A 56,879-nucleotide genomic window follows, 5' to 3' on the forward strand; every position below is an offset into this window, starting at 1 on the left:
ATGGCGAAGCGGAGCTGCAAAGCCGGCTGTTTATCGATTATTTCGCCGAGCGGGACGGGCTGTATTACGCTGTCAAGCTGGCCAAGGAACGCAAACCACTGGAAATGACCGGAAGCGCCGTGCGCGATCATCTGCTTATTTATCAGCTGCTGTATCCTCAGACTGCAGGTGTTCTTTATTTGGATCTGCAGCAAAATAAAGTACAATGTATAGTATTCCATGTGGATTTGGAACATGACGAAGATGAAGTGAGTTAAAGCCCAGCTTATGCTTACGACGCAAGTTTCCTTACAGGAAACTCAGCTTATGCTTACGATGACGGCTTTTCTTATCAGAAAAGCCCAGCTTATGCTTACGACGCAAGTTTCCTTACAGGAAACTCTTAGGAGGTAAATAATGAAAGGCCAACGCCACATCAAAATTCGTGAAATCATCACGAATAACGAAATCGAAACCCAGGACGAGCTGGTAGAGCAGCTGCGCAACGCGGGCTTTCCAGTGACTCAGGCAACCATATCCAGAGATATTAAGGAGCTTCACCTTATCAAAGTGCCGCTGGACGACGGCCGCTACAAATATTCGGTTCCGGCGGATCAAAGATACAATCCGATGCATCGGCTGAAAAGAGCGTTGAACGATCATTTCGTTCATATCGACTATACCGAAAATCAGGTTGTGATGAAAAGCCTTCCGGGTACCGCCAACACCATTGCCGCTTTGCTCGACAGCCTTGAGTGGCCGGAAATTATGGGGACGATTTGCGGCGACGACACCATTCTTATTATTTGCAGGAACAAGGAACAAAGCGCAACAGTAGTCAATCAAATTTTATCCATGTTAAGTTAACGGGAGAGATCGCGATGCTGCTTGAAATGACAATACGCAATTTAGCTGTTATTGAATCGGTGCATTTGAATTTTCGCAAAGGGTTTCATGTGCTGACAGGGGAAACCGGCGCAGGGAAATCGATTATTATTGATGCATTGACCCTTATTGCAGGAGGGCGGGGCTCTGCCGATCTGGTTCGATACGGAAGCGATAAAGCTTTTATTGAAGCGCTGTACCAAATCGAAGAAGGGCACCCGGTATGGAACTCCCTCGAGCAATTAGGAATCGAAGCTGATTCCGAAGGACATCTGATCGTCCGGCGTGAGATTACGGCCCAAGGCAAAAGCACAAGCCGCATTAACGGGCAGCTTATCAATTTGTCCGGGCTGAAGGAAGTCGGTCAATGGCTCGCCAATATTCATGGTCAGCACGAGCATCAATCGTTATTTCAAGTTGAAGAGCATATTGGCTGGCTCGATACGTTCGGTGAAGAAGAGATTGAATCGGCTAAGAACGAATACCAGGCTGCATTCCAAGAATACACGGAAATTCGCAAAAGCGTGAGAGATCTTGAGGAAACAAGCAAGAAATCACTGCAAATGCTGGATTTATACCGGTTTCAGGTCGAGGAGATCACTTCTGCGCAATTAAAAAGCGGCGAGGATGAATTATTATTTGAAGAAAAGCGCAAACTAGCCAATGCGGAAAAATTATATCAGCATGCGGCGGATGCATACGATTTGCTGTATACCGGCAATAAAGGTCTCGATGCGATTCGGAAAGCGATTCAGAAGCTCGAGGACATCGCCAATCTGGATCCGGACAAGCTGAAGGCAATGGTCGAGCAAGCTCAAGGCGCGTATTATCAGCTGGAGGATTCGGCTTACCAAATCCGCGACTATAGAGATGAAATCGAATTTAATCCTGCAAGACTGGATTACATAGAACAGCGGCTGGATACGATTGCAACCCTGCGGCGCAAATATGGTGAAAATGTCGACGATATTTTAGTGTATTTGGACAAAGTAACCCGGGAGCTCGATCTGATCGAGAATAAGGATGAGAAGCTGCAGGAGCTGCAGAAGAAGGAACAGCAGGCTCTGCAACACGCGCTTCAGCTTGCGCAGCGCTTGTCGGACCGGCGTCAATCGGTTGCGGAGCGGCTGGCACATGAAATTGTAGTGGAGCTTCGTGAGCTCCATATGGAGAAAACGCAGTTCAAGGTTCAAATTACATACCGTGAAGACCATCTTACAATGGAAGGCGCAGATGAAGTCGAGTTCCTCATTTCCGCCAATCCCGGAGAGCCGCTGCGCAGCATGAGCAAAATCGCCTCCGGCGGTGAGATCTCCAGAATCATGCTGGCTTTGAAGTCCATTTTCGCCAGAGTGGATCAAATTCCGGTCCTCGTCTTCGACGAAGTGGATACGGGGGTCAGCGGGCGCGCGGCCCAAGCGATTGCGGAGAAAATGTCCAAGCTGTCCCGCAGCTGTCAAGTATTCTCGATTACCCACCTGCCTCAGGTAGCCTGCATGGCTGACGCACATTATAGAATCCATAAGGAAACGGTCGGAGAGCGCACCTTTACGCGCGTTGACGATCTTACATTAGAAGGACGCATTCATGAATTAGCGCGGATGCTGGGCGGTGTTGAGGTAACGGACAAAACTTTGGAGCATGCTCAAGAAATGATCGATTTGGCATTTGACAAGAAATCAAGGATGTAAGCCGACTGGCGTGGCATCATTTTCAGTTATAAAAGGGTGGGCGCAGGGTTAACTTATAGTTACACAAGCGGCGGTTCACCACAGCCGCCAAGCGAAGGAAGCAAGGGAGCGTGACACCGTGAGTTCCAACCAAAGAAAAAGAATGATTGGATTAATGCTCGTCTTCTTCGTTTGTCTGGGTAGCTTATCCACGCCCTTCCAAAGCTTTGCCTCATTTCCTGAAGAGCTTCGGCTCTTTACCGGACAACAGACCAGCTTGCAGCTAGCCATGCCGGTAAGTGCGCAAGTTACGGTTAACGATCCGGAAATATTGAAAGTCAATGGCTCCACCAAGCACTCATTTCAGGTAGATCTGCATAAGCCGATATCGCTGGAATCGTATAAAGCGGGACAAGCCGAGATGAAACTGAAGCTTTTCGGTAAAATTCCTCTGAAGACGGTCAAAGTGAATGTAGTACCCGATTTGAAGGTCATTCCCGGAGGGCAAACCATCGGAGTGAAGCTGAAATCGGCAGGCGTATTGGTTGTCGGTCATCATTTAGTATCGGTAACGGAAGATAAAAAAATTTCTCCGGGCGAAGACGCAAAAATTCAGCTGGGCGATTTGATCGTCAAGATTAACGGCAAACCCCTGAAGGAAATTGCCAAGGTTTCCGAGCTTGCAGCCGAAGCGGGACAGAGCAAGAAGCCGCTAACCTTGACAGTGCAAAGAAACAACGAACTGGTTGACGTACAAATTCACCCTGCCTACGACATCGTAGACAAAGCGTACCGGCTTGGCCTCTATATTAGAGACTCCGCGGCAGGAGTTGGGACGCTGACTTTTTACGCGCCGGATCAAGGCGTTTATGGGGCATTGGGTCATGTCATAACCGATATGGATACGCAGACTCCAATCGTAGTTGGCTCAGGCGAGATCGTCCATTCCAATGTCACATCTATTTCGAAAAGCCAGAATGGCGAACCGGGCGAGAAGCGGGCTCAATTTTCCAAGGAAAGCAAAGTATTGGGGAATATCGAGAAAAATACGTCCTTCGGGATTTTCGGCAAAATGACGGAGCTGCCTGATCACGGACTAATCAAAGAAGCGCTGCCTGTAGCGTTCGCTGAGGAAGTCAAAGAAGGACCGGCGCAAATCTATACCGTCGTCAACGGGCAAAAAGTCGAGAAGTTCGATATCGAAGTGATCCACGTAGCCAAGCAGGATTTCCCGGCAACCAAAGGGATGGTTATCAAGATTACCGATCAACGGCTGCTTGATAAAACAGGCGGCATTGTGCAGGGGATGAGCGGCAGTCCGATTGTTCAAAACGGAAAAGTCATTGGAGCCGTAACTCATGTCTTCGTCAATGACCCGACCAGCGGCTATGGATGCTTTATTGAGTGGATGCTTCATGATGCGGGAATTATGCTGCGAAATACTAAGAATGCCGAACCGAGAGCGAGCTAGAGGCTCTTGGTTTTTCTTTTTCAGGCTCGTTCAAGCTTTTGTCGAATAATGTACTTATTTGAAGTAAAATAATTATTATAATTTATATTTTAAAAAAAATCTAGAAAAATAATTTTCGACAGAAGGAATTTTATTATCGCTGTCGAAAATATACTTAGGTAAAAAATGCTAATCTTATTTGTCGCCATTTGAAGGAGGATGTTACGTTGCAAATGATCGAAGTATTATTGGCTGATGACAATCGCGAATTCACGAATTTACTTTCCGAATTTATCGACGAACAAGAAGACATGCATGTATCGGGTGTTGCATATAACGGCAACGATGTTCTTCGTTTGATTGAGCAGGCTGATCAAGTACCGGATGTGTTAATTCTCGATATTATTATGCCGCACTTGGACGGACTCGGCGTATTGGAGAAGCTCCGCGAAATGGATTTGAATCCTCAGCCGAAAATTATTATGCTTACCGCTTTCGGTCAGGAGAACATTACCCAAAAGGCGGTTCAGCTCGGCGCATCGTATTACATTCTAAAACCGTTTGATATGGAAATATTGACGAACCGGATTCGTCAGCTTGTTTCCAATAACCAAACGAGCTCCGTAACGTCGTCGCATTCCTCTCCAAAGGCGAATGTAGTTCAGCTGCCGAAAACCAAAAATTTGGACGCTAACATTACGACCATCATTCATGAAATCGGCGTTCCGGCACATATTAAAGGATATCAATATCTTCGTGAAGCCATCACGATGGTATATAACAACATCGAGATTCTGGGCGCCATCACCAAAACGTTATACCCTGCTATCGCCGAAAAATACAAAACAACCCCGAGCCGCGTCGAACGCGCCATTCGCCACGCGATTGAAGTCGCCTGGACCCGCGGCAACATCGACAGCATCTCCCACTTGTTCGGTTACACGATTAATATATCGAAAGCAAAGCCGACGAATAGCGAATTTATCGCGATGGTGGCGGATAAGCTGAGAATCGAGCATAAAGTGTCGTGAAAGTCTGCCGATACTACGTATGATGACGATAAGTGAATGTTTGTTCATCTTTATCGGGCACTGTGAGATGGGATAACGATACCTTAAACGATGCCTTGCGATAAAGCTGAACAAGTTCACCTCCGTCCAATAAGTAGATTTATCGGTTACTATTAGCGAATGTTCAATACGGAGGGAAATTACGACCAAAGGTTACGTCGAATCTTACGGGATTCGGCGTTTTTTATTTTCTTTTAACGGGCAAGTTTAACACCATCCTATGACGTTCATGAAAAAAGCGCCATCTGTTTACGGGTTGCAAATAAACCTATAAACAAAGGGTGCTTTTTGTTTTGGAATACACTGCCAGGGCAATAATGGAGAGTGAACATCCTAGCCGGGAGATAACGATATGAAACTATTGAAAAAGCTGCTTAACCGAGGGGCTAAGCCAATGCCTGGCACGGTTGCCGGCAATATGAATCCAGCCTCAACCGCGAAGCCGTTAATAAAGGCAAGTCTGGATGAGAATTTGGATTATGTCAGAAAAAGTATAGGGCATAGTACGGATATTATTATTAGGGAAACACGAATAGGCCAGAATGGCGTACTCAGAATGGGAATTATTTTTACAGAAGGATTGGCTGATAAATCGGTAATCAATGATTTTATCATGGAAACTCTCATGCTGGAAGTAAAAACAGCGGAGCTGGACGCAGAGCTATCCCGATCGGCTTATGCTCTTCAGGTGATTAAGAGCAAGGCTCTCACGATTGGAGATATCTTGGAGGTTACGGATTATGATACGATGCTCCATTCCATTTTGTCCGGAGACACGATTATTTTACTGGACGGCAATAGCGTAGCGATCAATGCAGGCACCAAGGGATGGAAAGATCGGGGTGTCACGGAAACCTCCAAGGAATCTGTGGTAAGAGGCCCTCGAGAGTCGTTCTCAGAGACTTTAAGAACGAACACCGCATTAATTCGGCGTAAAATCAAAGACCCGAATCTTTGGCTGGAGACGCAGCAAATTGGCCGGCTTACGAAAACCGATGTCGCAATCATGTACATCAACGGCATTGCCAATGACAAAATCGTGGAAGAAGTGCGCACCCGTCTTGCCCGCATTGATATCGACAGCATCCTGGAGAGCGGTTATATAGAAGAATTGATTCAGGACAAGACGTATACTCCGTTCCCTACCATCTATAATACCGAACGTCCCGATGTTGTCGCGGCCGAGCTGGTTGAAGGGAAAGTAGTGATTCTCGTCGACGGAACTCCCGTCGTTCTTGTCGTCCCTGCGTTATTCGTTTCTTTCTTGCACTCGGCGGAGGACTATTATCATCGCTTTGATATCAGCTCGCTTGTACGTATATTACGATACGTCGGCGTCTTTATTGCACTGCTTGGTCCGTCCTTATACGTTGCGATAACGACATTTCATCAAGAAATGCTGCCGACAGAGCTCCTCATCGGCTTGGCTGCCCAACGGGAAGGAGTTCCTTTTCCTGCATTTATTGAAGCGATAATGATGGAAGTGGCATTTGAAATTTTAAGGGAAGCCGGGCTGCGAATGCCTAGAACCATCGGACCTGCCGTCTCGGTTGTCGGTACATTGGTTATCGGTCAGGCTGCTGTCGAAGCGGGAATCGTATCGGCCGCCATGGTAATAGTCGTATCGACGACGGCGATCGCAAGCTTCGTATTCCCGTCTTATAGCTTAGCCAGTTCCTTCCGGATGCTTCGGTTTCCTTTAATGGGACTTGCCGCATCTTTCGGTTTGGTAGGTATCATCGTAGGGCTGATTGGCATCGTGCTTCACTTAACAAGCTTACGGACGTTTGGGGTTCCCTATATGAGTCCATTCGCTCCCTTGATTATCGACGATCAAAAGGATGCGATATTTCGCTTTCCACAATGGTTCATGCTTTCCCGTCCGAGGCTGATTAATCAAAAGAACGTCATCCGCCAAAACATGAGCAAGACCGATCCGAAAGGTCGCGAATAACAAAGGAAAGGGGACTGGATACGTGATTCGGAGAGTGGCCGTTTGCCTGCTTACGATGGTGCTTCTGACAGGCTGTTGGAATCGCAGGGAATTGAACGATCTGGCCATTGTTGTCGGGATGGGGATAGACAAAATCGGCGATCGGTATGAAGTCACCATTCAGGTTGTTATGCCTGCCGAAGTCGCCCCGCTTAAAGGGGGTACCAGCGGCAGGGCGCCGGTTACCATTTATCACGCTACAGGTGATACGGTTTTTGAAGCAATCCGGAGAATGACTACGATGACTCCCCGTAAAGCCTATTTTGCTCATGTAAGGATGTTCTTGATTGGCGAAGAGGCGGCCAAAGCCGGAATTTCCAATTTGCTGGATTTTATATCGAGAGACCATGAGCTGCGTACTGACTTTTATTTTGCCGTTGCCAGAGGAGCAATGGCCAGAGATTTGCTGAGCATCTATACCATGCTGGAGAAAATACCTGCGAATAAAATGTTTAACTCCATTGAAGTTTCTCAGAAAACATGGGCGCCGTCCGTCTCCGTTACTTTGGATGAGCTGATAAGAGATCTTGTCAGTAATGGCAAAAATCCTGTACTGACCGGTATCGAGATTGTCGGAAATAAAGAAGAGGGCAAGCTCAAAAGCAATGTGGAGCGAATCGATTTGCCAACCAAGGTCCAGTATACAGGCTTGGCAGTGTTCAAGAAAGATAAGCTCGTCGGTTGGCTGGATGAATATGAAAGTAAAGGGTATAGCGACATTACCGATAAATTGCAAAGCACGGTCATTGAGGTGGCTTGTCCGCAAGGAGGTAAGCTGGGAGTTGAAATTATCCGCTCCAAAACGACGATGAATCCTGAGGTTAAGGACGGCAAACCGGCAATGCGATTAAAAACACGAAGCGAGGCAAATATCAGCGATGTCGAATGCAAAATCGATGTAACTAAAAGCGGTACCATCGATGAGCTTGAAAAAAAGATAGAGGATAAAATGAGAATGAACAGTCGTTCATCCATAAAAAAAGCTCAAAAATTGAACAGCGATATTTTCGGTTTCGGCAGCTCATTCCATCTCAACTATCCTTCTTATTGGGATAAAATTGAGCAGCATTGGGATCGTTATTTCCAACAACTCCCTGTGCATCTGGATGTAGAAGTCACCATTAAGAGACTCGGAACGATCGGAGAACCGCTGCAAAACAAAATAAAGGAGTAGCTTGCTTATGTGGTGGAAAATTTTGTCCATGGTGGCTGTTTCCGGTTTAATGGCAGTGGTGGAATTGCCTTCTCTTCTTAAAAAAAATCAAAAAAAAGAGATCGTCATATTTTGGACATTGCTTGGTACAGGCACGGCGATAAGTATTGCTATGATTCTGCACGTACAAATTCCGAATCCGGCTGATGGCATCATGATCTTGTATAGACCGGTAAGCGACTGGATCGATAAGATATTATAGGACAGAGGCCAGCAGATGAACATGAGAAGGGGAGAGTTGCTAATGGTAGGAGATACGAAACTAAGTTCACGTCAATTCTATATTATAGTAACTCTGTACTGCATAGGCACATCCATATTAATAACGCCTGCCCCGTTAGCGGCCATTGCCAAAGAGGATGCATGGCTCGCTGCCATTGCGGGTGTCGCTATAAGTTTGTTGATTACCGCGCTTATCATAGCGTTAGGCAATATGTATCCGCAGCTGACTCTTGTTCAAAAGTGTGAAAAGCTGCTCGGCAAATGGTTGGGGAAAGCTGTTTCATTGACCTTTATTTTCATGAGTTTTTTCACAGGCTCTGAGCTTCTGTATATCATTGGAGATTTTTTAACTACGCAAATCATGCCTGAGACACCGGCTGTAGCCGTGCATATTTTATTTGCTTGTTTAGTATTGGGCGCGCTCCGTCTTGGGCTGGAGACGGTGGCTCGTACTGCAGAATTTTTGTTCCCATGGTTTCTGTTTTTGTTCATTTTGCTGGTTTTGTTTATTACCCCTCTGCTTGATTTTCATAACGTGAAACCCATTCTTGAGAACGGCTGGCATCCGATTATGTCAGGTGCTGTTCGTTTTGCTAGTGTTTTTTCCATGCCGACGATTGTGCTGCTGATGATTTTCCCCGTATCCGTACACCGGCCCCATAATGCAAGCAAGGCATTCTATATCGGAATATTCATTGCCGGATTACTTATGATCATTGTTGTATCGTTGACAATCTTGGTGCTAGGGGCGGATATTACGGAAAGGCAAATGTATCCTAGCTATAATTTAGCCAAAAAAATCAATATCGGCAATTTTGTCAAGCGCATAGAAGCTGTCATGGCTTTTATGTGGTTTATAACGATATTCATAAAAATGACGTTCTATATATATGCTGCGGTAGTCGGACTAGCCCAAACGCTGCAGGTCAAGGATTACAGGTTCATGCTGCACCCTCTCGGCATATATATGGTTATATCCTCAATAGTTATCCATCCCAATGTCGTTCATTCGATTGAGTACGATAAAGAAGCGTGGATGCCTTTCATAGCTACTTTTGCTATTATGCTTCCTATCGTTTTATTGGGTGTATATGCTTTTCGCAGAAAAAAACTGCATAGTCGGTGAGGGCTATGCAGTCGCCTATAAGGGTGTTAAGGATTAATATCACACTTGTTCTTAATAAAATGAATTTGATTCTCGAGCCGATGGATCAAATCTTGCGATTCCTTGGATGAATCGGAGCTTGCTTGCAAAGATTGGAGCTGCTCTTTGAGCTCATGAAGGTCATTGCCGGCTTGAGAGCAATCATAATTGCTTTCCAGGTTGTCGATCATGAAAGACATGCCTCCTCGCGGGTTTGTTCGAATATAGTATGGATGACCCGTGCAGGATTATGCCTTCATGGGCAATGAAATAACAGGAGGAATTGTCTCAGGCTGTTTATTGGCGGAGGATGCCGTCGGCATTTCTTCTTCATAGGCACTTTGCTGCGCCCAATTCAGCCAGCCTTCGGGAAGCTGTTGGCTAACGAAATCACGAATCTGCGGGAATGCCGCCGCGAGGTCACAAATCAATTTCTCGTAGGTGTTGAGTACCGATTCGAAATCCAGGCCGATGTCTTCCATAAGCAGTTCCTTCAATGCCGTATCGTTATCTTCGAAGTCACGATACCGTAGACCATCATAAATTTCCGTAATCAGACCATTCTGAACACGAACAATTTTTTGACATATTCTTTGCATTGACCTACTCCTTACGCTAAGATTAGGGTTATTATACCATAGAAAATTTGCACAAAATGTAGAATTGTGTTACCTGAATGTGGAAAAAAGAAAAATATTTGGAGGGACTCAATGGAATTCGATTATTGCAATATGGAAATGATTGTAACGGACAATTTGCTGCAGATCGATATCGGCTGCCGGTTTATAGACGAGCCTGACGAGCTGTATGCGATCCAATTGCAATGCAAGCCCTATGGGGTAATGGAAGATATAAAATTGATGTTTAATTCGATGGATTGCAATTACCGGTTTAAGGAAGACGAGATGAGGGCAATCGAGGCTTATGTTCGAACATCGGTATGTTCCTCGGAGTATGCGGACTGGTTCCAAGGATGCAATTCGCAGTAAGAAAACAATGCCTAACGATTCAAATAAGTTTTTTTCTCTGCCGGCCACATGAAAGAGCTTATGCCGAAGGTCCGGGAAGCATACCATGATTTTACAGCGACTTGTTTTGACAGGAATAGCTTGAAAAGAACGTAAAGTGCAATTATCTATATCATATAACGGATAGTTAAACGGCCGGGCCATGTCCCGGCTTTTTCTGTTTCCGGAACATCCGACTCTGGCTGCTTATTCATGCATGAAAACGGTTGTCGCAACAAATAATAAAAAGGAATAGCTGCGTCAAGCGGTATGTAAAACAGGTTTAGGAAAGCGATGTGCTGTAGCTATGGCCGTAAGGAAACGAATGGTAACAACCCGTTTTCCCGTTATTCATGGTATCGCCCGAGTGAATCGTAATACCAAATTGCTGCTGAGAGACCTTCAACCGAACGCCATTGCAGTCATTGAGCACGATGATCTGGATGACCTGGCAGCGGAAGGATTGTTGGCCGCTGAAGTACAAGCCGTGGTCAATGCAGGCCAAACGATGACGGGGAAAATACCTGCTACCGGAGCTTTGCGACTTCTGGAGAAGGGGATTCCCATATTTGAAATAGAGCCGGCGTGGCTGCCGGTATTCGACGATCATGAAGACATCCGCATAAGCATGGAAGGCATCGTGGTGAAGCAATCTATAGTGCCTTACTCGGCGTTTGCCAAGGAAAACTGGCTTCGGCAATATCGCCAGGCGCTTCATGTGCAGCATGATACGCTGCGGGAATTTATCGACAATACGCTGCATTATGCGGACATGGAGAAAAACCTCGTCCTGGAGCCGCTTCAATGCCCTGGCATGCGGACGGAGCTTGCGAGGCGTCATGTGCTGATCGTCACCCGCGGCAAAGAATATAGACAGGACCTGGCGGCACTAAGCGGTTATATTGCGAAGCATCGTCCCGTACTAGTGGGGGTGGACGGCGGAGCCGATGCTCTGCTGGAGTACGGCCATGTCCCGGATCTTATCATCGGCGATATGGATAGCGCAACAGATCATGCGCTTCGGTGCGGAGCCGAGCTCATTGTTCATGCGTATCCCGACGGAAGAGCTCCGGGCTTGCTCCGGATAGAGCGGCTCGGCTTACAGGCGCTGAAGCTGGCGGCATGCGGGACAAGCGAAGATATAGCGCTTCTTCTAGCTTACGATCAGCATTGTGAAAGAATAGTGACGGTGGGTACCCACAGCCACATGTTCGACTTTTTGGAAAAAGGCCGCAAAGGGATGGGGAGCACTGTGCTTGTCCGCATGAAGGTAGGCAGCAAGCTGACCGATGCCAGAGGCATAGGCATGCTGTATGACCAGGAGCCGATGCGCGAGAGTGCCGTCTCCAAGCGGATTCAAGCCGTCCTGCAGAAGCTGGCCGGGATTCTGATATGAGAGGGGGCCGGGATGGATGGAACCATACATATCCGTCATAATACCTGCATATAACGAACAATATTATATTGCCGAAACATTGCGGTCTTTACGTCAAGCCTGCAAATATATCGAGCACGAGAGCGAAATCGTGGTAGTAGACGACGGCAGCCGGGATGAGACGTTCGGATTAGCTTGTACGCTGGCCGATGCCGTAATTCAGCATACGCACAGCATGGGCAAAGGAGCCGCTATGCTAACCGGATGCAAAACGGCCCGCGGCCGGATCCTCGTATTTCTCGACGCGGATCTCGGAGAAACAGCGCAAAGCTTCCCTTCGCTAGTAGAGCCGCTATACCGCGAGGAGGCGGATATGGTCATCGCCAGACTGCCTGCGGCAGCGAAGAAGAGCGGCTTCGGGTTGGTCAGAACGTTAGCCGGGCATGGGGTATACCGGCTGTCGGGCTTCACTTCGTCGGCACCCTTGTCCGGACAGCGGGCTATTCGACGCGAGGTGATTGAGCGTATCGGACGGATGGCGGATGGCTTCGGAGTCGAAGTCGGGCTGACAATTGATGCAGTGAAGCTTGGATACCGCGTTCAGGAGCAGTTCGTTCCCTTTGCACATCGTGTGTCGGGACGAGATTTGGGCGGGTGGCTTCACCGCGGCAAGCAATTTTGCGCCGTCGGCAGCACCTTGTGGAACCGGTGGAGGGAGCCGATTTGTTAATGCCAGAATGGCTCTTATGGCTGGTTTCCATTGCTATAATACTGATAGCGGGACGGGCGGTACTTCCTGTGATGATGAGAATGTTGTCGGAGCATGGAATTACGGATACCAATTACAAACAATCGGTCATCCCGACGGCTTGCGGGCTGCTTCTGTGGCTGCTGTTTTGCACGACCATGGTTATCGCTCGAATGACGAGCGGATTGGGAGGAGCAGCCGTGCTGGCCACCCTTCACTACAACGGCAGCATCGTTGCAGAATACGGAGCAGCGCTAAGTATCGTCGCTTTGGTCGGATTTTTGGACGATGCCGTTGGAGTCAAGTCGTATAAAGGCTTCGCGGGCCATTGGAGGCATTGGAGGGAGAAGGGCGTGATCGGCACCGGCATGGTGAAAGCCGTGGGAGGATCGGCAGCCGCTCTGCTCATTGCTTTCTCCGACAGCCTTCAAGACGGCAGGACGATGTGGGAACGGCTGATACCGTTTCTGATTGTCGTCTTGATGACGAATGCAATCAACCTGCTTGATACGAGACCCGGAAGAGCGTTAAAAGGCTTTTGGGGAGCTGTGTCCGTTCTTCTCCTGATCGCCGTTGAAGGAGTGGAGAAGGCAGAGATCGCGTGGCTCATGCTGCCCGTGCTGATCGGGGCGGCGCTTCTGCTCTTGCCTGACTTGAAGGGGAGACTGATGCTTGGAGACACCGGAGCGAACCTGCTCGGTTTTGCACTGGGCAGCTGGATTGTTATGCTTGCGGACATGGCATTTCAGACAGCGGTGCTTGGCCTGCTGGTCGTGCTGCACGCCGTTACCTGGCGCTTCTCACTGACGAAACTGATCGCGCGCAGCCGGGTTCTTACATGGCTCGACGCTATCGGCAGAGGACGCCCCGACAAAATATAAGGAGCCGTTCCCGTCTCAACGGGCCGGCTCCTATTGTTTTTTGCGTTTGGCTTTGAAGCGGGGCGCGACGTAATTGCGTTTGCGGTCCCGGAAAAAAATCCACCCGCCGATAAACGCGACTCCGGCAAGAAACAGGACGAAGCCTATCGCCATCTTTCCCCATTGTACATGCGGATTCAGCTCAGGAGAGCCGAACTGGGCGAAAAAAGCATCCTTCATAGCGAGAAATCCATAGGTTGCCATAACACCGGGTATCACCAGCATCAATACGGCAATAAAACGGTACAGCGTTGCTTTCATGCGGTATAACTCCTTTTATCGAGGTCAGCCTCGTAGCTTCAAAAATTGCTTCTCTAAAAGTACCATATTCCCGGCAACATTTCATGTATCTTTCGCAAATTGTACTATATTTCTCACAACAATTATGGTTAAAATAAAAGAATCATAGTTTTCAGGAGGGTTAAACACATGACGCAAGCTTTTGACATCGTCGTACTCGGAGGCGGAACCGGAGGATATATTGCAGCCATTCGTGCCGCTCAGCTGGGAAAATCGGTTGCTATCGTCGAACGCGATAAGCTGGGAGGGACATGCTTGCATCGCGGCTGTATTCCGAGCAAGGCGCTTCTTCGCAGCGCAGAGGTATATGCAACGATGCTGGAAAGCGAGCGGTATGGAATTCAGGCGGAATCGGTCCGGCTGCATTTCCCGGGTGTACAAGCCCGCAAGCAGGGTATCGTTGAGCAAATGCATAAAGGCATTCAATTTCTAATGAAAAAACATAACATACAGGTTGTATACGGGAACGGCAGACTGCTGTCCCCGAGTATTTTCTCACCTCGTACCGGTTCGGTATCAGTGGAGCAGGAGGACGGCGAGATCGTAACGCTCGTTCCGGAGAAGCTCATCATCGCTACGGGCTCCCGTCCGAAGAGCCTGCCGGGATTGGAGACGGACGGGCATGCCATTTGGAACAGCGACGACGCTCTCGGCATGGAAGAACTGCCGCAATCGATTGTAATTGTAGGCGGAGGCGTTATCGGCGTGGAATGGGCGTCGATGCTGAACGATTTCGGAGTGCAGGTAACGGTTGTGGAATATTCGGACCGGCTGCTGCCTGCTGAAGATTCCGACATTTCCCGCGAGCTCGAGCGGCTGCTTAGAAAACGCGGCGTTCAAGTGATCACCGATGCCAGGCTGTTGACCGAAACGGTACAGAAGGAAGAGGGCGCCGTCAAGCTGCAGATTGAACGGAAAGGCGAGCTTCAGCAGCTTCAAGCCGACAAAATGATGGTTTGCGTAGGTCGTGAAGCCAATGTGGAGGATATAGGTTTACATAATACGGATGTCAAGATCACAAACGGCTTTATACAGGTTAATGAGTTCATGCAGACGGCGGAGTCCCACATCTATGCGATCGGCGATGTGAGCGGCGGACTGCAGCTTGCGCATGTCGCAGGACATGAAGGCATTATGGCGGTGGAGCACAGCGCAGGCCAGACGCCGCGTCCGTTCCCTCACCATGAAGTTCCACGCTGCGTCTATACCCGTCCGGAGGTGGCGTCCATCGGCTGGACGGAGAGACAGGCGGTTGATCGCGGATACGAAGTGAAAATCGGCCGGGTTCCTTTCGCAGCGGTAGGCAAAGCCGTTGTATACGGCGAATCGGACGGCTTCGTGAAGGTCATTGCCGATAAGAAGACGAATGATATTCTCGGCGTCCATATGATTGGACCGCACGCGACGGATTTCATTTCGGAAGCTGCATTGGCGCAAGTATTGGATGCAACGCCTTGGGAGGTCGGTCAGACGATCCATCCTCATCCTACTTTATCCGAGGCGCTGGGCGAAGCAATGCTGGCGGTCGATGGAGGCTCGTTCGCCATTTGATCTCCATCTGATAAATAATCGGGCTTGTAACAGGATTGAAATCAAACGGAAATTGTATTCATACCTGAAACCGATTATAATATACTAATAGAGGCAAGTATTAGTACCTAGTAATAATTTTTGAGATGAGTAAAGGGGGTTGCACCCATGTCCATCGGCCAACTTATGAAGCACCGTAAGCTTGGATTGTCTGACGAGCAAGCTGTTGCAATGTATAAAATGATGCAGAAGGCAAGAAAATTCGACGAGAGATCGTATGTCTTGCAGCGCGCCGGCAAAATCGCTTTTCACGTATCCGGGATCGGTCAGGAAGTGACCCAGGTAGCCGTTGCCTTCGCGCTGGAGCTGGGCAAAGATTACTTCCTGCCTTATTACCGTGATTACGGCTTTGTATTAGCTGCCGGTATGACGATGAAAGAATTGATGCTGTCCGTATTTGCCAAGGCGGAAGACCCTAATAGCGGCGGCCGCCAAATGCCGGGGCATTTTAGCCATAAGAAGCTGAATATTGTTACGGGCTCCAGCCCGGTGACAACGCAGGTTCCACATGCGGTAGGATTTGCTCTTGCTGCGAAGATGAAGAAGCAGGATTTTGTTGCTTACGCTACATTCGGGGAAGGCTCGAGCAATCAGGGCGATTTCCATGAAGGGCTTAATTTCGCCGGGGTTCATAAGCTCCCTTGCATTTTTCTGTGCCAAAATAACCAGTATGCGATTTCCGTACCTTTGAATAAACAGGTTGCCGGCGGCAGCGTTGCAGAGCGCGGTGTAGGGTACGGCATTCCGGGCATCAAGGTGGACGGCAACGACGCTTTGGAAGTATACCGTGTAGTTAAGGAAGCGCGCGAGCGCGCCATTCGCGGGGAAGGGCCGACGCTGATCGAATCTGTGATGTACCGCGTATCCCCTCACTCCACGTCGGACGACGATATGCTGTACCGGACGAAGGAAGAGGTCGAAACGAACCGCTCTAAGGACGGTATTCCGGTATTCCGGCAATACTTGATCGACTGCGGCTTGTGGAGCGACGAGCAGGAAGAAGAGCTGGTAGAGCAGCTCAAGCAAGAGATTACTGAGGCGACTCAATATGCGGACCGGGCACCGTACCCTCTGCCGGAGGATACTTTGCGCCATGTTTACGCCGAGGAAGGGGAGGTGCGCTAATGGCCGTTATTACCTATTTGGAAGCTATTCGTTCCGCGATGAAGGAAGAGATGGAGCGGGACGACAATGTATTCGTTCTCGGCGAGGACGTGGGCAAGGGCGGCGTATTGAACGCCACCAAGGGACTTCGCGATCAATTCGGCGAGGAACGCGTATTGGATACGCCGCTGGCTGAATCGGCCATCGTGGGGACTGCCATCGGTGCGGCTATGTACGGCATGAAGCCGATTGCCGAGATGCAGTTCGCCGATTTCATCTTCCCGGCCACGAACCAGATTATCAGCGAGGCGGCCAAAATCCGCTACCGTTCCAACAACGACTGGAACTGTCCGATCGTTATCCGTGCGCCTTATGGTGCGACGAGCGGCGGAGCGCTGTATCATTCGCAATGTCCGGAATCGGTATTTTTCGGGACTCCGGGGTTGAAGATGGTGGCGCCTTCCAATCCGTACGATGCGAAAGGCTTAATGAAAGCCGCGATTCGGGATGCGGATCCGGTGCTTTATTTTGAACATAAAAAGTGCTATCTCGGAGTAACAGGTGAAGTGCCGGAAGCGGATTATATCGTCGAAATAGGCAAAGCCGATGTGAAACGCGAGGGCACGGATATTACCGTTATTTCCTACGGGATTACGGTGCAATATGCGCTGCAGGCGGCAGAGGAGCTGGCGAAGGAAGGCATCAGCGCGCACATCCTTGATTTGCGCACCATTCAGCCGCTCGATAAAGAAGCGATTCTCGAAGCAACCGCCAAGACGGGGAAAGTGCTCATTGTCCATGAGGACAACAAAACCGGCGGCGTAGGTGCGGAAGTGTCGGCGATTATCGCCGAGGAGCTGCTGTTCGAGCTTGATGCGCCGATCAAGCGTCTATGCGCGCCGGACGTTCCGGCTGTAGGGATGAATCCGAGCATGGAGAAGTTTTTCCTCATCAGCGCGGATAAAATAAAAGCGGCGATGAAAGAGCTGGCGGAATTTTAGGCTGCTGTGAAGCGGGTTAACGGTATTCGTTAACCCGTTCAGTTCTGCCGGGGGCAAGCGGCGAGTTGTAACGCTCGCGGCTGGGGCGAGCTTTGCGCAGGCGAGAAGCTCGTAACGCGGAAAAGCCGCGTTACAGAGGCAAATTCCGCCGCGAGCGGAACGAAAGCGTTGCTGTAAAGCGGGAAAACCGCGTTACAGCGGAGGGATCCGCGCAGGCGAAGGCGTGTAAAGCGGAAAAGCCGCGTTACAGAGGCAATCTCCGCCGCGAGCGGAGCGAAAGCGTTGCTGTAAAGCGAGAAAACCGCGTTACAGCGGATGGATTGCGCAGGCGAAGGCGTGTAAAGCGGAAAAGCCGCGTTACAGAGGCAATCTCCGCCGCGAGCGGAGCGAAAGCGTTGCTGTAAATCGGGAAATCCGCGTTACAGCGGAGGAGCCGTGCAAGCGAGGGCGTGTAAAGCGGAAAAATCGCGTAACAGAAACGCTCCCGCTAAAGAAACAAAAAAGCAAGTTTTGCCTAACGGCAAAACTTTTTGGAGGAGGGAACGATAATGACCCGAAATACTAAGGAAACCGAAGTACCCGTGCCGCATTTGGCGGAGAGCCTCGTGTCGGCCACGATAGGCAAATGGCTCAAGCAGCCCGGCGATTACATAGAGCAGTACGATGTGTTGTGCGAATTGATCACCGAAAAGGTCAATACGGAGATGCCGTCTCCCGTAGCGGGCAGGCTGACGAAGCTTTTAGCCGAGGAAGGCCAGACGGTCGCTGTAGGCGAAGCGATTTGCCTCATCGAGGAGGAGTCGGACGCAGGAGCCGCAGGCGCGCCATCCGCATCACCTCAGTCTGCGCTTCAAGCGGACAGCCAGCAGGAATCGGCGGATACCGGCATGCGAAGCCGTTATTCTCCGGCGGTGCTGAAGCTTGCGGGTGAGCATGGAATCCGCTTGGAGGATGTACCGGGCAGCGGGTTAGGCGGCCGAATTACCCGCAAAGATATTGAAGCATACGTAGCATCAGGGAAGCACAAACAAGCACCCGCTCCGACGCAAGCAGCTCCGTCGCAGACTTTTCAAGCAGCGCCGGCCGAGCGTCCGTCTGCACCGGCTGCGGCGAACCAGGATGTGTTCCTGACCAGCCCGCCGAAAGGACCTCTCCGCTCGACGGGGATTCACTTGTCCGAGAATCCTCCACTCCCGCGCATTGAGGTGGAAGGCCAGCCACTCGAAGGACGCGGCGAATATTTGGTCGACGTCACGCCGATCCGCAGCGCCATTGCCCGCAATATGCGCCAGAGCGTTACGGAAATCCCTCACGGCTGGATGATGATCGAGGTCGATGTAACGAACATGGTGCTGCTGCGCAATAAGCTCAAGGATGAGTTCAAGCGCCAGGAGGGCGTCAATCTGACCTACTTGTCATTCATGATGAAGGCGGTAGTCAGCGCGATCAAAGACTATCCGATCATGAACTCGGTTTGGGCGGTCGACAAAATCATCGTGAAGCGCGATATTAACATCTCGCTTGCGGTAGGTACCGAAGATTCCGTGCTGACGCCGGTAATCAAACGGGCCGACCAAAAAAACATTGCCGGCATCGCCCGGGAAATCGAAGAATTGTCCCGGAAAACAAGAGCCGGCAAGCTTTCGCTTGATGATATGCAAGGAGGAACGTTTACCGTAAACAATACGGGTTCCTTCGGATCGATCTTGACTCAACCAATTATTAACTATCCGCAAGCGGCCATTATCACCTTCGAATCGATAGTGAAACGGCCGGTCGTCATTCAAGATATGATTGCAGTGCGATCCATGGCCAATCTGTGCTTGTCCCTCGATCACCGGATATTGGACGGCGTCATTTGCGGCCGGTTCCTCCAGCGCGTCAAAGAAAATATGGAAGCATATAATCAGGAGACGAAGCTGTATTAATAAGAGAAACCGGAAGCATGCGAACGGCCCTTTAGGTTAGAGAAACATGTTGAAGGTAAATAATAACGAAGATAACACCATGCTGATGAGCATGACGTAGACTATGACTTTAAACAGCATTTTGTTACGCATCTTATTTCAACTCCTCTTCATGCAGTACGTATATTCATATTTTAACTTAAATTGTACACAGGAGGAAAGAGATGATTCAGGAAAAGCGTCTTGTCGACGAATTCATCGAGCTGGTCAAGGTGGACAGCGAAACCCGGTTTGAGCAAGAAATCAGCCAAGTATTGAAGCAAAAATTCACCTCGCTCGGTCTAAAGGTGGAAGAGGATGACTCTGCAGCCGAAACCGGACATGGCGCCGGCAACTTGATATGCACGCTCGCTGCGACGGCCGATGCCGACGTGCCCAAACTGTTATTCACTTCCCACATGGACACGGTCACTCCAGGCAAAGGAATCAAGCCGCAGATCGGCGAGGACGGCATCATCCGCAGCGATGGAACGACGATTCTGGGCAGTGACGACAAAGCGGGATTGGCAGCGATGCTGGAAGCTATTCGCATCCTAAAGGAACAAAACATCAAGCACGGACAAATTCAATTTGTCATCACGGCGGGAGAAGAATCCGCTCTTCGCGGCTCCCGGGCGATGGATGCCAAATGGCTGGATGCGGATTTCGGCTACGCTCTCGACTCCAACGGCGAGGTCGGAGCTATTGCCGTAGCGGCGCCGACCCAAGCCAAAGTATTTATTTCCTTCACCGGGCGTTCGGCACATGCAGGCGTTAACCCTGAAGCGGGTATCAGTGCGATTACCGTGGCCAGCAAAGCGGTATCCCGGATGCCGCTTGGCCGAATCGACAGCGAAACGACGGCTAACATCGGACGGTTTGCAGGCGGCATCAGCGGAACGACGAATATCGTCGTGGACTCAGTGGAGCTCGAAGGTGAAGCCCGAAGCATCTCACAAGATAAGCTCAACAGCCAGATTGAAGCCATGCGCAAGGCTTGTTTGGAAGTAGCGAGAGAGACAGGCGCAGATGTTGATTTTAAGAGCGAGGTCTCTTATCCGGCCTATATGTACGATGAGACCGCCCCTGTAGTCAAACAGGCAATGGCTTCATTGTCCAAAGTGGGCTGCACTCCAAGAACGTTCCATACCGGCGGCGGCAGCGATGCCAACGTCTTCAACGGGCTTGGGATTCCTACCGTTAATTTGGCCGTAGGCTACCAAAATATTCATTCGACCAAGGAATCCATCGCCATAGCAGATCTGGTGAAGGTAGCGGAAGTCGTAGTACAAATCATCACCGATGTTGCATCATTGCCAAAATAAAAGCAATAGCTGGAAGACAATTGTCTGCTATGGAGAAAACTGCCTGGCAGCACAGATTACATGGACCGTCACTTGAATGTGGCGGTCTTTATTTTTACCGTCAACTCATGGAAGTGGAGAAGGAGGGCATATAATAAGAGAGCGAGTTCGCAGGGAAAGCGGGAGAGCGGATGATCGAATGGAAAATAGCTACGGTCGTACAGATCCTTTCAAGCTGCAGAGAACAAGAGCTGGAAGAAGTTCAGGTTCGTTTCACAGACGGCTCGGAAGGGGTTGCAATTCATTATGGGAACCCCGTCCTGCTGCTGGAGCCTGGGGATCGAGTGCTGTTGAATACAACCGCCGTCAGTCTCGGGTTAGGTACAGGCGGGGTACATTTCGTGCACGATGTACTGGGTCATGACGGCTATGGCGATACGGACGATTGGGATAGACGGTATCGGGAGGATGCCGAGCTAAAGAGGATGGAGAGGACGGACAAACCGGCGGGTCATATTATGAAGCTGAGATATACCTCGCTTCAGCGTACGGTAATGGCTGTGGAGGAGCAAGCGAGTCCGTTTCACGAGCTGTTTACCGGCAAGCTATCCCTGGAAGGAATGCCGGTTCTGGTCGGGGAGCTGCACAGCATGCTTCCCGTTGCAGCAAGCCGGCTGCAGCAGCTGAAGAACCGGCATCCGGAGGGCCGACAGCCTCGGATAGCCTATATCATGTCGGACAGTGCCGCGCTTCCGCTAGCCTTTAGTAAGCACGTAAAGCAGTTGAAGAAGCTCGGCTGGCTTGCGGGAACGATAACCTATGGGCAAGCTTACGGAGGCGATCACGAAGCGGTGAATAAATTCACAGCGCTGCTTGCTGCCAGGCATGTGCTCAGCGCCGATCTGGCGATAGCGGCTCCGGGACCCGGAAGCGTCGGCACGGGAACGCTTCTTGGATTCAGCGGGACGGAGGCAGCCGAGCTGATACATGCCGTTTCTGCTCTTAAGGGCCGCCCTGTTGTCATCCCGCGGATCAGCTTCGCCGAGCAGCGGTCGCGTCATCAAGGAATCAGTCATCATACCATGACCGTGCTTCAAGATTTAACGCTGGTCAAAGCATCGGTTCCGCTGCCCGAACTGGAAGGGGAGAAGGGCGAAATTCTGAGACATCAGATGAACGGAGCCCAGCTTGGTGTCAAGCATGACATTTCGTGGCATGAGCCCGTTATGGAGCCATTATGGCGGGAAGCTTTCTCGGAATACCCTACAGCTATTTCTTCGATGGGAAGGGGATTAAACGCGGATCCTGCGTTTTTTGCGGCGATTGGGGCTGCAGTGGATTGTGCTTGGATGTATGCGACACATAAGTGGCATCTCCGTCGAGCATAAGCCCGCGGTTCGTGTGACCTACATGACCGGTTTGTTGAGACAGGAAGGTGAGCAGGCTAACATCGGTTGTCAGTCTTTGCTGCGCCATTTTCAAATAGCGGCGAATTTCCCATACACGGCCTACCAGACGAATTTGCTGCTCGGATAAATAAGTTTTCATAGTCAAGTCCCTCGCTTCCGAATATATCGAACTGTTACACCCTATGCTGCCCAAGGACAAGTTATGCTATCCGAATCTATCAACATCCATTGATATGCTATAATAGATTGCAGTTCGACAGTCCAGGCTTCGGTCCGCCGGAGCTTCATATAACCAATTGGAGGAGGAACCAGACATGAGCGAGACGACAAATCAACATAAATTCGAGGAAGTGACCCTATCGACGGAGCCTATATTTCAGGGCAAAGTCATATCGCTGCAGGTGGATACGGTCAAGCTTCCGAACGGCGAGACGGCAACGAGGGAAATTGTAAAGCATCCGGGAGCTGTGGCCGTCTTGGCACTGCATGACGACCGTATGCTCGTGGTAGAACAATTCCGCAAGCCGCTTGAGAAATGCCAGATCGAAATTCCCGCAGGCAAGCTGGATCCCGGCGAAGAACCGCTCGAAGCAGCCAAAAGGGAGCTTGAGGAAGAAACAGGCTACCGAGCAGGCTCGATCCGGCATGTTTGTTCCTTCTATACTTCGCCCGGCTTCGCGAATGAAATATTGCATCTATATGTCGCCGAAAACTTAACCAAGGGCGAGACGCGCCTCGATGACGATGAATTTCTGGAATGCGAGAGCATTACGCTGGAGCAAGCATGGCAGTATATGAAAGAGCAGCGGATCAGCGACGCCAAGACAATCACCGCCTTGTATGCATGGCAAGCGTATAAGCTGACAGGGAAGTTCTAGGATGGGCTTGCAAACGGTATACGCGGATCTGCACATTCATATCGGACGGACGGAAGAAGGAAAAGCGGTGAAAATTAGCGCCGCCAACAATCTGACATTCTATAACATTGCCAAAGAAGCGTCGCAGCGCAAGGGCATCGATATGATCGGCATCATCGACTGCCAATCCCCATCCGTACAGCGAGATATACTGCAATATTTGGATAAGGGAGAAATGGAAGAGCTGCCTGGCGGAGGAATCCGCTTCCAGCAGACGACGGTTATACTAGGCAGCGAGATTGAAGTGCGCGATCCCGGGATGGGGCCGGCGCATTTGCTCGCTTACATGCCGACGGTGGAATCCATGCGGCGCTTCACCGAATGGCTGGCCAAGCATATGAAAAATGTCGGGCTGAGCTCGCAGCGCATTTATGTGCCCGGAAGGGAATTGCAGCGGGAGGTGAAGGACCGCGGCGGGCTGTTCGTCCCGGCGCACCTTTTCACCCCGCATAAAAGCATATACGGCAGCAGCTCCACACGAATGGAGCACCTGCTCGATCTGGACCAGATCGATGCGGTAGAGCTCGGTCTCAGCGCCGATTCGGAGATGGCCGGCTATATTTCGGAGCTGGACCGCTATACGTATTTGACCAACTCCGACGCGCATTCCTTGGCTAAGATCGGCCGCGAATATAACAAGCTGCAGCTCGCGGAGCCGAGCTTTGAAGAGCTGCGGCTGGCCTTGGCCCGCCGGGAAGGGCGTGCCGTCACGGCGAACTACGGCTTGAATCCCCGGCTTGGCAAGTATCACCGCACTTACTGCTCTGGCTGCAGCGAGACCGCTGATGATAAGGAGACAGCGGCGGAACGGTGCCTTCAATGCGGCAGCAAGAAAATCGTTCGCGGCGTGATGGACCGCATCTATGACATTGCAGATCGGCCGGAGGGCGAATCTTATGTACCGGACTATCGTCCGCCTTACTACTATCAGGTTCCGCTCGAGTACATCCCGGGTCTGGGCCCCAAGAGACTCGATGCGCTCCTAGCTGAATTCGGCACGGAAATGAACCTGCTTCACCGGGTGTCATATGAACAGCTGGAACGAGCGGCGGGCCAAGATATCGCCGATTATATTGTGCAAGCACGCGAGAACAAGCTGGTGCTGGAAGTCGGCGGTGGCGGCCGCTACGGCAAAGTTGCCGCGAAGTCACACGCAGGCCTGCACGAGTAACGAGCTTTTTTGGTCATATCTGCTAGTTACCCTTCATATGCTTGTACTAATCATGCAAGGGAGGCTGGCAGCATGAACCGAAACCGCTCGCTACAGCTGTATATGAAAGAGCATTTGTCGCTCTATGTTTTCGTAGGCATCATATTTCTTATCGGGGTCGTATTCGGGGCCGTTATGGTGAATGCCTTGTCTTTAGAGCAGAAGCAGGAAATTTCGCGCCACTTGAGCAACTTCTTCCTTTCGGTGGACCAAGGCGAGTTCACGGATGTACAATCCTCGTTCCAGCAGTCGTTCAGCCTGCATATCAAATGGATACTAATGATCTGGATATTGGGTATGTCGGTGATCGGCCTGCCGCTGATTTGGATCCTTGATTTTTTAAAAGGCGTGCTGGTAGGCTTCACGGTCGGTTATTTGGTTGGACAGCTGTCCTGGAAAGGGCTGCTGTTTGCGCTCGTTTCGGTAGCTCCGCAAAACCTGATTGTGATTCCCGCGCTCATTGTATGCAGCGTAACGGCGATGGCGTTCTCCATCCATATGGTGAAGCATCGGTTTATGCCGCGCAGGGGCGCCTTTTATGAGCCGTTCATGAAATATTCGGCCACAGTACTGCTTTCCATTGCGCTCCTTGCGGGTGCGGCTCTACTGGAAGCGTACGTTTCTCCGGTGATGATGAAGTGGGTAACACCTATGCTGGTTACATTGGGGTTTGACTTTCCAGCCGCCCTCCACCTATAATAAGGAGAAGCCCAGTAAAAGCTACGGTGTTACTTCGTCGTACCTTGACCGGGAGCAGACTTACGCAGCAGGTTTTGCTATCGCAAAACCCGTAGGGGGAGTAGCATGGAATCTCGCATTGAAAAAATCAAACAGCAGCTGCAGTCACAGGGCTACAAGCTTACTCCTCAACGGGAAGCTACAGTCCGTGTGCTGCTTGAAAACGAAGAAGACCATCTCAGCGCGGAAGACGTATTTATGCTCGTCAAAGATAAAGCTCCCGAAATCGGCTTGGCTACCGTGTACAGGACGCTTGAGCTCTTAAGCGAGCTGCATGTTGTCGAGAAGATGAACTTCGGCGATGGCGTAGCACGATACGATTTGCGAAACGACAGCACTCATCATCATCATCATCATTTAATCTGCGTGCAATGCGGTGCCGTGGATGAGATTATGGAAGATTGGCTGGGACCGCTCGAAGAACGCCTAGAGAAGGAATTCGGTTTTCAAGTTCTGGATCACCGCCTTGATTTTCAAGGCATCTGTCACCGTTGTACGGGTAAAAACAAAACTAATTAAACAAACAAAACCTTCGGCTTGCTTTACGCAAACGGAGGTTTTTTGCGTTGTTGCGGCCGTTTATCCGTTTATAAGGGCATGAAAAAACCGGCGCCATCAGGCGGCCGGCGACATTTTATATTTTAATCCCCAAAACGTGGTCCATAGGAATGAACCCGATGTTTCGGCTGTCCTTGCTGTTATTCCGGTTATCCCCCATGACGAACAAATGGTCTGCTGGAACCGTAATTTTTTCGTTGGTCGTATAATTCATCGTTTCATTCAAATAAGGCTCATTGAGAGGCTCGCCGTTTCGATATACTTGATGGTTCTTGAATTCCAGCACATCCCCGGCTTTGCCGATGACCCGCTTCACATAGACGGTGCGGTTGTCGTCCCCGCCTGTAAACAAAGAAATCAACGGATGCTCCATAATATCGTCCAGCAGATTACGCTTGCGGTCTACCCGGCTGTCGATGATGACGATATCGCTGTAATCAGGTTCTAGGCGGAACGTGTGCGATAGTTTCGATATAAAAATCCGCTGCTGATCGTGCAGTGTCGGGTCCATGGAGTGCCCCATCACCTTGGTCGGCTGGATAATAAACACGCCAACCAGCAAGGCGAGAATAATAGCCGCTCCAATGGAGCCTGCCCAGCTTCGAATTTCGGCTCCTATTTTTTTCATATGAGTTCCCCTTCCCCAAAGAGAGTTTCTGAATAAAGTATACCATGAGGCTGCGCGAAGAGCCAAAGGTAGTTGCTTGTACAAGATTCGGCACACGGACTGTTGTTTCCGCCGCGGCTTCCGCGATTAATGCATACGTGAATAGGGGAACGTATGGGTATAGGAAAGCAGTAAGCCATTCGAAAGGAGAGGCTGTCATGGGCAAGCAGCAAGTAATAGGCGTTCCGAAGGAAATCAAAAACAATGAAAACCGTGTCGCTCTGACACCCGGCGGAGCAGGTATGCTGCTTCAGCATGGGCATCAAGTGCTTGTAGAGAAGGGAGCCGGGGCGGGCAGCGGTTTTGCCGACCAAGACTATGCTCAGGAAGGGGCCGTCTTGCTGGACAAGGCGGAGGACGTATGGGGTCAATCCGATATGATCATGAAGGTGAAGGAGCCGCTGCCCGAGGAATACGCGTATTTCAGAGAGCACCTGACCCTGTTTACTTACTTGCATCTTGCGGCGGAGCCTCGGTTGACCGAAGCTTTGCTCCACAGCAAAGTGACCGGCATTGCCTACGAAACGATCCAGATGCCGAACGGCAGCCTGCCTCTGCTGACGCCGATGAGCGAAGTGGCTGGACGGATGTCGGTACAGGTCGGAGCGCAATTTCTGGAAAAGTTTTATGGCGGCAGAGGCATCCTGCTTGGAGGTGTTCCAGGAGTCCCGCCGGCGGACGTAATAGTCCTCGGGGGAGGCATTGTAGGCACGAATGCGGCCAAAATGGCTCTGGGGCTGGGAGCCAACGTCGTGATTATCGACCGGAGCGCGGATCGGCTGCGGTACCTCGACGACGTGTTCCACGGGCGGATCCGTACGCTCATGTCGAATCCGTATAATATAGCAAGCGCCGTGCAAAAAGCGGATTTGCTTATAGGAGCCGTCCTCATCCCCGGAGCCAAAGCGCCGAAGCTCGTAACCGAGGATATGGTGAAGCAGATGAAGCCGGGGGCGGTTATTGTGGATGTGGCGGTAGATCAGGGCGGAACGATAGCTACAGTCGACCGGGTGACGACGCATAGCGATCCCGTTTATGAGAAGCACGGGGTGATTCATTACGCGGTCGCGAATATGCCGGGAGCGGTGCCCCGAACGTCCACGCTGGCCTTGACGAATGTGACGTTGTCCTATGCCGTCGAGCTGGCGGACAAAGGCCTGCATGCCGCCTTGAAGGTACATCCCGAGCTGAAGCCGGGAGTCAACACGTTTATGGGCCACGTGACGCATTCGGCCGTAGCCGATGCCGTCGGACGTCCATATACGGAGCTGGAACCGCTCCTCCAAGTGGCGCAGAGCGATCCATCATAATTCGATACTGCGGATCATAGTCTATCCTTAGGGAGGAGGTACAGGCTATGATCTTTTCTTTTCGCAAGCTGAAGGATCAAATGAAATTTATGGTCGTCTTCGTGGTGTTTACTTATGCTCTGTATCATTTGCTGGTTATGGTTACGCATTGGATCGAGCCGACGCACCGGTACCGGCAGCCTGCGGGCAAAGCGGTCAAAGTATTTCAGGATCACGTAATGATAACGGACCAGGGACCGATGGGGGAACGGTTAAAATTGTTTTACTGGCTTGGGGAGTAAACAAAACAGTTTTTCATCTAGAAAGCAGGATTCTTTCCTTTCATGTTGAATTTCTTATGAATGGATCGAAACAGATGTTCCCACGGTTGGCCATCGCGGGGATGACACGGAAAGGGAAATCATCATGAAAAAGGAACTGGACTCGTTTGTACTTTTTTTGACCGACGAGCGGGGGCTTGCCAAAAACACGGTGGAATCTTACGAACGGGATATTGTCCAATATCTCGACTATTTGCCGACCCAAGGCATCGAAGTGCTTTCGGATACCAAAAAAATTCATATAACCAACTACTTGCAGCATTTGCGCCGACTCGGACGGGCAGCCGCCACCCAATCGCGAACCGTCGTTTCGATAAGGGCATTTTATCAATTTCTTGTGCGCGAGCGCCTGGCTGCTCAGGATCCGACCATGCATCTGGAAATGCCCAAGCTCGAAAAGCGGCTGCCGAGCGTGCTGACGATTGCCGAGGTCGAATCGCTGCTTAACGCGCCTCCAACGGGGGTTCCGAACGGCATGCGCGATAAAGCGATGCTTGAGGTGCTCTATGCAACAGGAATCCGCGTATCGGAGCTCATCTCGCTGGATGTCGACAACGTCAATCTGGAGATGGGGTTTCTGCGCTGCGTAGGGAAAGCCTCCAAGGAGCGGATAATCCCGCTCGGCGCCATCGCCTCCGAATTTGTCGGCCATTATGTCAACACGATGAGGCCGAAGCTGCTGAAGCAGTCCAAGACGGAGACGGCCCTGTTCATCAATCATTTGGGAACAAGAATAACCCGGCAAGGGTTTTGGAAAATTATAAAAAGGTATGCGTCGGAGACGCAAATCGTAAAAGAAATAACGCCTCATACACTGCGTCATTCCTTCGCCGCCCACTTGCTCGAAAACGGCGCGGATCTGCGGTCCGTCCAGGAAATGCTCGGCCATGCGGACATCTCGACCACGCAAATTTATGTGCAGGTCGCCCGCGGCAAGATGAAGGACGTCTACGACAAGGCGCATCCGAGAGCAAAGAAGCAAATGGTTGACTTAGGCTGATACATAAGCGGGCTGCCCTCGGCAGTTGAACCACAGCAGCTGGAGGAAGGTACCCCAACTGGATGCCGTTACCGCTTTTTCCATACCGAGGGTTTCTCGACAAGCTCAGCCGGCCGCTGGCCGGCTTTTTTTCCGTATGGCAGGACGCAGCGTTTTGCAAACAGGCACAGGTTTTGCGATAATAGCAAAAGATGGATAAGAATAGGAGGGGCTCCGCTTGAAGTTCCAACGTATATGTTTGATTGTTCTTGACAGCGTGGGGATAGGAGAGCTGCCTGACGCACCGTCGTTCGGCGATTCCGGCTCCCATACGCTCGGACATATTGCCGAGAGAAACGCGGACTTCTCGCTGCCGCATATGCAGCAGTACGGTCTTGGCAATATAGCGCCGCTGAAGCGGGTTGAGCCTGCCGATAGACCGCTCGCAAGCTATGGGAAAATGGCGGAGGTGTCGGTCGGCAAAGACACGATGACAGGCCATTGGGAAATTATGGGCTTGAAGGTCGAAATCCCGTTCAACGTCTTTCCCGACGGATTTCCGGCTGAATTGATCGAACGATTCGAGAAGGAAACGGGCCGCAAGGTCATCGGAAATAAACCGGCCTCGGGCACGGAAATATTGGACGAGCTGGGCGAAGAGCAGATGAAGACAGGAGCATGGATCGTCTATACATCCGCGGACAGTGTGTTCCAGCTTGCAGCTCATGAAGAGATCATCCCGCTCGAGGAGCTGTACCGAGCTTGCGAGATCGCAAGAAAGCTGACGCTGGAGGACCCTTATGCGGTGGGGCGCGTCATCGCCCGTCCTTATGTTGGCAAGCCGGGAGAGTTCAAGCGGACGCCGAACCGGCACGATTATGCCGTGAAGCCTCCGCAGCCGACGGTGATGAACCATCTGAAGGATGCCGGGCTGGACTGCATCGCTATCGGCAAGATCAACGATATTTACTCCGGGGAAGGCGTCACGGAAGCACGCCCGACCAAGAGCAACCTCGACGGGATCCAGGCTACGATCGAGCATATGCAAAAGCCGTTTCACGGGCTTGTATTTACGAACCTCGTCGATTTCGATTCGCTGTACGGCCATCGTCGCGATCCTGCAGGCTACGCCAAAGCATTGGAGGAATTCGATGCATGGCTTCCTAAGCTGCAGCAATGTCTCGGACCTGACGATTTGCTCATATTAACCGCCGACCACGGGAACGATCCGATTCATCACGGAACGGACCATACGAGGGAATATGTACCGCTGCTCGTGTACAGTCCTGCTCTTCCATCGGTCAATCTCGGCGTACGCAGCACGTTTGCCGATGTCGGAGCGACCATCGCCGATAACTTCGGCGTGGCATCGACCGGCAACGGGACAAGCTTTTTGCACGAGCTATCCTAAGCTTAACCAACATATAGGGAGGGTTTAATCCATGGGAGACAAAACTTTGCTTAACAAAATCCAAGAGGCCGCCGATTACATCCGCAGCAAGTATGCCGAAGCACCTTCGATCGGCCTGATTCTTGGCTCCGGGCTTGGCGTTATTGCGGACTTGGTGGAGAACGCCATGGTGATCCAATACGATCAGATTCCGCATTTTCCGGCCTCTACCGTGGAAGGTCACGCAGGCGAATTGCTGCTCGGAACGATTCAAGGCAAACACGTGCTGCTGATGAAGGGCCGCTTCCATATGTACGAAGGCTACGGAGTGGAGGTCGTTTCGTTCCCGGTTCGCGTAATGAAGGAGCTGGGTGTCAAGACGCTGCTCGTTACAAACGCGGCGGGCGGTATCAATACGTCCTATGAAGTCGGCGACCTGATGCTGATTAAGGACCATATCAACTTTACTTTCCGCAATCCTTTGATCGGACCGAACTTGAGCGAGCTGGGTGTCCGCTTCCCCGATATGTCCGAAGCGTACAGCCGCGCATTGCGCCAAACGGCCAAGAAAGTGGCGGAAGAGCAGGGAGTCAAGCTGCAGGAGGGTGTGTACATCGGACTGCTCGGGCCTACCTATGAAACTCCTGCGGAAATCCGGATGATGCGAACGCTAGGGGCTGACGCCGTAGGGATGTCCACTGTAGCGGAGGTCATAGTCGCCCGCCATGCCGGCATCGAGGTGTTGGGCTTCTCCTGCATCAGCAACATGGCCGCAGGCATTTTGGATCAGCCGCTATCCCACGAAGAAGTAATGGAAACGACCGAGCGCGTGAAGCCCAAATTCCTTAAGCTGATTTTGGGCATCGTTGGACAATTGAGCTAAAAGGGTCGTCAGGACGAAAGGAGCACGGCTGTTTTGGACAAAACCTATACGCAGCAAATAGAAGAAGCGGCTAGCTGGATTCAGGAGCGGCTTCAAGGGAAACGCCCGCAGATCGGCCTCATCCTGGGCTCGGGCCTCGGAGATTTGGCGGAACAGGTTACGGAAGCATTGACCATTGCCTACGACCAAATCCCGCATTTTCCCGTATCAACGGTAGAAGGCCATGCAGGCCAATTCGTTATCGGCTCGCTGGAAGGCAAGCAGGTTATGGTTATGCAGGGCCGGTTTCATTATTATGAAGGCTACTCGATGAAAAAAGTCGTCTTCCCGGTCTATGTCATGAAGAAGCTGGGAGTTCAGTCGCTGGTCATTACCAATGCGGCCGGGGGCATGAACCGCTCCTTCCGGGCAGGAGATTTGATGCTGATTTCGGATCATCTCAACATGACCGGAGACAATCCTCTGATCGGTAAGAACGATCCGGCTCTCGGACTGAGATTCCCCGATATGTCGGAGGCGTACAATCGGGAGTACCGCGCTCTGGCGAAGTCCATCGGGCAGCGGATGCAGGGCGAGGGCAAGCAAATCCGCCTTCAGGAAGGCGTCTACAGCGGCATCAGCGGGCCGAACTATTTGCCGCCGGCCGAGCTTACGATGCTGGCTAACCTGGGCGGCGACGCCATCGGCATGTCGACGGTCGGCGAGGTGATCGCAGCCCGTCATACAGGGCTTAAGGTGCTCGGCATTTCGTGCATTACGGATATGGCGATCGGCGAGGAGCTGGAGCCGTTGTCTCACGAGCAGGTAATGGAAGTGGCGAACCGGACGAAGCCGATGTTTATCGAGCTGGTCAAATCGTTTGTTCGCGAAGTGAACGTGTAACCCCCATGGCCGGTCTTTACCGTTATGGAGCCCAAGCTCGTGATAGTGGTTATCACTACGAGATTAAGACGTGCTCCATGTAACTGTAAGCCGGCCGTTCTTTTTTGCTCAACATATTTCTACCGAATCATGGCCATACGCGAACTGCAGCTCCGTCTCCCGATCGACCAATTGCTTTAAATACCCTAGCAGCTGGGGCCGCAGCTCCTCTCTTCGCAATCCGATCTCCATAATCGCCTTCATATAGCCGAGCTTATCACCGATATCGTAACGATCCGCATCGAGCTGCAGCGCCAGCAGCTTCTCTTGCTTTCCGGCTTCACGAAGCGCATCCGTCAGCTGGTACTCATTGCCGGACCCTCGGTCAATCCGCTCAAGAATCGGAAAGATCGACGGCTTCAAGATATAACGTCCCATAATCGCAATTTGTGACGGAGCATTCCGGATATCGGGCTTTTCCACCAGATCGTCTACCTCGTACAAAGTATTCCCAAGCGGTCGGTTGGAAGGATCGATAATCCCGTACTTCTTAACGTCCTCCAGTTCAACCGGCTGAACTCCGATAACCGGGCTATCGTACGCCGAATACACGTCGATCATTTGCTGCAGCGCCGGAGCTTCCGAAACCATAATATCGTCACCCAGCATAACGGCGAACGGCTCGTCACCGATAAATTGCTGAGCGCACAAGATTGCGTGACCGAGACCTAACGGCTCCTTTTGCCGGATATAATGGATGGCCGCCATATCGGTTATGCACTGAACCTCCTTCAGCAAGTCCAGCTTTCCTTTCTCCGCCAGCGTTTGCTCCAGCTCGAACGATTTATCGAAATGGTCCTCGATCGATTTCTTGTTTCTTCCCGTCACGATAATGATACTTTCAATGCCGGACTGTACCGCTTCTTCGACAATGTATTGAATGGCCGGCTTATCTACAATCGGCAGCATTTCTTTAGGCTGCGCCTTCGTAGCGGGCAGGAAGCGGGTACCTAATCCCGCTGCGGGAATGACTGCTTTTCTGATTTTCATCCTGTTCACTCCTAATCTTGGGATAATCGGAACACCCACCATCGGCTTCCGGTAAAATTAATCAGTGCTCCCGCCATAGCGGAAGCGAGCTTGCTGACAAGCAAAGGCAGTCCTGCTTGCGTATAAAGAATGGATAACACCCAGGAGGTAAAAAGCAGCACGACGCCGTTCAACGCCAGAATAGCAAGCTGTCCACATTGTTCGTTCTGGCAACGGCGGTAAGCACCGGCGTACAAGCCATCGCGAGCGCCCCGAGGCGCGCGGCGCCGATTCCGAACGACGGCTTTAGCAGAACGTAGATCAGCAGAACGGAGCCGATGCCTGCCAAAGCTTGCGGTAAAATAACGCTCCATCCATGCATCCCGAACACCGCGGCGCTGGCCGTTTGCACCCAGAAGGTGACCGGCGGCTTATCCACCGTGACATACCCGGCCGGGTCGAAGGAGGCGTAGAAAAAATTATGAAAGCTCTGCAGCATGCTGGTTACAGCCGCCGTGTAATAGGCGTTAACGTAGGTTTCTTTCCAAATTTCAAATAGATTCAAAAAAGCGGATAATAAGGCTATGCCGACGAGCGCCATATCCACCTTTCGATTTCGCATCAGTCTCATCCGGTTACACTCCCATAACGCAATTTGGTTTGAATCGTTGTGTGCTGGTTTCATTATGGGAGATCCAACTGAATTGAACTTGAGGATGAACTGAATATTTGCTGAGTGGCAGAGCACCCCGCTGGAGCTGCATGCGCGGCGGTTCGTTTAATGGTTTTTTTCAGCTTGTGTTCAGCTTCCGTTCAGACATGATTCAGTTGACGATCAGATAATAAAGATGCACATGAGAGAAAATGGTGTACAATGTGATATGAGGTGAATGGAATGAATCAACTAAAAGGGATCAAAATTTTACTCGTAGACGACGAGCCGAATATATTGCAATTTTTGGAGCTGGGCTTGCGCAATGAAGGCTTTGAAATTGAAACGGCGCAGGATGGATTCGCAGCCATAACCTCGGCCAGACAATTTCAGCCTCATATTGTCATTCTCGATGTCATGATGCCGGGAATGGACGGCTTTGAGGTGTGCCGGATGCTCAAGAAAACCGGCAATATTGCCGTCATTATGCTCACGGCCAAGGAAGAAGTGGAGGATCGGGTGAAAGGTTTGACACTCGGGGCCGACGATTATATGGTCAAGCCGTTCAGCTTCGAGGAGCTGCTCGCCCGCATTCATGCGAGAATACGCAATCATTTTCCAAACCTTCTGGGAGAAGTCAGCATCGGACCGTTCCGCATCGATGACCGCCGTAAGGAAATCAGCTACGATAACCGCGTTCTGGAGCTGTCGCCGACGGAATATGAGCTGCTCTCGTTTCTTGTGATCAATCATGGGCTTGTGCTGAGTAAAAGTAAAATTTTGGATAAAGTATGGGGCTACGATTTCGGCGGGGAAGAGAACATCGTAGAGGTATACATCCGGTCCTTGAGGGATAAATTGCAGGACAAGGAGCATAAGCTGATCCGCACCTTACGGGGCGCAGGCTATCGGGTTGATCTGACATGAAAGGGCAGCGTCTCAATAACATGGTGAGATTCCTATGGCCAAGATCGCTGCGATACCAGCTGTTGTCCCGCTCCTTGCTAATTTTGGCCGGACTGCTGCTTCTTACCGGGATCTTGCAGTACGTCTACATGAAGCAGTTCATTTATAAGAATAAAGCGGAGTCGATCCAAAACCAGATCATGACGATTCCGCGGGAAGTCTGGCCGAATCTGGCCAATTCCAACATCATTCGCAAAGATCCTCCGATGCGCGGGCTGCTGTTTTCGCCGGATTCATCGGTCGCTTTTATCAATCCGGAGGGCGAATTCAACATTATCGTGGAGCCGCCGGACAACGCTTTGACCGTTCAGCTGCCTGCGGGCGAGTATATGGAGGCTATGCGCAAAAAGCCGGGAATGCATTACCGGATCGTTACGGTCAATGGAACCGAGCAGCTCGTTGTTCTTCATACGATTGTGAATAAAGCGAAAAACGTAGCCGGCCTGGTCCAGGTCAGCATCGGTACGGCACCTTTGAAGGAGGTGCTATGGGGACAACTGCTCACTTTCATCGCGGTCGCTTTGATCGCCTTGATTTTCGGTTTATTAACGTTTTTGCCCGTATTGAAACGGACGCTGATCCCATTATCCAAAATGGTCGGGACCATGGAGAAGATCGATGCGGGGAATTTGGACGAACGGCTGCCGGATCATCAAAATCAGCTGGAAATAGACCGTCTGTCCATTTCCTTTAACCGGATGCTGGAGAGGCTGGAAGCTTCCTTTGAAGCGGAAAAAGAAGCGAAGGAGCGAATGAGGCGCTTTATTGCCGATGCTTCCCATGAGCTTCGTACCCCGCTTACATCCATTCACGGCTTTCTGGAAATTTTGCTGCGCGGAGCGGCCAATCAGCCAGACCAGCTGCACAAAGCGTTGACGAGTATGTATTCGGAGTCGGGGCGGATCAACAAGCTCGTGCAGGATTTACTGCTGCTGGCCAAGCTGGACCGGACCCCGGTGACGGAAATGCAGGAGGGGCTGCTGGATGAAGTGGTTCACAGCATGGAGCCTCAGCTGAAGCTGATGGCGGGAGACCGAAGCGTAAGCTTCTCCCTGGCGCCGAGCACGAAGTGCATGTTTGATCAGGATAAAATGAAGCAGGTCGTCTTGAATTTGTTTCATAATGCCGTCCAGCATACAAATCCGGTGTCCGGCCATATTGAAATCATCGTGCAGAATGTATCCGAAGGGGTTGAGCTGACGGTGAAGGACAATGGGTCCGGAATCCCCAAGGAGCATCTGCCTCACTTGTTCGACCGGTTTTACCGCATCGATACATCTCGTGCGCGCAAGCACGGCGGGGCGGGATTGGGATTGTCCATTACGAAGTCAATTGCGGATATTCACAGAGGGAAGCTGACGGTGGAAAGCGCGGAAGGGCAGGGAAGCGCTTTTCGCCTCTGGATTCCGTGCCGGCAGAGCGCGTGAAAGAAAAGACTGCCGCCTAGTAAGCTTTGAAAGGGCTTATAGGCGTTCAGTCTTTTTTGCATATGCGGAAATACAATCGGGTCTCCCCACAAAGGAGGTCTGTTCTGTTTGAACATCCAACCTTTACATTATGGGGTTGGTTGTTTTGCTTATGCCGTTAGCGTTTATTGGACTTTTTGGCGCCTTTATCGCTAGTGCGGGTCGTCGTATTCTGGTTGGCGTGACCTTGCTGCTTGTCTGACATGCTATTCACCTCCGCTGCCGCGTTGTAGCCTGGAAATAGGCTTTTATAGTATGACAAGCCGTTATTGTACATATACATGAGTATAGACGTAATAAAAAAACGTTAATTTGGTGTAGATAGGTCTTTTAGACCACCGATAATCATGTTATACTGTGGGTACAAGGGACTATAAACGGTTGGGAAGTGACAGAGATGAGTATTCTGGCAGTGGCTAATTGTCCCGGTTGCGGGAGAGTGTTTCAGCGGAACCTGCGCAACATGTGCACAGATTGCATGAAGTCGCTTGATAGTGAGTTCGATATATGTTACCGGTTTATGCTGCAAAATCGCAAGGCTACGACAGAACAGCTCCGATCGGCAACAGGAGTATCCTCGCAACGGCTTACAGCATGGATTAAAGAAAAGCGGCTGTCGGTGAAGGATTTTCCCCATTTGTCTTATCCGTGCAACAGCTGCGGAGTCCCGATCCACCAGAATCAGCTATGCGTTTCATGCAGCAGCAGAATATCAAGAGATATTCGTGATTTGCTGCATAAGGAAGAGAAAGTCGCCAGCGCAGGTATCGGCTTCAGAAGCCTTCGCAGGACGAATTAGCACGAGAGATCATCCCTGGTCAATGGACCGGGGATTTTTGCTTTTGCGACATTTTATGATAGAATGACTTCTGAGCAGCGCAGATTGTTAAATTGTCACAAATTTTTCACCTGATTCCCTCGAAAGGGAATAGGTAAAGAGCGTTTCATTTTGTACAATAAACCTATACGAGGTAGTTCAAAAAGTCGTCTTTTGATCCCGAAGCAGGTCACGAAGCAAATTCGGCATCGAATCTTGCACTTACCTTCGAAGGAGCTATGCTTACGAAGTAAGCTTTCCTCACGGAAAACTCTATGGTGCTCATGTAGGCTTTCCCTACACTCGGCTCCTCCTTCAGGTTCTCACAACCTTCTCGGTGCTGAAAACCCGACTTTTTGAATATGCACTATACGTCTATTGGTAAAACTGTTAGGGGGATATTTCCAAGATGCAAAAGTGGATTATGTTCAGTTTGTTTATCGTAGCCTGTTTACTGGGTGCGGGAGTGTTGTTCCAAAATATTTCCGAGCGTCAAGCAGAGATGGCTTCGGAATCCAAGGCTGGACCACAGTTGAAATTCATCGCTTCGAATTATCAATTCGACAAGGCTGAGTATACCGTGAAAGCTGGCGAGAAAGTAACGGTTTCTTTGCAAAATAAAGAAGGTCTCCATGCTATGGAAATTGTCGGTTTGAACGTAAAGCTCGATAACAACACCAAATCGGCTGAAGTTACTTTTGACAAACCAGGCACTTACGAGGTCCATTGTGTGCTCCCTTGCGGTCCGGGACATGCTCAAATGATCTCCAAGCTTGTTGTTCAATAATCAACTCATTACTATGTGTTCCTTGGGAGCTGTCTGCTCGACGAATCGTCGGGTTGGGCAGCTTCCTTTTCTTTTTATGCTGTGACCGATATAATAACAGGAAATAGTTGTTATCCTGATCAATCGAGGTGACCGGTAATGAGAACTGTAGATTTGATTCAACGCAAACGGGATGGAGAAACGCTATCGACAGAGGAAATCGAATATTTGATTCACGGGTACAGCACAGGAGACATCCCGGATTATCAAATGTCGGCGTTCGCTATGGCCGTCTTTTTTCGAGGCATGTCCGCCAAAGAAACGGCCGATCTGACTTTGGCCATGGCCCGGTCGGGAGATCAGGTTGATTTGAGCTCGATCCCCGGTGTGAAGGTCGATAAGCACAGCACCGGCGGTGTAGGAGATACGACGACATTGATATTAGCCCCGCTGGTAGCGGCCGCAGGTATTCCGGTTGCCAAAATGTCCGGCAGAGGTCTCGGGCACACGGGAGGGACCATAGATAAGCTCGAGGCGATCGAAGGCTATCGGGTGGAATTGACGAAAGAGCAATTTTTGCAGCAGGTTACTGACATCGGGGTTTCGGTTATTAGTCAGTCGGGCAATATTACGCCTGCAGATAAGAAGCTATACGGACTTCGCGACGTTACCGCCACGGTCGAGTCGATTCCTCTTATTGCCAGCTCGATTATGAGCAAGAAAATCGCCTCTGGCGCAGACGCCATCGTACTCGATGTGAAAACCGGCAGCGGAGCGTTCATGAAATCGCTCGAAGGCTCCATTGAGCTTGCGAAGGCGATGGTGGAAATCGGGGAACAGGTAGGCAGGGAGACCGTAGCCGTCATTACGAATATGGACGAGCCGCTTGGACTAGCGATAGGCAATGCGCTGGAAGTCCGGGAAGCGATTGAGACGCTGCAAGGCTCCGGACCGGATGACTTGACGGAGCTGTGTCTTCTGCTTGGAGCCCACATGATCCAGCTGGGCGGGAAAGCGGCCACCTACGATGAAGCGAGAGAAAAGATGGAACAGCTTCTGCACAATGGAGAAGCATTGGATAAGCTTAAGCGGCTTATTGCCGCTCAAGGCGGCGATAAAGAGCTGGCCGATCATCCGGACCGGCTGCCGTCGGCTGCGTATCAAGCCGAGGTCTTGGCTGCTGAGGACGGATTCGTGTCGCACATCGATGCGGAGGAGCTTGGCGTGACGGCGATGATGCTGGGAGCGGGAAGAGCTACGAAGGAAGATCGGATTGATCTTGCCGTCGGCATGGTGCTGCGCAAAAAAGTCGGAGACGCGGTAAAAGCGGGAGAGCCGCTCGCCGTGCTCCACATGAATCGGAACGAAACGATGTTCACAGAGGAGATGACTCAACGTACGCGCCGTGCGTTTACTTTAACGGGGAATGCCGTTAAGAAGCCTCCGCTAGTCTATGCGGTAGTTTCCAAGCACGGCGTGCAGATGCTGCACAACGAATAATCAGTGTAATTGCCGGGGCGGCTGCGCCCCGGTTTTTTTGTTTGGAGGAGCATGAAGTTTAAATAGATGGTTTTCAGTGTTACAAAATCAAAGGCTAGTGGAAGTCAGCTCAGGTAGAACAAAAGAGGGAATGGATGTGGGGTGAAGAAGCGGCAGCGTCCGCCTTTGAAGCTCGTGTTCCAACCGCTGTAAACCTATGATCAGGAACATGAGCTTCAACAGCGGTCGGAATCCTACAGCCAATTCCCTCCCCGCGCCAACGTGTGGGTCAAGTCAGGGCTTGTTTGATTTTCCAAACTCTTTGCTCCAACAATTACTAAAGAAAGTTCATAAAGCGGTGCTGCTGCAGAGGTGGCATTGATTTTCCTGCGTTTGGAATATTTTACAGCAAACTCGTCAACACTGATTAGCAGTAGTATAACTTATTTTGGAGGGGTAGAAAGGTATGTTCAACAAGGCAATCAAGCTGTTCGTTTCTATCTCGCTGCTAATGTCTTTGGCATTGCCGGCGGTGTTTGCGGAGGAGAAACAAGCTCCGAATCAAGCAGTGGATATGGCACCTAATGCAGCTTCGGCCGCAGTAATTGATGCGGATACCGGCACGGTGATCTTTGAGAAAAATAAAGACGCCAAGCTGCCCCCAGCCAGTATTACGAAAATTATGACCATGCTGCTCATTATGGAAGCATTGGATCAAGGCAAGATCAAGATGGACGACAAGGTGCGTACAAGCGAATACGCTGCGTCCATGGGAGGCTCGCAAATTTTCCTGGAGCCAGGTGAGGAAATGACGGTCCAGGATATGCTGAAAGGAATTGCGATGGCATCGGGTAACGACGCATCGGTTGCCATGGCGGAGAAGCTGGCCGGATCAGAGCAAGCCTTCGTCCAAATGATGAACGACCGCGCAAAGCAGCTAGGGATGAACAATACCCGATTTGCCAACTGTAACGGGCTCCCTGCGGACAATCATTATTCCTCCGCGTACGATATTGCCATCATGTCCCGCGAGCTGCTAAAGCACGAGGAAATCACCCAATTTACCGGCGCTTACCAGGACTACTTGCGCAAGGATACGCCGAAGCCGTTCTGGCTTGTGAATACAAACAAGCTGGTCCGTTTCTACAGCGGAGCCGACGGGCTGAAGACAGGGTATACGAGTGAAGCAAAGTTTTGCTTGTCCGCGACAGCCAGACGCGACAACATGCGCGTAATCAGCGTCGTTATGGGTGAGCCGGATACGAAAACACGCAATTCGGAAGTGTCCAGTCTATTCGACTATGCATTCTCGCAATATACGAATATGCCGATTTTCAATAAAGGAGATTCGCTCGGCCAAATGAAGGTGGGCAAAGGCGAACAACCGTCGGTTGAGCTGACCGCTCCGCAAAAATACAGCGTGCTTCTGAAAAAAGGCGAGGCGGCGGAAGGAATCCGCCATGAGGTTCAACTGCAGGATAACCTGAAGGCTCCCGTCGCTCAAGGGCAGCCGATAGGCAAAATCGTTGTTTATAAAAATGACCAGGTGCTGTCGGAGTTTCAACTGCAATCTCCGGTCGACGTGAAAAAAGCAGGCTGGTGGACGTTGACGAAACGGACAACCAAGCGTTTGTTCTTCATAGATTAGCACCAAGCTTAAAGCTCTGTTCTTAAGCAGGCGCAAGCACAAAATGTCGCATTTCTTCTTTTTGTAGCGCATTTCTTCTAGTTTTGTCGGGTGGCAGGAAAAGGGAAAACCCGTGTAGAAATGAGTGTGCATGAAAGGGAAGGAGTGAGCAGCTTGAGTCTGCATATTGAACTGGAGCATCACCGGAAGGCCCTTATTGTGAGGCTGAAAGGCGAACTGGACCATCATACCGCCGACATCGTGAAGTCGCGTATGGAGGAAGCCTTGGAGAAAGGCGAAACAAGCCACATTATCTTAAGCTTGAAGGAGTTATCCTTCATGGATAGCTCCGGGCTCGGGGTCATTCTCGGACGCTACAAGCAAATCACGGCCAGAGGCGGGAAAATGGTCGTCTGCGACGTTAACCCATCGGTCTACCGTTTGTTTGAAATGTCTGGTTTGTTTAAAATTTTGTCCATCCAGGATAACGAAAGACAAGCTCTCACCAGTTTGGAGGTCGTATCATGAGTGAACGAAATTTTATGACGCTTCAGTTGGCCAGCCGTTCCGAGAATGAATCGTTTGCCCGTGTTACCGTCGCCGCGTTCGTATCCCAGCTGGATCCGACTCTGGATGAGCTGACCGATTTGAAAACCGTCGTCTCGGAAGCTGTCACCAATGCCGTCATTCATGGCTACGACAACCGTCCGGACGGCGTTATCACTATTCATGCCGAGATGGACGGAGACACAGTCTACTTGACTATCGAGGATCAAGGGGCCGGTATCGAGGATCTGGAGCAGGCAAAACAGCCGTTATATACTTCTAAGCCGGAGCTGGAACGATCGGGTATGGGATTTACGATTATGGAAAATTTCATGGATGAGATCGAAATTACGACCGCCGTCGGCGTGGGAACAAAAATAAAAATGAAAAAGCGAATTGAATCTAAAAAAGCTTTATTCAATTAGGGGTCTGATCTATGGATGTCGATTTGAAACATGCCTCCCACAGCTATTTGGATGATGCCGAAGTCAAAAGGTTAATTGCTTTGAGTCAATCCGGAGATGCGTTAGCCAGAGAAACGCTGGTGAACTGCAATATCCGTTTGGTTTGGTCCGTCGTGCAGCGCTTTTTGAACCGGGGTTACGAAGCAGAGGATTTGTTCCAAATTGGCTGCATTGGATTGTTAAAGTCGGTAGATAAATTCGATCTGTCGTATGACGTGAAATTTTCTACTTATGCTGTCCCTATGATCATAGGTGAAATCCAGCGGTTTTTGCGGGATGACGGCACGCTGAAGGTGAGCCGGTCTTTGAAGGAGCTTGCGAACAAAATCCGCAAGACGAAGGACGAGCTGTCGAAGCGTAACGGGCGTCTCCCGACCATCAACGAAGTAGCGAACGAGCTGCAAATCTCTCCGGAGGACGTCGTCTTCGCCCAGGAAGCGAACAAGCCGCTCTCCTCGATCCACGAGACCGTATTTGAGAACGACGGAGATCCGATTACGCTTATGGATCAAATCGCCGATGACGGTCAGGATAAATGGTTCGAGAAGCTGGCCTTGAACGAAGCCATCGGGAGCTTGACGGAACGGGAGCGGCTCATCGTATATTTGCGCTATTTCCGCGATCAGACGCAATCCGAGGTGGCGACCCGGCTCGGGATATCCCAGGTTCAGGTCTCGCGCTTGGAGAAAAAAATATTGCAATCGATCAAGGATCAGATTGCTCAATAAACACAAAAAGACCGATTAGACCGCATTAAGGATGCGGGCTGCCGGTCTTTTTTACTTATAAAGAGTCATACACCCCGCAAAGTATCGGATTGCCTTCGCAGCGAAAGCTCCACTTTACGGGGTTTTCTCACGTGAGTCGCCTATATGGCGTTAGTCTGATAGAAGCTGCCAACCAACGGTTTGCCAAATGGCGCCGCCTGCGTTTGGTTATCTTGCTCTGGATCTGGACTCGTCCGTGAATAAATATTTCAAGCAGTACAATCCGGACAAGCCTACAAGCGTGTATACGATTCGACTGATTCCCGAAGATTCACGATGGACGTCGCCGCCGAAAATAGCCGTCACCAGGTCCCATTCGAACAACCCGATAAGAAGCCAGTTCAAAGCGCCGATAATAACAAGCGTTAATGCCACTTTACCCATTTGGAGCACCCTTTCCTGGGAATAGAGTTAATGTCGTACTTTTACTTTTTCAAAATCATGCGTTTTTTATACGCGCTTGCAAGTGAATTTTTGCCATGCTCTCCGATGACTATCCATCAACCGAAGGATTCATACTATGGGATAAATGCACAAGGGAGTGATTGGGATGAATCCGGCCTCCAAACCAACTTTGTATATCCGGTTGCGAAAGCACATTTGCGTTCAGCCGGGAGAATCCATCTTTCTCGGCAGAATCGCGCAGCTGCTTGTTGACCCCGAATATGAAGAAGCGCTGAGCAAGCTGCTGCTCCATAAGCCGAGAGAACGCGAAGGCAACAAAATCTTGATCGATATGATGCTGATCGTTCAAAAGATCAAGGAGAAGTATCCTTTTTTTCAAATCGAGCATTTCGGTGAGCCGCACTGTCTGGTGGAAATCCACGAATTGCGCAAGCCGCCGAATATTTTGATGATTGTAGGAGTGTGGCTTCTTTTATTTGTCGGGTCCGGACTGGCCATTATGAATTTTCATGCCGATGTTAGCATGGCGCTGGTACATCAGCGAATTTACCAGCTGCTTACAGGGAAATGGGTAGAGCACCCGCTGCTGCTACAAATTCCATACTCTTTCGGGATCGGAATCGGGATGATCGTTTTTTTCAATCATTTGTTCAAAAAGAAATTTAACGAAGAACCGAGTCCGCTGGAGGTGGAAATGTTTCTTTATCAGGAAAATATCAATATGTATGTCGTCACGGAAGAATACGCAAAAATTCATGAAGCGGGGGAAAAGCGATGAGCGGTTGGCTGGCGGTACCTCTGCAAATGTTTATCGGTTTGGCGGGAGGCGTCGCTGTCGGCAGCGGAATGGTCGCATTTCTGGTTGTTTTGGACGTTATCCCCAGGCTGGCGCAAATTACGAGGACGTATCATCTCATCCGCTGGTATGAAGTGTCGGTCGTTGCGGGCTCGTTGTTTTTTACCGCAACGGATTTTTTCAACTGGTCGTACTCCTTCTTTCCGTTGGCTGCCGGGCTGTTCGGAGTGTTTGCCGGAGCATTCGTAGGGATGCTCGCGGGAGCGCTGACGGAAATCGTCAACGTCCTGCCGATATTGACCAAGCGGATCGGGATGGGGTCCTACATGATCTGGCTGCTTATGGCCATGATCTTCGGCAAAGTGCTCGGTTCTTTACTGGATTGGCTCAATTTCCTCGGATAAGAAGAACGGTATGTAATCAGTGTAGCTCATGAAAGGGGATGGATTTATTGAAGAAAACTACTACAAATACAATCAAACCAAAACAAATATCGAATCACCATACCGATGAAGTGAAGGAAGAGCCTAAGCTTGAGATCGACCGGGAAGGAAATATATTGTCCTCGCCCATGGATTGGCACGTCCCGGAATCCGAGATCGAGGCGGTTCCCGGGCAAGAGCGGGATGAGCTTGAGGGGGAGCGTGAGGAGGAGCGTGAGCTTAAGGAATCAAAGCGTGACGATGCCGATGAGGATAGGGAGGAATCGATAGCGGCACGCTTCAAAAAGCACCCCGAGGAAGATCAGGGGAGTGTCGAAGCCAAGCGCGATGATGCTGCTGATGAGCGGAGCCGGGAGCCTAGACCGGCACGCGTTGTGAAGCATAAGGATGAGGGGCGCCGCAGCGCTCGTGCTGCATCTGAAGACCAAAACCAGAACAATACAAGGAACAAAGAGGACCATATTCCGGACGATTTTGAGGCGCTGAAGAAGCTGCTGGAAAAACAAGTCGGTCTGAATCAAAGCTTCGATGTCGTGTTCCGCGAAATGGTGTTCGGCGGTCACAAAACCGGTATCTTTTATTATAACGGCTTCGCCAAGGACACGGTGCTTACCATGATCCTGGACAGGCTGTCCGATGCGGAGATCGGAGAACGGCAGATCAAGGGAGATACTACCGAATCTCCTATCGACCATCAAGAGCAGGGCGGCAAAGGGCATGCTACGGTGCAGCTGTTTATGGATGCGATCATTCCGCACATTCAGGTCAAGCAGACGGACAAGCTGAGCGAAGTGATCGATAATGTATCGATGGGCGCTTCCTGCTTCTTCTTCGAGGGAGCTACGTCGGCAATTGTGGTTGATGCCAAAAGCTTCCCGGTCCGGTCCACCGAGGAGCCGGATTTGGAGCGCGTCGTCCGGGGGGCGAGGGACGGCTTCGTCGAGACGCTGCTCACGAACGTTACTTTGCTGAGACGCCGCATCCGAGATCCGAAGCTGAAGCTCGAGATGCTGCGCGCGGGAAGAAGAACGCATACCGACATCTGCATGGCGTACATCGACGATATTTGCGATCCGCATTTGGTGGAGTCCATTCGCGATAAAATTCAGCAGGTCGAGGTGGACGGCCTGCCGTTGGCCGAGAAGCAATTGGAGGAAGCGATAGTCGGAAGAGGGTGGAATCCATATCCTATGGTCCGCTATTCGGAGCGGCCGGATATCGTCTCGGTCCATTTGCTGGAAGGACATGTAGCGGTATTCGTCGACACGTCTCCGAGTGTCATCATCCTGCCTACGACGTTCTTCCATCATGTGCAGCATGCGGAGGAGTACAGACAAACTCCTGCAGTGGGCACGTATCTAAGATGGGTACGGTTCATCGGCATTGCCGCGTCGCTCTTTTTGCTGCCCTTATGGTTTCTGCTCGTAACCTCGCCCGAGCTGAAGCCAGCCGGCTTCGAATTTCTGGGTCCGCAGAAAAGCGGCAAGCTTCCACTACTCGTACAGTTTCTGGTAGCGGAGCTGGGTATCGATCTAATGCGGATGGCGGCGGTTCATACGCCTTCACCGCTGGCGACGGCGATGGGCTTGGTCGCCGCCATCCTGGTAGGAGACGTAGCGGTCAAGACCGGCTTATTCGTCAACGAGGTCATCCTATACTTGGCCATTGCCGCTGTCGGCACCTTCGCCACTCCGAGCTACGAGCTGAGCTTGGCCAACCGTTTAGCCCGGCTCGCGCTGCTCATATTGACAGCCGTCTTCAAAATTCCGGGGCTGGTCATCGGCTGCACCGCGCTCGCGCTGTATTTGTCCACAAGACGCTCGTACAATGCGCCTTACATGTGGCCGTTCATCCCGTTTAATGTCAAGGCGTTAACCGAGATCCTGCTCCGGCGCCCGTTTCTGGCCAGGAAAAACCGTATGAGCCTGACACAGCCGACCGACAACTCACGTCAGCCGAAATAATGAGGCCGCTCCTCAAGGCTGATTGTTGTTGTCAGCCTGCCTCGGATTATGGTAATTTAGTAGTAATGTTCAGGGGGAAGAGGGAAGCGGACAATGTACTTACATGGAACAAGTAAAATTAACGATAAAGGGCATCTTGAAATCGGCGGCTGCGACACGACGGAGCTGGTAGAACGTTTTGGAACTCCGCTCTATGTCATGGACGAAGCGTTGATTCGCCGGCGCTCCTCCGAATACGTAAGCGCGTTTCGCGCTTCCGGCTTGAAATTCCAGGTCGCCTATGCTAGCAAAGCATTTTGCGTTATGGCCATGTGCCGTTTGGCCGAAGAAGAAGGGCTTTCGCTGGACGTCGTGTCCGACGGCGAGCTGTATACGGCGCTTCAGGCAGGATTCCCTGCCGACCGCATTCATTTCCATGGCAACAACAAATCGCCGCAGGAGATTGAGATGGCGATCGATGCGAAGATCGGCTGTTTTGTCGTCGATAATATGGTAGAGCTTCATTTGCTCAATGCTATCGCCGGAGAAAAGCGTCAAAAGGTCAATATTTTATTCCGATTGACTCCAGGCGTTGAAGCTCATACACACGAATACATTTCCACAGGCCAGATCGATTCCAAATTCGGCCTGGATCTTGATAACGGTTCGGCTTACCGCGCCGTGCAGGAAGCCGTTCAGCTTCCGAACATCGAACTGCTGGGCGTTCATTCGCACATCGGCTCGCAAATTTTTGAAGTGGAAGGCTTCCAGTTGGCCGTTGACAAAGTCGTAGCCTTCGCGGCAAAAGTGAGAGACGAATTGAACGTCGTCTTCTCGGTCGTCAACCTGGGCGGAGGCTTCGGAATCCGCTATGTGGACGGAGATACGCCATTGCCGGTGGCGAAGTATGTAGAGGCCATTACCAATTCGGTCAAAACGAATTTCGGCAAATACAGCTATCCGACTCCGGAAATTTGGGTGGAGCCGGGCCGCAGCATTGTAGGCGAATCCGGTACGACGCTGTATACGGTCGGAACGTACAAAGATATTCCGGGCGTCCGCAAGTACGTGGCGGTAGACGGCGGAATGTCGGATAATCCGCGTCCGGCGTTGTACGAATCCCGCTATGAAGCGCTGCTCGCCAACCGGGCTTCTGAAGCGGAGGAAGAGCTCGTGTCCATAGCCGGCAAATGCTGCGAGAGCGGCGACATGCTGATCTGGGACGTGAATTTGCCTAAGGTGAACAGCGGCGACGTGCTGGCGGTTTCCTGCACAGGAGCGTACAACTATGCCATGGCAAGCAATTACAACCGAATCCGCAGACCGGCGGTTGTGTTCGTCAAGGACGGCGAGGCCGACGTGGTCGTGCAGCGGGAGTCGTTCGACAATATCGTAGGCAATGATGTCATTCCGACCCGATTGAAGCAGGTTTCCAAAACCGTCTGATCGTTACGGTATACCGATCGTCCATGAATCCGGCCACGGCTTAGCGTGAGCCGGATTTTTTCCAGGAGGCACAGTTCCTTGTGAACCAAGGTGCGATATAGTACAATAAGAAGCATTGACCGATAAAAGGAGTGTACATATCATGGCAAAACAAGCTCAAATTAAACTTGCAAACGGCGGCGAAGTAGTCATCGACTTGTTCGACAAAGACGCGCCTAACACCGTAGCTAACTTCGAAAAATTGGCTAACGAAGGCTTCTACGACGGTCTCGTATTCCATCGCGTCATTCCAGGCTTCGTAGCGCAAGGCGGATGTCCGCAAGGAACAGGCACAGGCGGCCCGGGCTACCAAATCAACTGCGAAATCAATCCGAACAAGCATGAGCGCGGCACATTGGCTATGGCGCATGCAGGACGCAACACTGGCGGCAGCCAATTCTACATCTGCTATCAGCCGCAGCCGCATCTGGACGGCCAGCATACCGTATTCGGGAAAGTGGCTTCCGGAATGGAGCTCGTTGACGAATTCAAAGGCAGAGACCGTATGGAAACGGTTCGAGTGGTTGAGGTTTAATTTCCATTTCAGAGGTAAACAATGAGGAAGCCGAGTGCTCTTTCGATAAAGGGTACTCGGCTTTTTTGTGCGCTCCTAAGGCATTTCATTACATTACCAGTTCATTTTCACGTTTTTTTCATGGTATTGTTGTTATTAGGATTGTTTGCAGCTAGATTACTAGATTGAAAGTAGGGAATATCGTTGGAAAGCAATCATGAATTATCCGTTCCTCAGCCGCGGAACATCAGGAAACGGGTGCGCAAGCGCCGCGGACGGGGACTTCTGTACAGCTTTATTGTATTGCTCGGCTTGTCCTCCGGATTTGCCGTCTGGTTTTTTGGGATGGAGTCCGGCTCGACCTTACGCTACATGATGGCGGACACGCTGATAACGACCCAGCACCGCAGCTGGGCCCGATACTTGATTGGCGACGAGGAGCTGAACCGCAGGGTCGCGGATTACGATAAACGGTTTAACGAAATGGCGGAGATTAAAGATCAGAACAATATCGATCTTACGCACAGCAGGGACAAGGAAGTAGAAGTTGAGCAAATTGAAGGCAAAAATTTCAAAGGGCATATTTTATACGTTCATGACCCCAAGATGATCCGGGTGGTTACTACCGGGATTGTCGGGCAAGGGGAGCAAATATTAAGCATGGTGCAGCGGACGGGAGCCATTGCCGGCGTGAATGGCGGAGCCTTCGATGATCCGAACTGGGACGGGAACGGATTCAAGCCTGCCGGCGTGGTCATGTCCGGAGGCAAGCTGCTCTACAGCGACGGCGGGATGGAGGATCCGGTCAATGTCGTAGGGATCGACAGGAACGGATTGATGGTGGCGGGCCGGTACAAGCCGTCCGAGCTGATCAAGATGGGAGTCAACGAAGCGGTGACGTTCCAGCCGAAGTTTATCGTCAACGGCAAAGGCTTGATCCGCAATGCGGCCGACGGCTGGGGCATCGCTCCGCGGACGAGCATGGCGCAGAAGCAGGACGGGACAATTATGTTCGTCGTAATTGACGGACGGCAGCCGGGATACTCTATCGGAGCGACGCTGTATGATGTGCAAAACCTGCTGCTGGAAAGAGGCGCGGTAACCGCAGCGAATCTGGACGGGGGCTCCTCCTCCGTCCTGGTCAAGGACAATCAAGTCGTCAATAAGCCTTCCAGCAGCTATGGAATGCGCTACTTGCCGACGGCGTTTCTCGTGTTCAGCCAACCGGAGAAAGTCGCAGTGAAGAATATCTGGGAAAACATCGACATGGAGCATTTCAACAGCTCTTACAAACCGTTCGCGTCCCAGTAGACAGCCCGCTGTAAGCATGGTCTGCAGGCGAAGAGCAAGAAAAGCCTTGCATTTTGCATTTGATGGTGATATCATTCACACAAACGTCAGTTGTATAACTGGCGCCATATTTCCTTCGGGGCGGGGTGCAATTCCCCACCGGCGGTGATGGGGAGCGAAGGCTCCGCTCAGTCCGTGACCCGCGCTGCAGCTTGATGCAGGCGGCTGACTCGGTGTAACTCCGAGACCGACAGTATAGTCTGGATGGGAGAAGGAAAAATGCGAACGTGCTTGTCGTCATGGCTGTTATTGCCTATACGGACGTTTTTTCAGCGTGCTTAAGTAACGATTTCTAACTGGCATGCAGGAAGAGAGTCCGGATGGAGTTGAGCTGGGACATTCCGTACAATGCGATGCAGTGACTCGGGAAGCGCTCGGCGGGGAGACGTTTATTTGACGTATCCGCTAAGGGGATTACTCTTTGGTTTTGTTGAGTCTGTTCAGTATTGCGGATTTCGGTCACTTCGGACGAACATGCTTTGTATTTGCGTTTTTTTCGTATACCTATCAAACACGCCCCTTTTTCTGCGAGGAAAAAGCGGGCTTTTTTTGTTGCCTTGGAGAGGTTAAGCAAAAGGAGAGGTAACGCGTGGAGCTGTTGAACGATGAATTTTACATGAAGCTTGCCTTGCAGCTGGCCGAAGGAGCCGCAGGACAAACCGGCATCAATCCCGCCGTAGGCTGCGTGCTCGTCAAGGACGGCCGAATCGTTGGCATGGGCGCGCATTTGAAGCGGGGGACTCCGCACGCGGAAATTCATGCGCTGCAGATGGCCGGCGAGGAAGCCGTCGGCTGTACGGCTTACGTTACACTCGAGCCGTGCAGCCACTTCGGCAAGACGCCTCCTTGCAGCGACCGGCTCATCAAGGAGAAGGTGAAGCGGGTGGTTGTCGCTACAACGGACCCGAACCCGCTGGTTGCCGGAGCTGGCGTAGAACGGCTGCGAGCGCACGGCATTGAAGTGAGCGTCGGGCTGCTCGCAGAGGAATCCCGCCGGTTGAACGAAGCGTTCAACAAATTCATTATGACGCGGCGGCCATTTGTTACGCTGAAGACGGCCAGCACGCTGGACGGCAAAATCGCCTCCAAAACCGGGGACAGCAAATGGATCACGAATGCCGACTCGCGGGCTTTCGTTCATACGCTGCGCCACCGGAACCAGGCGATCATGGTTGGAGTCGGAACCGTATTGGCCGACGATCCGCTGCTGACGACGCGCCTGGACGTGCCTGCGCAAAATCCGATCCGGATCATTGCCGATTCCGCGCTCCGTATCCCGCTTACCGCCCAAGTCGTTCGCGACCGGTCCGCAGAGACCGTTGTGCTTACAACGGCGGATGCTAATCCGGCCAAGAGAGCGGAGCTGGAGCAAGCAGGGGTGACGGTGCTGGCCTGCGGCGAGGGGAGCCGGGTGGGTCTGCAAGAGGCGATGCGCCGGTTGGGAGAGCGCGATATCGCCACTATTTTGCTGGAAGGCGGAGGCGCATTGAACGGAGCGATGCTGGAGCAGCAGCTTATCGACAAGGTGCTGTTGTTCTACGCTCCCAAAATTATTGGAGGCGCCGAAGCGCCGTCGAACTTCCAATTCGCCGGGTTCGAGCGGATGAACGACGCGATTCGGCTGGAGCGGGTAAAGGTGTCTCAATTCGGAGACGATGTATGTATAGCCGGTTATCCTGATTACGGAAGCGGGGTGTAATGGAGTGTTTACAGGCATTATTGAGGAAATAGGCACGATGCGCCGAATGACCAGGCAGGGACAAGCCATGGTACTAACTATCGGCTGCAAAAAAATACTGGAGGACGTGCATCTGGGAGACAGCATTTCCGTAAACGGCGTCTGCTTGACGGTAGTTCAATATGATGAATCGTCGATTACGGTCGATGTGATGCCGGAGACGTTCCGCAGGACGACATTGGAGAGACTCCATATCGGGGATGCCGTCAATCTGGAAAGAGCCATGCTAGCCGGAGGACGGTTCGGAGGCCACATTGTGCAGGGACACGTCGATTCCACCGGGATCATCACGTCCAGAACCCCTGAGGCGAATGCGGTTGTGTTTCAAGTGGAGCCTGCCGATCCGGGCATATTAAAATATATGATCCCGCACGGGTCTATTACGATCGACGGCATCAGTTTGACGCTGGTTCAAGTGACGAAGCAGCATGCCACGGTATCCATTATTCCTCATACGCTGGCGCAAACGGTATTGCAGCATAAGAAGCCCGGGGATGAAGTGAACTTGGAGGCGGATGTGCTGGGCAAATATATTGAGAAGCTGCTTCTGTCGAGAGAGGGCGAATCCGGCGGAGCTTCCGGCAAGCAGGGAAGTCTGACGGAGGCATTTTTGGCGGAGAACGGATTTATTTAATAGACCAATCAGATATAGAAAGGCAGGGACGGGATATGAGTGAACTGAGTCCATTCCATACTATTGAGGAAGCCATCTACGACTTGATGCTGGGAAAAATCGTCATTGTTGTTGATGACGAGGATCGCGAGAATGAAGGCGATTTTATTGCTCTTGCTGAGAAAGCAACGCCGGAAGTGATTAATTTCATGATTAAGGAAGGCCGCGGACTTGTCTGCGTGCCCATTACGGAGGAAAGAGCCCAGGAGCTTGATCTGCCGCCGATGGTGAACCGGAATACAGACTATCACGGGACCGCGTTTACCGTATCGGTTGATTATGCCGAGACGACAACAGGGATTTCCGCATCGGAGCGTTCCCGCACGGTTCAAGCTTTGATCGATTCGGCGACGAAGCCGCAAAGCTTCCGGCGTCCAGGACATATTTTCCCTCTTATTGCCAAGAAAGGCGGAGTACTTAGAAGAGCGGGACATACCGAAGCAGGCGTCGATTTGGCTCAATTGTGCGGCTCCTATCCCGCGGCGGTGATTTGCGAAGTCATCAAGGAAGACGGCGAAATGGCACGCGTACCCGAATTGCTGGAGTTCAGCCGCAAGCATGATATGAAGATCATTACGATCAAGGATCTGATTCAATACCGCAATCATAAGGAGAAGCTGGTCCAGCGCGAGGTGGAAGCCAATCTGCCAACCGATTTCGGCGTTTTTAAAGCGATTGCCTACTCCAATGTCGTCGATCAGAAGGAGCATGTCGCCATTGTAAAAGGCAAGATCAGCGATTCGGCTCCGACACTCGTAAGAGTTCATTCCGAATGCTTGACCGGCGACGTGTTCCACTCTCACCGCTGCGACTGCGGGCCTCAGCTGGAGGCGGCTCTGAAGCAAATCGACGAGGAGGGCTCCGGCGTTCTGCTTTACATGCGTCAGGAAGGCCGCGGCATCGGGCTGATTAACAAGCTGAAGGCTTACGTGCTGCAGGAGCAGGGGCTGGATACGGTCGACGCCAACTTGAAGCTCGGCTTTGCCCCGGATTTGCGGGATTACGGCATCGGTGCGCAAATTCTCAAGGATTTGGGCATCAAAAAAATTCGGCTGCTCACAAACAATCCGCGCAAAATTAAGGGACTCGAGGGCTACGGCCTGGAAGTCGTCGAGCGCGTGCCGATTCAAATGGAAGAGAACGAATCGAACTCGAACTATTTGCACACAAAGCAGGAAAAGCTCGGCCATATGCTGCGTTTTTAAACGGCGGGCCAATGCCTAACATTACGCTTGCTCCGGGACTTCTTCAGATCCGATGCCGATAGCATTTTGAAGGTACGAAGCTCTGAAGGCTTCCCGACAAAAAAATATACGATACCTTGGAAGGATGTTGACAAGACATGGCGAAAGTATACGAAGGACATTTAGTATCAACCGGACTGAAATACGGCATCGTGGTAGGCCGTTTCAATGAATTTATTACGAGCAAGCTGCTTGGCGGCGCTTTGGACGCATTGAAGCGTCACGGGGTTCAAGAGGATGAAATCGAAATCGCCTGGGTACCCGGAGCGTTTGAAATTTCGCTTATCGCACAAAAATTGGCGGAGAGCGGCAAGTACGATGCCGTCATTACACTGGGAGCGGTCATCCGCGGTTCAACGCCTCATTTCGATTACGTGTGCAACGAAGCGGCTAAGGGCGTAGCAGCCATCAGTCTGAAAACAGGGATACCGACAATCTTCGGCGTATTGACGACGGATTCGATCGAGCAGGCTGTGGAACGCGCTGGCACGAAAGCCGGCAACAAAGGCTGGGAAGCGGCGACTACCGCTATCGAGATGGCGAATTTGACCAAACAGCTTTCCTAACTTACAATGGATAATTAGGTAGCGCTGCAAATGCTGTCATTTTTTCGCGAAAAATATTTCGCTTCGAATGCTATCGGTCTTCGCAGCGCGCCAAATTATCCAGATTTTTTAGGGGGAAGCTTTACTTGGAGAAGGTTACATACAAGTTAGATACGTTTGAAGGCCCCCTTGATTTGCTTCTTCACTTAATCGATAAATCCGAAATCGACATTTATAATATTCCGATTAAAGAAATAACGGATCAATATATGGAATACCTGGATGCGATGCAGGAGCTGGAGCTTGAGATTACAAGCGAGTTCCTGGTCATGGCCGCTACGCTCTTGTCGATTAAGAGCAAGATGCTGCTGCCTAAGCCTCCTATTATCGAGGATTTTGAATACGACGATTACATGATGGATGAAGATTATGACCCGCGGGCGGAGCTCGTTGCCAAGCTGATCGAATACCGGAAGTACAAGGCGATTGCGGACCATCTTCGGGACAAGGAGACGGAACGCAGTCTTATTTATACCCGCGAGCCCGAAGACTTGACGCCATATGTTAGCAATGTGGTGGAAAACCCGGTGAAAGGGCTTCATGTAGCCGATCTTGTATACGCTTTTCAAAAAGCGCTGCGCCGGATGGCGAGCCGCAATATGGTTGCCAAAATCCGCAAGGATGAAATATCCGTAAAAGACCGGATGAAGGAAGTCGTTCAGCTGCTGGAGGAGATTGGCGGCAAAGTGCTGTTTTCCAAGCTCATTGATAACGATACGACGAAGGAAGGCATTGTAACGACGTTCTTGGCCCTGCTCGAATTGATGAAAGTAAAAGCAATCGTCTGCTATCAGCACCGGTTGTTTGAAGATATAGTGATTCAGGCAAGAGAGGAAGGAAAGACCGATGGATTTTCAACAGATGAAATCAGTTATTGAAGGCTTGCTGTTCGTGGCAGGGGACGAGGGTCTGGATGCCAAGCAGCTGGCTGAAGTGATGGAGCAGCATACTGATTTCGTCAAGGAACTGGTGTTGGATTTGCAAGCTGATTTGCAGCGTGACCAGAGGGGGCTGCAGATTGTGGAGATGGCGGGGGCATATCAGCTTACGACGCTTCCCGCGCATGCGCCGTATTTTGAACGGTTAGCCTATTCGCCCACTCGTTCCTCGCTATCCCAAGCGGCACTGGAAACACTCGCGATTGTCGCCTATAAGCAGCCGATTACGAGAGTGGAGATTGAAGAAATCCGCGGCGTCAAGGCGGAAAGAGCATTGCAGACGCTGGTTGCCAAAGACTTGATCCAAGAGGTGGACCGCGCGGATGCGCCGGGAAGACCTATTTTGTACGGGACGACCAAAGCATTCCTTGATTATTTTGCGTTAAGCAGCATCGACGAGCTTCCGGAAACCTCGCTGTTCCAAAACGACGATAATCTGGAAGAAGAGACAAGGCTGCTGTTCGATAAGCTGGACGCGAAGCAAATCGATGATCAGCAGATGACGTTCGACGACGTATCCGACTTGGAATAATCCGGATTGGCCCCAAGCAGCGAATGTTTTACCAATACAGGGCTATACTAACTCCTGAATGAGAGGAAGCGGGTGCTTCCGCATGAGGAGTTTTTTGTGCTTCTCGAAAGTTCGGTCATGTGTTGCGGGGAGGTTAAGCATGAGTTGGCCCTGGATTGTCGGTGCGGTGGTTGTCCTAGTATTCCTGCTTGCCGCCAGCAGCATTCAATGCCGGTTTTCCGTAATTCGGAGACAGCAGGATGACGATATTACCGTTGATCTTCATACGATGTACGGCTTGGTAAAGCGGCGGTTGACGATTCCCGTTATCAAGTTCATGAATGTCAATGACGGAGTGGGATTTAAAAAGGAAGTTGTGAATAAAGCCGATCAACAGCTCCAGCAGGATACGAAGGATCGGCTTACAAGCGAAAAAATAAAAACTGCTTTTGAAAATGCCCAAGTATTATTGGCTAATTGCTTTCATTTTAACACCTGGCTCAGGGATACATTAAGCCGTGTGCGCTGCACGGGGTTTTATTGGAAGACGAATGTTGGGATTGGCGACGCCGCGGAAACCGCCATGACGACAGGCATGATATGGGGCCTGAAATCATCGCTGTTAGGCTTCTTGTTCCGGTTCATACAGCTTGAAACCAAACCGGCTATTCAAGTTGTTCCTCAATACAACGCAGTAGCCTTTGCCTCGGAAATTCAGGTTTTTCTGAAAATACGGGTATGGTATGTAATCATGGCCGGCATTCAATTGCTGTTCCGCATTTTGAAGGTTAAAGGCGGCTTGAAGCGCTGGAGAAGCGTGTTGTTCAAAACCTCCTGACCCGTTTCTTCGCAAACGGGAACTGCCCGGCTGGATAGATATTACCGTACATACCCTCTCCCGCTTCGGGATATGCTATAGGTGCAAACGGAATCCTTTTGTATAAGTGTTCAGCAGAAACGGAGGAGATCAAATGTCATCACATCCAATCGAAGGCTTAATGAAAGTCGCAATGGAAAATATAAAAGAAATGGTCGATGTCAATACCATTGTCGGCGATCCGGTTGAAACGCCTGACGGCAGCGTCATTATGCCGATATCTAAGGTAGGCTTTGGTTTTGCGGCCGGGGGCAGCGAGTTTGTATCCGATGATTCCGGCAACGGAACGAGCCGCAACGATTCCATGAACGCTCATGTTTCACTTCCGTTTGGCGGCGGCAGCGGCGGCGGCGTTTCGATTACTCCGATTGCTTTCTTGGTTGTAGGCAAGCATGGAGTGAAGATCGTACCTCTTGACAATCAAACGCATTTGCTGGAGCGATTGATCGATTCGGCGCCAACTGTTGTTGACCGGATCCAAAGCATGATGAAGAATTCGAAGACAGGTGTTAACACAGCCGAAAACGGAACTCATGTTACCAACAACATCGAGAACCAGAATTTTATCGTTTAATAGGGTAGGATGGAATAATCAGGTTAGAGAAGCTGCTCATT

Annotated in this window: 61 protein-coding genes, 1 pseudogene and 1 riboswitch (1 of these 63 only partly in view); of the genes and pseudogenes, 52 read left to right on the forward strand and 10 right to left on the reverse strand. The window is 51.1% G+C overall.

What is annotated here, in order from left to right; genetic code table 11:
• The 9 genes from DVH26_RS13985 to DVH26_RS14025 all read left to right on the forward strand — a co-directional run.
• Positions 1-257, forward strand: partial view of a hypothetical protein gene (locus tag DVH26_RS13985; RefSeq protein ID WP_239634293.1) — the 3' portion only. 223 nt of this gene lie to the left of the window's left edge; 257 of the gene's 480 nt are visible here — the last part of the coding sequence; the start codon falls outside the window, past its left edge; it ends in the stop codon at positions 255-257.
• Positions 258-396: 139 nt separating this feature from the next.
• A complete protein-coding gene (gene ahrC, locus DVH26_RS13990; RefSeq protein WP_275590472.1) occupies positions 397-846 on the forward strand; it encodes a transcriptional regulator AhrC/ArgR in 450 nt (149 codons plus the stop codon).
• A 14-nt stretch (positions 847-860) separates the two neighbouring features.
• Entirely contained in the window at positions 861-2,555 is a 1,695-nt protein-coding gene (gene recN / locus DVH26_RS13995) for a DNA repair protein RecN (RefSeq protein ID WP_239634294.1), read from the forward strand.
• A gap of 118 nt (positions 2,556-2,673) precedes the next feature.
• Positions 2,674-4,005, forward strand: a complete 1,332-nt coding sequence (gene spoIVB / locus DVH26_RS14000) for a SpoIVB peptidase (protein WP_239634295.1) — start codon at positions 2,674-2,676, stop codon at positions 4,003-4,005.
• A gap of 206 nt (positions 4,006-4,211) precedes the next feature.
• On the forward strand, positions 4,212-5,015 hold the full coding sequence (gene spo0A / locus DVH26_RS14005; RefSeq protein ID WP_239634296.1) for a sporulation transcription factor Spo0A: 804 nt from the start codon (positions 4,212-4,214) through the stop codon (positions 5,013-5,015).
• Between the two features lie 433 nt (positions 5,016-5,448).
• Positions 5,449-7,008, forward strand: coding sequence for a spore germination protein (locus tag DVH26_RS14010; RefSeq protein WP_379453506.1), 1,560 nt, complete (start codon positions 5,449-5,451; stop codon positions 7,006-7,008).
• 22 nt (positions 7,009-7,030) lie between these two features.
• The gene (locus DVH26_RS14015; RefSeq protein WP_345774056.1) at positions 7,031-8,221 is read left to right on the forward strand and encodes a Ger(x)C family spore germination protein; all 1,191 of its coding nucleotides are present in this window, start codon (positions 7,031-7,033) and stop codon (positions 8,219-8,221) included.
• A 7-nt stretch (positions 8,222-8,228) separates the two neighbouring features.
• The gene (locus DVH26_RS14020; RefSeq protein ID WP_239634298.1) at positions 8,229-8,462 is read left to right on the forward strand and encodes a hypothetical protein; all 234 of its coding nucleotides are present in this window, start codon (positions 8,229-8,231) and stop codon (positions 8,460-8,462) included.
• A 42-nt stretch (positions 8,463-8,504) separates the two neighbouring features.
• Positions 8,505-9,608, forward strand: a complete 1,104-nt coding sequence (locus tag DVH26_RS14025) for a GerAB/ArcD/ProY family transporter (protein ID WP_239634299.1) — start codon at positions 8,505-8,507, stop codon at positions 9,606-9,608.
• Between the two features lie 26 nt (positions 9,609-9,634).
• Here the strand turns inward: DVH26_RS14025 and DVH26_RS14030 are convergent, their stop codons facing one another.
• Both DVH26_RS14030 and DVH26_RS14035 read right to left on the reverse strand, forming a co-directional pair.
• Positions 9,635-9,817: a DUF2524 domain-containing protein gene (locus DVH26_RS14030; protein WP_239634300.1), complete on the reverse strand. Its 183-nt coding sequence runs from the start codon at positions 9,815-9,817 to the stop codon at positions 9,635-9,637.
• Positions 9,818-9,874: 57 nt separating this feature from the next.
• Positions 9,875-10,225, reverse strand: a complete 351-nt coding sequence (locus tag DVH26_RS14035) for a hypothetical protein (RefSeq protein ID WP_239634301.1) — start codon at positions 10,223-10,225, stop codon at positions 9,875-9,877.
• A gap of 111 nt (positions 10,226-10,336) precedes the next feature.
• Between DVH26_RS14035 and DVH26_RS14040 the strand changes: the two genes are divergently transcribed.
• From DVH26_RS14040 to DVH26_RS14055, 4 genes are all read left to right on the forward strand, one after another.
• Positions 10,337-10,615, forward strand: a complete 279-nt coding sequence (locus DVH26_RS14040; protein ID WP_239634302.1) for a hypothetical protein — start codon at positions 10,337-10,339, stop codon at positions 10,613-10,615.
• A 325-nt stretch (positions 10,616-10,940) separates the two neighbouring features.
• Positions 10,941-12,029 (forward strand): putative cytokinetic ring protein SteA, encoded by a 1,089-nt coding sequence (gene steA, locus DVH26_RS14045; protein ID WP_239634303.1) that lies wholly within the window; start codon positions 10,941-10,943, stop codon positions 12,027-12,029.
• Positions 12,030-12,045: 16 nt separating this feature from the next.
• On the forward strand, positions 12,046-12,738 hold the full coding sequence (locus DVH26_RS14050; RefSeq protein ID WP_239634304.1) for a glycosyltransferase family 2 protein: 693 nt from the start codon (positions 12,046-12,048) through the stop codon (positions 12,736-12,738).
• A complete protein-coding gene (locus DVH26_RS14055; RefSeq protein WP_239634305.1) occupies positions 12,738-13,637 on the forward strand; it encodes an MraY family glycosyltransferase in 900 nt (299 codons plus the stop codon). Before DVH26_RS14050 ends, DVH26_RS14055 begins: the two co-directional genes overlap by 1 nt.
• Before the next feature lie 30 nt (positions 13,638-13,667).
• Here the strand turns inward: DVH26_RS14055 and DVH26_RS14060 are convergent, their stop codons facing one another.
• Positions 13,668-13,937, reverse strand: coding sequence for a DUF2627 domain-containing protein (locus tag DVH26_RS14060; RefSeq protein ID WP_239634306.1), 270 nt, complete (start codon positions 13,935-13,937; stop codon positions 13,668-13,670).
• Positions 13,938-14,105: 168 nt separating this feature from the next.
• Between DVH26_RS14060 and lpdA the strand changes: the two genes are divergently transcribed.
• The 4 genes from lpdA to DVH26_RS14080 all read left to right on the forward strand — a co-directional run bounded on the left by lpdA (position 14,106) and on the right by DVH26_RS14080 (position 19,599).
• The gene (lpdA, locus tag DVH26_RS14065; RefSeq protein WP_239634307.1) at positions 14,106-15,527 is read left to right on the forward strand and encodes a dihydrolipoyl dehydrogenase; all 1,422 of its coding nucleotides are present in this window, start codon (positions 14,106-14,108) and stop codon (positions 15,525-15,527) included.
• A 147-nt stretch (positions 15,528-15,674) separates the two neighbouring features.
• Positions 15,675-16,691, forward strand: a complete 1,017-nt coding sequence (locus tag DVH26_RS14070; RefSeq protein WP_239634308.1) for a thiamine pyrophosphate-dependent dehydrogenase E1 component subunit alpha — start codon at positions 15,675-15,677, stop codon at positions 16,689-16,691.
• Positions 16,691-17,671, forward strand: a complete 981-nt coding sequence (locus tag DVH26_RS14075; protein WP_239634309.1) for an alpha-ketoacid dehydrogenase subunit beta — start codon at positions 16,691-16,693, stop codon at positions 17,669-17,671. The genes DVH26_RS14070 and DVH26_RS14075 overlap by 1 nt, the downstream gene beginning before the upstream one ends.
• Positions 17,672-18,219: 548 nt before the next feature.
• On the forward strand, positions 18,220-19,599 hold the full coding sequence (locus tag DVH26_RS14080) for a dihydrolipoamide acetyltransferase family protein (RefSeq protein WP_239634310.1): 1,380 nt from the start codon (positions 18,220-18,222) through the stop codon (positions 19,597-19,599).
• Between the two features lie 36 nt (positions 19,600-19,635).
• Here the strand turns inward: DVH26_RS14080 and prli42 are convergent, their stop codons facing one another.
• Positions 19,636-19,731, reverse strand: coding sequence for a stressosome-associated protein Prli42 (prli42, locus tag DVH26_RS14085; RefSeq protein ID WP_239634311.1), 96 nt, complete (start codon positions 19,729-19,731; stop codon positions 19,636-19,638).
• A 71-nt stretch (positions 19,732-19,802) separates the two neighbouring features.
• Here prli42 and DVH26_RS14090 point away from each other — a divergent pair, with 71 nt between their 5' ends.
• On the forward strand, positions 19,803-20,942 hold the full coding sequence (locus tag DVH26_RS14090) for a M20/M25/M40 family metallo-hydrolase (RefSeq protein ID WP_239634312.1): 1,140 nt from the start codon (positions 19,803-19,805) through the stop codon (positions 20,940-20,942).
• Between the two features lie 170 nt (positions 20,943-21,112).
• Positions 21,113-22,309, forward strand: a complete 1,197-nt coding sequence (locus DVH26_RS14095) for a DUF3866 family protein (protein WP_239634313.1) — start codon at positions 21,113-21,115, stop codon at positions 22,307-22,309.
• Here DVH26_RS14095 and mciZ read toward each other — a convergent pair.
• On the reverse strand, positions 22,191-22,469 hold the full coding sequence (mciZ, locus tag DVH26_RS37285) for a Z-ring formation inhibitor MciZ (RefSeq protein ID WP_379451260.1): 279 nt from the start codon (positions 22,467-22,469) through the stop codon (positions 22,191-22,193). The genes DVH26_RS14095 and mciZ overlap by 119 nt on opposite strands.
• A gap of 175 nt (positions 22,470-22,644) precedes the next feature.
• Between mciZ and DVH26_RS14100 the strand changes: the two genes are divergently transcribed.
• The 4 genes from DVH26_RS14100 (at position 22,645) to fur (ending at position 25,714) form a co-directional block, all read left to right on the forward strand.
• On the forward strand, positions 22,645-23,208 hold the full coding sequence (locus DVH26_RS14100; protein WP_239634314.1) for an NUDIX domain-containing protein: 564 nt from the start codon (positions 22,645-22,647) through the stop codon (positions 23,206-23,208).
• Position 23,209: 1 nt separating this feature from the next.
• Complete coding sequence (locus tag DVH26_RS14105; protein ID WP_239634315.1) at positions 23,210-24,418, forward strand: endonuclease Q family protein; 1,209 nt, start codon at positions 23,210-23,212, stop codon at positions 24,416-24,418.
• A gap of 72 nt (positions 24,419-24,490) precedes the next feature.
• A complete protein-coding gene (gene spoIIM / locus DVH26_RS14110) occupies positions 24,491-25,156 on the forward strand; it encodes a stage II sporulation protein M (RefSeq protein ID WP_239634316.1) in 666 nt (221 codons plus the stop codon).
• A 105-nt stretch (positions 25,157-25,261) separates the two neighbouring features.
• A complete protein-coding gene (gene fur, locus DVH26_RS14115) occupies positions 25,262-25,714 on the forward strand; it encodes a ferric iron uptake transcriptional regulator (RefSeq protein WP_239634317.1) in 453 nt (150 codons plus the stop codon).
• Between the two features lie 115 nt (positions 25,715-25,829).
• Here the strand turns inward: fur and lepB are convergent, their stop codons facing one another.
• The gene (lepB, locus tag DVH26_RS14120) at positions 25,830-26,381 is read right to left on the reverse strand and encodes a signal peptidase I (protein WP_239634318.1); all 552 of its coding nucleotides are present in this window, start codon (positions 26,379-26,381) and stop codon (positions 25,830-25,832) included.
• A 197-nt stretch (positions 26,382-26,578) separates the two neighbouring features.
• Here lepB and ald point away from each other — a divergent pair, with 197 nt between their 5' ends.
• The 6 genes from ald (at position 26,579) to DVH26_RS14150 (ending at position 32,184) form a co-directional block, all read left to right on the forward strand.
• The gene (ald, locus tag DVH26_RS14125; protein ID WP_239634319.1) at positions 26,579-27,730 is read left to right on the forward strand and encodes an alanine dehydrogenase; all 1,152 of its coding nucleotides are present in this window, start codon (positions 26,579-26,581) and stop codon (positions 27,728-27,730) included.
• Between the two features lie 47 nt (positions 27,731-27,777).
• Positions 27,778-28,011, forward strand: coding sequence for a DUF4227 family protein (locus DVH26_RS14130; RefSeq protein WP_239634320.1), 234 nt, complete (start codon positions 27,778-27,780; stop codon positions 28,009-28,011).
• 124 nt (positions 28,012-28,135) lie between these two features.
• Positions 28,136-29,050: a site-specific tyrosine recombinase XerD gene (gene xerD / locus DVH26_RS14135; protein WP_239634321.1), complete on the forward strand. Its 915-nt coding sequence runs from the start codon at positions 28,136-28,138 to the stop codon at positions 29,048-29,050.
• A gap of 217 nt (positions 29,051-29,267) precedes the next feature.
• Positions 29,268-30,440, forward strand: coding sequence for a phosphopentomutase (deoB, locus tag DVH26_RS14140; protein WP_239634322.1), 1,173 nt, complete (start codon positions 29,268-29,270; stop codon positions 30,438-30,440).
• Positions 30,441-30,471: 31 nt separating this feature from the next.
• Positions 30,472-31,302: a purine-nucleoside phosphorylase gene (locus DVH26_RS14145; protein WP_239634323.1), complete on the forward strand. Its 831-nt coding sequence runs from the start codon at positions 30,472-30,474 to the stop codon at positions 31,300-31,302.
• Between the two features lie 33 nt (positions 31,303-31,335).
• On the forward strand, positions 31,336-32,184 hold the full coding sequence (locus DVH26_RS14150) for a purine-nucleoside phosphorylase (RefSeq protein ID WP_239634324.1): 849 nt from the start codon (positions 31,336-31,338) through the stop codon (positions 32,182-32,184).
• Positions 32,185-32,292: 108 nt separating this feature from the next.
• Here DVH26_RS14150 and galU read toward each other — a convergent pair whose 3' ends face one another.
• The 3 genes and pseudogenes from galU to DVH26_RS14160 all read right to left on the reverse strand — a co-directional run.
• On the reverse strand, positions 32,293-33,213 hold the full coding sequence (gene galU / locus DVH26_RS14155; protein ID WP_239634325.1) for a UTP--glucose-1-phosphate uridylyltransferase GalU: 921 nt from the start codon (positions 33,211-33,213) through the stop codon (positions 32,293-32,295).
• 11 nt (positions 33,214-33,224) lie between these two features.
• Positions 33,225-33,374 carry a GtrA family protein gene (locus DVH26_RS37290; RefSeq protein WP_481857592.1) on the reverse strand — a complete coding sequence of 50 codons (150 nt, stop codon included), beginning with the start codon at positions 33,372-33,374 and terminating at the stop codon, positions 33,225-33,227.
• 20 nt (positions 33,375-33,394) lie between these two features.
• Positions 33,395-33,814, reverse strand: a pseudogene (locus tag DVH26_RS14160) (ArnT family glycosyltransferase); the annotation flags it as partial.
• A 273-nt stretch (positions 33,815-34,087) separates the two neighbouring features.
• On the opposite strand from DVH26_RS14160, the gene DVH26_RS14165 reads away from it, so the two are divergent.
• The 9 genes from DVH26_RS14165 to sigF all read left to right on the forward strand — a co-directional run bounded on the left by DVH26_RS14165 (position 34,088) and on the right by sigF (position 42,703).
• Complete coding sequence (locus tag DVH26_RS14165) at positions 34,088-34,771, forward strand: response regulator transcription factor (protein ID WP_239634326.1); 684 nt, start codon at positions 34,088-34,090, stop codon at positions 34,769-34,771.
• Positions 34,768-36,237 (forward strand): sensor histidine kinase, encoded by a 1,470-nt coding sequence (locus DVH26_RS14170; protein ID WP_239634327.1) that lies wholly within the window; start codon positions 34,768-34,770, stop codon positions 36,235-36,237. Before DVH26_RS14165 ends, DVH26_RS14170 begins: the two co-directional genes overlap by 4 nt.
• 436 nt (positions 36,238-36,673) lie before the next feature.
• Entirely contained in the window at positions 36,674-37,075 is a 402-nt protein-coding gene (locus tag DVH26_RS14175; protein ID WP_239634328.1) for a flagellar protein, read from the forward strand.
• Between the two features lie 427 nt (positions 37,076-37,502).
• Positions 37,503-37,880, forward strand: a complete 378-nt coding sequence (locus DVH26_RS14180; protein WP_239634329.1) for a cupredoxin domain-containing protein — start codon at positions 37,503-37,505, stop codon at positions 37,878-37,880.
• A gap of 138 nt (positions 37,881-38,018) precedes the next feature.
• Entirely contained in the window at positions 38,019-39,359 is a 1,341-nt protein-coding gene (locus DVH26_RS14185) for a pyrimidine-nucleoside phosphorylase (RefSeq protein WP_239634330.1), read from the forward strand.
• Between the two features lie 445 nt (positions 39,360-39,804).
• Entirely contained in the window at positions 39,805-40,986 is a 1,182-nt protein-coding gene (locus DVH26_RS14190) for a D-alanyl-D-alanine carboxypeptidase family protein (RefSeq protein WP_239634331.1), read from the forward strand.
• A 153-nt stretch (positions 40,987-41,139) separates the two neighbouring features.
• A complete protein-coding gene (spoIIAA, locus tag DVH26_RS14195) occupies positions 41,140-41,493 on the forward strand; it encodes an anti-sigma F factor antagonist (RefSeq protein ID WP_239634332.1) in 354 nt (117 codons plus the stop codon).
• Entirely contained in the window at positions 41,490-41,936 is a 447-nt protein-coding gene (gene spoIIAB, locus DVH26_RS14200; RefSeq protein WP_239634333.1) for an anti-sigma F factor, read from the forward strand. The genes spoIIAA and spoIIAB overlap by 4 nt, the downstream gene beginning before the upstream one ends.
• A gap of 11 nt (positions 41,937-41,947) precedes the next feature.
• Entirely contained in the window at positions 41,948-42,703 is a 756-nt protein-coding gene (gene sigF / locus DVH26_RS14205; RefSeq protein ID WP_239634334.1) for an RNA polymerase sporulation sigma factor SigF, read from the forward strand.
• A 207-nt stretch (positions 42,704-42,910) separates the two neighbouring features.
• Here the strand turns inward: sigF and DVH26_RS14210 are convergent, their stop codons facing one another.
• The gene (locus tag DVH26_RS14210) at positions 42,911-43,126 is read right to left on the reverse strand and encodes a DUF378 domain-containing protein (RefSeq protein ID WP_239634335.1); all 216 of its coding nucleotides are present in this window, start codon (positions 43,124-43,126) and stop codon (positions 42,911-42,913) included.
• A 166-nt stretch (positions 43,127-43,292) separates the two neighbouring features.
• Here DVH26_RS14210 and DVH26_RS14215 point away from each other — a divergent pair, with 166 nt between their 5' ends.
• The 14 genes from DVH26_RS14215 to ytfJ all read left to right on the forward strand — a co-directional run bounded on the left by DVH26_RS14215 (position 43,293) and on the right by ytfJ (position 56,838).
• Positions 43,293-43,925 carry a stage V sporulation protein AA gene (locus DVH26_RS14215; protein ID WP_239634336.1) on the forward strand — a complete coding sequence of 211 codons (633 nt, stop codon included), beginning with the start codon at positions 43,293-43,295 and terminating at the stop codon, positions 43,923-43,925.
• Positions 43,922-44,347 (forward strand): stage V sporulation protein AB, encoded by a 426-nt coding sequence (locus DVH26_RS14220; protein ID WP_239634337.1) that lies wholly within the window; start codon positions 43,922-43,924, stop codon positions 44,345-44,347. The genes DVH26_RS14215 and DVH26_RS14220 overlap by 4 nt, the downstream gene beginning before the upstream one ends.
• 167 nt (positions 44,348-44,514) lie before the next feature.
• On the forward strand, positions 44,515-46,350 hold the full coding sequence (locus DVH26_RS14225; RefSeq protein ID WP_239635365.1) for a spore germination protein: 1,836 nt from the start codon (positions 44,515-44,517) through the stop codon (positions 46,348-46,350).
• A 93-nt stretch (positions 46,351-46,443) separates the two neighbouring features.
• On the forward strand, positions 46,444-47,775 hold the full coding sequence (gene lysA / locus DVH26_RS14230) for a diaminopimelate decarboxylase (protein ID WP_239634338.1): 1,332 nt from the start codon (positions 46,444-46,446) through the stop codon (positions 47,773-47,775).
• Between the two features lie 142 nt (positions 47,776-47,917).
• On the forward strand, positions 47,918-48,349 hold the full coding sequence (locus DVH26_RS14235) for a peptidylprolyl isomerase (protein ID WP_239634339.1): 432 nt from the start codon (positions 47,918-47,920) through the stop codon (positions 48,347-48,349).
• Between the two features lie 183 nt (positions 48,350-48,532).
• On the forward strand, positions 48,533-49,639 hold the full coding sequence (locus DVH26_RS14240) for a phosphodiester glycosidase family protein (protein ID WP_239634340.1): 1,107 nt from the start codon (positions 48,533-48,535) through the stop codon (positions 49,637-49,639).
• A gap of 107 nt (positions 49,640-49,746) precedes the next feature.
• Positions 49,747-49,898, forward strand: a riboswitch (FMN riboswitch).
• Between the two features lie 369 nt (positions 49,899-50,267).
• Entirely contained in the window at positions 50,268-51,377 is a 1,110-nt protein-coding gene (gene ribD, locus DVH26_RS14245) for a bifunctional diaminohydroxyphosphoribosylaminopyrimidine deaminase/5-amino-6-(5-phosphoribosylamino)uracil reductase RibD (RefSeq protein ID WP_239634341.1), read from the forward strand.
• 4 nt (positions 51,378-51,381) lie between these two features.
• Positions 51,382-52,050, forward strand: coding sequence for a riboflavin synthase (gene ribE / locus DVH26_RS14250; RefSeq protein WP_239634342.1), 669 nt, complete (start codon positions 51,382-51,384; stop codon positions 52,048-52,050).
• Between the two features lie 35 nt (positions 52,051-52,085).
• The gene (locus tag DVH26_RS14255) at positions 52,086-53,294 is read left to right on the forward strand and encodes a bifunctional 3,4-dihydroxy-2-butanone-4-phosphate synthase/GTP cyclohydrolase II (RefSeq protein ID WP_239634343.1); all 1,209 of its coding nucleotides are present in this window, start codon (positions 52,086-52,088) and stop codon (positions 53,292-53,294) included.
• A 137-nt stretch (positions 53,295-53,431) separates the two neighbouring features.
• Complete coding sequence (ribH, locus tag DVH26_RS14260; protein ID WP_239634344.1) at positions 53,432-53,899, forward strand: 6,7-dimethyl-8-ribityllumazine synthase; 468 nt, start codon at positions 53,432-53,434, stop codon at positions 53,897-53,899.
• 125 nt (positions 53,900-54,024) lie between these two features.
• Complete coding sequence (locus DVH26_RS14265) at positions 54,025-54,816, forward strand: segregation and condensation protein A (protein WP_239634345.1); 792 nt, start codon at positions 54,025-54,027, stop codon at positions 54,814-54,816.
• The gene (scpB, locus tag DVH26_RS14270; RefSeq protein WP_239634346.1) at positions 54,785-55,408 is read left to right on the forward strand and encodes an SMC-Scp complex subunit ScpB; all 624 of its coding nucleotides are present in this window, start codon (positions 54,785-54,787) and stop codon (positions 55,406-55,408) included. Before DVH26_RS14265 ends, scpB begins: the two co-directional genes overlap by 32 nt.
• A gap of 139 nt (positions 55,409-55,547) precedes the next feature.
• Positions 55,548-56,225: a DUF2953 domain-containing protein gene (locus DVH26_RS14275; RefSeq protein ID WP_239634347.1), complete on the forward strand. Its 678-nt coding sequence runs from the start codon at positions 55,548-55,550 to the stop codon at positions 56,223-56,225.
• 133 nt (positions 56,226-56,358) lie between these two features.
• Positions 56,359-56,838, forward strand: a complete 480-nt coding sequence (gene ytfJ, locus DVH26_RS14280; RefSeq protein ID WP_239634348.1) for a GerW family sporulation protein — start codon at positions 56,359-56,361, stop codon at positions 56,836-56,838.
• Positions 56,839-56,879 lie beyond the last annotated feature (41 nt).

The sequence above is a fragment of the Paenibacillus sp. H1-7 genome (genome assembly GCF_022354825.1).
GTDB lineage: Bacteria > Bacillota > Bacilli > Paenibacillales > NBRC-103111 > Paenibacillus_S.

Excerpts from the sequence above, each read along its gene's own strand:
- ahrC (WP_275590472.1), top strand. The coding sequence starts at position 397 with ATGAAAGGCCAACGCCACATCAAAATTCGTGAAATCATCACGAATAAC.
- recN (WP_239634294.1), top strand. The coding sequence starts at position 861 with ATGCTGCTTGAAATGACAATACGCAATTTAGCTGTTATTGAATCGGTG.
- DVH26_RS14010 (WP_379453506.1), top strand. The coding sequence starts at position 5,449 with ATGCCTGGCACGGTTGCCGGCAATATGAATCCAGCCTCAACCGCGAAG.
- DVH26_RS14020 (WP_239634298.1), top strand. The coding sequence starts at position 8,229 with ATGTGGTGGAAAATTTTGTCCATGGTGGCTGTTTCCGGTTTAATGGCA.
- DVH26_RS14025 (WP_239634299.1), top strand. The coding sequence starts at position 8,505 with ATGGTAGGAGATACGAAACTAAGTTCACGTCAATTCTATATTATAGTA.
- DVH26_RS14030 (WP_239634300.1), bottom strand. The coding sequence starts at position 9,817 with ATGATCGACAACCTGGAAAGCAATTATGATTGCTCTCAAGCCGGCAAT.
- DVH26_RS14035 (WP_239634301.1), bottom strand. The coding sequence starts at position 10,225 with ATGCAAAGAATATGTCAAAAAATTGTTCGTGTTCAGAATGGTCTGATT.
- DVH26_RS14040 (WP_239634302.1), top strand. The coding sequence starts at position 10,337 with ATGGAATTCGATTATTGCAATATGGAAATGATTGTAACGGACAATTTG.
- steA (WP_239634303.1), top strand. The coding sequence starts at position 10,941 with ATGGCCGTAAGGAAACGAATGGTAACAACCCGTTTTCCCGTTATTCAT.
- DVH26_RS14050 (WP_239634304.1), top strand. The coding sequence starts at position 12,046 with ATGGAACCATACATATCCGTCATAATACCTGCATATAACGAACAATAT.
- DVH26_RS14055 (WP_239634305.1), top strand. The coding sequence starts at position 12,738 with ATGCCAGAATGGCTCTTATGGCTGGTTTCCATTGCTATAATACTGATA.
- DVH26_RS14060 (WP_239634306.1), bottom strand. The coding sequence starts at position 13,937 with ATGAAAGCAACGCTGTACCGTTTTATTGCCGTATTGATGCTGGTGATA.
- lpdA (WP_239634307.1), top strand. The coding sequence starts at position 14,106 with ATGACGCAAGCTTTTGACATCGTCGTACTCGGAGGCGGAACCGGAGGA.
- DVH26_RS14070 (WP_239634308.1), top strand. The coding sequence starts at position 15,675 with ATGTCCATCGGCCAACTTATGAAGCACCGTAAGCTTGGATTGTCTGAC.
- DVH26_RS14075 (WP_239634309.1), top strand. The coding sequence starts at position 16,691 with ATGGCCGTTATTACCTATTTGGAAGCTATTCGTTCCGCGATGAAGGAA.
- DVH26_RS14080 (WP_239634310.1), top strand. The coding sequence starts at position 18,220 with ATGACCCGAAATACTAAGGAAACCGAAGTACCCGTGCCGCATTTGGCG.
- prli42 (WP_239634311.1), bottom strand. The coding sequence starts at position 19,731 with ATGCGTAACAAAATGCTGTTTAAAGTCATAGTCTACGTCATGCTCATC.
- DVH26_RS14090 (WP_239634312.1), top strand. The coding sequence starts at position 19,803 with ATGATTCAGGAAAAGCGTCTTGTCGACGAATTCATCGAGCTGGTCAAG.
- DVH26_RS14095 (WP_239634313.1), top strand. The coding sequence starts at position 21,113 with ATGATCGAATGGAAAATAGCTACGGTCGTACAGATCCTTTCAAGCTGC.
- mciZ (WP_379451260.1), bottom strand. The coding sequence starts at position 22,469 with ATGAAAACTTATTTATCCGAGCAGCAAATTCGTCTGGTAGGCCGTGTA.
- DVH26_RS14100 (WP_239634314.1), top strand. The coding sequence starts at position 22,645 with ATGAGCGAGACGACAAATCAACATAAATTCGAGGAAGTGACCCTATCG.
- DVH26_RS14105 (WP_239634315.1), top strand. The coding sequence starts at position 23,210 with ATGGGCTTGCAAACGGTATACGCGGATCTGCACATTCATATCGGACGG.
- spoIIM (WP_239634316.1), top strand. The coding sequence starts at position 24,491 with ATGAACCGAAACCGCTCGCTACAGCTGTATATGAAAGAGCATTTGTCG.
- fur (WP_239634317.1), top strand. The coding sequence starts at position 25,262 with ATGGAATCTCGCATTGAAAAAATCAAACAGCAGCTGCAGTCACAGGGC.
- lepB (WP_239634318.1), bottom strand. The coding sequence starts at position 26,381 with ATGAAAAAAATAGGAGCCGAAATTCGAAGCTGGGCAGGCTCCATTGGA.
- ald (WP_239634319.1), top strand. The coding sequence starts at position 26,579 with ATGGGCAAGCAGCAAGTAATAGGCGTTCCGAAGGAAATCAAAAACAAT.
- DVH26_RS14130 (WP_239634320.1), top strand. The coding sequence starts at position 27,778 with ATGATCTTTTCTTTTCGCAAGCTGAAGGATCAAATGAAATTTATGGTC.
- xerD (WP_239634321.1), top strand. The coding sequence starts at position 28,136 with ATGAAAAAGGAACTGGACTCGTTTGTACTTTTTTTGACCGACGAGCGG.
- DVH26_RS14145 (WP_239634323.1), top strand. The coding sequence starts at position 30,472 with ATGGGAGACAAAACTTTGCTTAACAAAATCCAAGAGGCCGCCGATTAC.
- galU (WP_239634325.1), bottom strand. The coding sequence starts at position 33,213 with ATGAAAATCAGAAAAGCAGTCATTCCCGCAGCGGGATTAGGTACCCGC.
- DVH26_RS14165 (WP_239634326.1), top strand. The coding sequence starts at position 34,088 with ATGAATCAACTAAAAGGGATCAAAATTTTACTCGTAGACGACGAGCCG.
- DVH26_RS14170 (WP_239634327.1), top strand. The coding sequence starts at position 34,768 with ATGAAAGGGCAGCGTCTCAATAACATGGTGAGATTCCTATGGCCAAGA.
- DVH26_RS14175 (WP_239634328.1), top strand. The coding sequence starts at position 36,674 with ATGAGTATTCTGGCAGTGGCTAATTGTCCCGGTTGCGGGAGAGTGTTT.
- DVH26_RS14180 (WP_239634329.1), top strand. The coding sequence starts at position 37,503 with ATGCAAAAGTGGATTATGTTCAGTTTGTTTATCGTAGCCTGTTTACTG.
- DVH26_RS14185 (WP_239634330.1), top strand. The coding sequence starts at position 38,019 with ATGAGAACTGTAGATTTGATTCAACGCAAACGGGATGGAGAAACGCTA.
- DVH26_RS14190 (WP_239634331.1), top strand. The coding sequence starts at position 39,805 with ATGTTCAACAAGGCAATCAAGCTGTTCGTTTCTATCTCGCTGCTAATG.
- spoIIAB (WP_239634333.1), top strand. The coding sequence starts at position 41,490 with ATGAGTGAACGAAATTTTATGACGCTTCAGTTGGCCAGCCGTTCCGAG.
- sigF (WP_239634334.1), top strand. The coding sequence starts at position 41,948 with ATGGATGTCGATTTGAAACATGCCTCCCACAGCTATTTGGATGATGCC.
- DVH26_RS14210 (WP_239634335.1), bottom strand. The coding sequence starts at position 43,126 with ATGGGTAAAGTGGCATTAACGCTTGTTATTATCGGCGCTTTGAACTGG.
- DVH26_RS14215 (WP_239634336.1), top strand. The coding sequence starts at position 43,293 with ATGAATCCGGCCTCCAAACCAACTTTGTATATCCGGTTGCGAAAGCAC.
- DVH26_RS14220 (WP_239634337.1), top strand. The coding sequence starts at position 43,922 with ATGAGCGGTTGGCTGGCGGTACCTCTGCAAATGTTTATCGGTTTGGCG.
- DVH26_RS14225 (WP_239635365.1), top strand. The coding sequence starts at position 44,515 with ATGGATTGGCACGTCCCGGAATCCGAGATCGAGGCGGTTCCCGGGCAA.
- lysA (WP_239634338.1), top strand. The coding sequence starts at position 46,444 with ATGTACTTACATGGAACAAGTAAAATTAACGATAAAGGGCATCTTGAA.
- DVH26_RS14235 (WP_239634339.1), top strand. The coding sequence starts at position 47,918 with ATGGCAAAACAAGCTCAAATTAAACTTGCAAACGGCGGCGAAGTAGTC.
- DVH26_RS14255 (WP_239634343.1), top strand. The coding sequence starts at position 52,086 with ATGAGTGAACTGAGTCCATTCCATACTATTGAGGAAGCCATCTACGAC.
- ribH (WP_239634344.1), top strand. The coding sequence starts at position 53,432 with ATGGCGAAAGTATACGAAGGACATTTAGTATCAACCGGACTGAAATAC.
- scpB (WP_239634346.1), top strand. The coding sequence starts at position 54,785 with ATGGATTTTCAACAGATGAAATCAGTTATTGAAGGCTTGCTGTTCGTG.
- DVH26_RS14275 (WP_239634347.1), top strand. The coding sequence starts at position 55,548 with ATGAGTTGGCCCTGGATTGTCGGTGCGGTGGTTGTCCTAGTATTCCTG.
- ytfJ (WP_239634348.1), top strand. The coding sequence starts at position 56,359 with ATGTCATCACATCCAATCGAAGGCTTAATGAAAGTCGCAATGGAAAAT.